The sequence below is a fragment of the Massilia alkalitolerans DSM 17462 genome, from assembly GCF_000427785.1.
Classification (GTDB): domain Bacteria; phylum Pseudomonadota; class Gammaproteobacteria; order Burkholderiales; family Burkholderiaceae_D; genus Telluria; species Telluria alkalitolerans.
Map to the genome: position 1 here is coordinate 1 of NZ_ATYR01000011.1, position 55,817 is coordinate 55,817.

A 55,817-nucleotide genomic window follows, 5' to 3' on the forward strand; every position below is an offset into this window, starting at 1 on the left:
CCAGAATGCAGTCGAGCTCGCGTGAGATGCCGCGCTTGCCGGCCCGGCTGCCGCGCCGGCGTGCCGGCCGATCCAGCGTGCGCGTGCCTTTCTGCGATTCCAGTATGAACATTTCGTCAGCCTCGGCGATGCCGCCCAGGCGCGTCGGCTGGTCATGCCTGGGGCGCTCCAGGAAGCGGTGGCGCCAGCGAAAGGCGGTGTTGCGGTGCACGCCGACGCCGCTGGCGGCGGCGCGCACCGATGTCGAGTCGAGCACGGTGCCCAGGTAATCGAGCCATTTTTCACGCAGNCGCAGCCGCGCCAGCGGCGTGCCGCTCAGGTCGTTATAAGTGCGACCGCAGGCGCGGCAGCGATAGCGTTGCAGGCCATTAGCTTGCCCATGCCGGTAGTAACGTTCGCAGGCGCAGTTGGGGCAGCGACGCATCGCCCCGCCGATCTGGCCGATGAGTGCGATTACCTGGTCCAGCCCGGCAGCGGGATGCAGGGCGGCCAGCGTCTGCAGGCGCTGGGGCAGGTTCAGTGCAGGGAGTCTGGCAAACCACTTCTTGAAATGCGGTGCGCGCATGGTTGCTCCCGTCTGTGGTGACAGGCATTCGACCATGGATGAGCTAAGCAGTTCCGCCCTCATCCATAGTGAAAGATGACAGCGCCTTTTTTCATGGCGCCGCGCCTGGCTCCAGCGCGCGGTCGATCAGCTCGATCCAGTGCGTGACCGGCGTCTGCGTCCCCGACTGCAGGTGGGTCATGCAGCCGATGTTGGCGGAGACGATTTCGTCCGGCTTGCAGGCCTCCAGGTTGGCCAGCTTGCGGTCCCGCAGTTCGTGCGCGATCTCGGGATGCAGGACCGAATAAGTACCGGCCGAGCCGCAGCACAGGTGGCTCTCGGCGCACAGCGTAACGTCGACGCCGGCCGCGCGCAGCATGCCCTCGACCTTGCCGCGGATCTGCTGGCCGTGCTGCAGCGTGCAGGGCGGGTGATAGGCGACGCGCTTGGCGATCTTCCCTTGCAGCTTGGCGGCGATCTGCTCCTCGAACTCCGGCAGGATTTCGGACAGGTCGCGCGTGAGCATCGAGATGCGTCCGGCCTTGGCCGCATAGGCCTCGTCGTGCTCCAGCAGGTGACCGTATTCCTTGACGGTGACGCCGCAGCCGGACGCGGTCATGACGATCGCCTCGATCTCGCCCCGCTCGACCAAGGGCCACCAGGCGTCGATGTTGCGGCGCATGTCCTCCAGGCCGCCCTGTTGATCGTTCAAGTGGTAACGCACGGCGCCGCAGCAGCCGGCCTTTGGCGCCGTTATCAGCTGCACGCCGAAGGCGTCGAGCACGCGCGCGGTGGCGGCATTAATGTTCGGGGCCATCGCCGGCTGCACGCAGCCCTCCAGCACCAGCATCTTGCGCGCATGGGTCCGGGTAGGCCAGGCGCCGGCGCTGCGTGCGGGCTGCAGCTTGTCCTGCAGCGCTCTGGAAAGCAGCGGGCGGGCGAGCTGCCCTGCCCTGAAAGCCGGCTTGAACAGTGCGCTACGGGGCAGGAACTCCTTGAGCGTGCTGCGCTTGACCCGGTCTTTCAGGGGGCGCGGCACGCGTTCCTCGACCACGCGGCGGCCGATGTCCACCAGGCGGCCATACTTGACGCCCGACGGACAGGTGGTTTCGCAGTTGCGGCAGGTGAGGCAGCGGTCCAGGTGCAGCTGGGTCTTGCGGGTAGGCTCGGCGCCTTCCAGCACCTGCTTGATCAGGTAGATGCGGCCGCGCGGGCCGTCGAGCTCGTCGCCCAGCAGCTGGTAGGTCGGGCAGGTGGCGGTGCAGAAGCCGCAGTGCACGCAGGCGCGCAGGATGCTTTCCGCTTCCTTGCCGTCCGCAGTGTCCTTGATGAAATCGGCCAGGTTAGTTTGCATATCAGTACAGTCGTCCCGGATTGAAGATGTGCGCCGGATCGAAGGAATTCTTCAGGCGTTCGTGGATGCGCGCGACCGCCGGCTGAAGGGGCTGGAACACGACCACGGATTTGTCGCCGCCACGGAACAGGGTCGCGTGGCCGCCGACGGCGGATACCGCAGCGCGGATCGTTTCGGCATCGCGGTCGCTACGCAGCCAGCGCTGGGCGCCGCCCCACTCGATCAGCTGCACGCCGCCGAGCTTGAGTGTATCCGTCGTGGAGGGCAGCGACAGGCGCCACAATGCCTCCTCGCCGCCAAAGAAGGGCAAGCGCTGTTCGCGCAGCTCTTCCCAGAAGCACGCCGCGTTGGGCATGGTCTCGCCGCCGATCAGGCGCACGGCCGCATCCACCGCGGCCTGGGCGCCCGACAGGCGCAGCCACAAGCTGCCGTTGTGCCAGCAACTGGCGGACAGCGGCAGCGGCTGGCCGCCCCACGCGTTCAGCTTGCGGATGGCCTCGCCCTCCGGCAACTCCAGGCACAGCGTGGTTTCGGCAAACGGCTTCGGCAAGACCTTGACCGACACTTCCAGCAGCAGGCCGAGGGTGCCGAGCGAACCGGCCAGCATGCGCGAGACGTCGTAGCCGGCCACGTTCTTCATCACCTGGCCGCCGAAGGTGAGCACATCGCCCTTCCCGTCCAGCAGCTTCGCCCCCAGCATGAAGTCGCGCACGCCGCCGCTGGTCGCGCGGCGCGGGCCGGCCAGGCCGGCGGCGATGGCGCCGCCCAGGGTGGCCCCCTCGCCGAAGTGCGGCGGCTCGAAGGCCAGCATCTGGTTGCGTTCGGCCAGCACCGCTTCGATCTCGGCGAGCGGCGTGCCGCAGCGCGCCGTGATCACCAGTTCGGTCGGCTCGTAGTCGACGATGCCGGCATAGCCGCGCGTGTCGAGGATCTCGCCCTCGAGGCGCTGGCCGTACCAGTCCTTGCTACCGCCGCCGCGGATGCGCAGGGGCGTCTTGTCGGCTGCGGCGGCGCGCACCCGTTGCTGGAATTGTTCGATCGATTGCATGCTTTAAAAACGCGGGAGGTCGGGGAACGGCAGCTCGCCGCCATGCACATGCATCTTGCCGAATTCGGCACAGCGGTGCGGAGTCGGGATGGCCTTGTCCGGATTGAGCAGCATGGGCGCATCGAAGGCGCGCTTGACCTCGAAGAAGGCGTCGAGCTCCTTGCGGCCGAACTGCACGCACATCGAGTTGATCTTCTCCATGCCCACGCCGTGTTCGCCGGTGATGGTGCCGCCCACTTCGACGCACAGCGCCAGGATCGCCGCACCGAAGGCCTCGGCGCGATCGAATTCGCCCGGCTGGTTCGCATCGAACAGGATCAGCGGATGCATGTTGCCGTCGCCCGCATGGAACACGTTCGAGCAGCGCAGGCCGAAGCTCGTCTCCATTTCCTCGATGCCCTTCAATACGCGCGCCAGCTGCTTGCGCGGGATGGTGCCGTCCATGCAGTAGTAGTCCGGCGAGATGCGCCCTGCCGCCGGGAAGGCGTTCTTGCGGCCGGACCAGAAACGCATGCGCTCGGCCTCGCTCTGCGAGACGGCAATCGCCGTGGCGCCGGCGCCTTCGAAGACCGCCTTCATGCGTTCGATTTCTTCCGCCACCTCCAGTGCGGTCCCGTCGGCCTCGCACAGCAGGATGGCGGCCGCATCGGTGTCATAGCCGGCACGCACGAATGGCTCGACCATGCGCACCGAGGTGCGGTCCATCATCTCCAGCCCGGCCGGGATGATGCCGGCGGCGATGATACTGGCCACCGCATTGCCGGCGGTGATGACGTCGTCGAAAGAGGCCATGACGACCTGGGCCACCGCGGGCTTGGGCACCAGTTTCACGGTGACTTCCGTCACGATGCCGAGCATGCCTTCCGAGCCGATGAACACGGCCAGCAGGTCCAGGCCCGGCGCGTCCAGCGCTTCGCTGCCGAGTTCGATGATCTCGCCTTCGATGGTGGCGACGCGCACGCGCAGCACGTTGTGCACCGTCAGGCCGTATTTCAGGCAGTGCACGCCGCCCGAGTTCTCGGCCACGTTGCCGCCGATGGTGCAGGCGATCTGCGACGAGGGGTCGGGCGCGTAGTACAGGCCGTGTTGAAAGGCTGCTTCGGAGATGGCGAGGTTGCGCACGCCCGGCTGGACCACGGCGGTGCGTGAGTACGCATCCACCCGCACGATGCGGTTCAATCTCGCGGTCGAGATCACGACGCCATCCGCGATCGGCAGCGCGCCGCCCGAGAGACCGGTGCCGGCGCCGCGCGGCACGATCGGCACGTTCAATTCGCGGCAGATGTTCAGGATCGCCAGCACCTGCTCTTCGCTGGTGGGGAGCGTGACGATCATCGGCAACTGGCGGTAGGCGGCCAGGCCGTCGCATTCGTAGGGACGGGTGTCTTCGGGGTCAGACAGGACGCAGCCGTCGGGCAGGCGCGCACGCAGGCTCGCTGCGACCTGGTCGCGCCTTCCGGCGACAGTGGATGGTATGGCGCTCATGGTTGAATTGTAGGCATATTCGGGCCCGTGCGGGGCACAAGCGCCGTGTTTTATCGTATGCTCGCCCTATCGTTTTTTTTACAGATCATATAAGACTACATCATGGGTAACCGACTCTCGAAAATCGCCACCCGCACGGGCGACGACGGCACCACCGGCCTGGGCGACGGCAGCCGCACCGGCAAGGACAGCGCGCGCATCCATTCGCTCGGCGAAGTGGACGAGCTCAACTCGTTCGTGGGCCTGCTGCTGTGCGAAGAGATGCCTGGCGACCTGCGCGAGGAACTGATCTCGATCCAGCACGACCTGTTCGACCTGGGCGGCGAACTGTGCATCCCGGGCTACGAGATGATCAAGGACGAGCACGTGGCCCGCCTGGACGGCCTGCTCGAGAAGTACAACGCCGACTTGCCGGTCCTGAAGGAATTCATCCTGCCGGCCGGCTCGCGCGCCGCTTCCCTCGCCCATGTGTGCCGCACCGTGTGCCGCCGTGCCGAGCGCAGCATCGTGGCGCTGTCGCATGCCGAGCAGATCCGCCCGCATCCGCGCCAGTACGTGAACCGCCTGTCGGACCTGATGTTCGTGCTGGCCCGCGTGCTGAACCGATTCGCCGGCGGCAGCGACGTGCTGTGGCAGCACGAGCGCAAGCGGGGATAAACCCATGGACGACTTCATCGCCATCTACGACAACGCCCTCACTGCCGAGCAGTGCGACGCGATCCGCGCGCGCTTCGACGATAGCAAGAAGGTGGCGCGCGGCCGCACCGGCAACGGGGTGGATGTCAGCAAGAAGGACAGCTACGACCTCACCATCAACGGGCATGCGGAATGGGACGATGTCGGCGCCCTGCTGACGCAGACCATGGCGCGTCACCTGGCGCAGTACATGGACAAGTACCGCATGCTGCTGATCGGCGCGCTGTCCCCGCAGGTGGCGCATCCGCAGACGGGCGAGCCGGTGACGCTGTCACTTGGTAATTTCGACGAGTTCGGCACACCGAACGTCGTGGAACTGATGCAGTCGATCTACCGGGTCGGGAACATCAACCTGCAGAAGTACCTGGAGGGGACCGGGGGCTACCACCACTGGCATTCCGAGATCTATCCGCAAAACGCCAGCTGCGAGACCCTGCACCGGGTGCTGCTGTGGCAGTTTTATCTCAACGACGTGGCCGATGGCGGGGAGACGGAGTTCCTGTACCAGGGGCGCAAGGTGGAGGCGCACAAGGGGCGCCTGATCATTGCGCCGGCGGGGTTTACGCATACCCACAAGGGGCATGTGTCGCGCAGTGGGGACAAGTACATTGCGACCTCGTGGATTTTGTTCCAGAGGGCGGAGGCACTGTTTGGCCAGCCGGGGTGAGCTTGCTTTAGGCGACTTCGGAAGAAAAATTGGGTTCCGGCCTTCGCCGGAACGACGGTCTTGAGTGTGTTGGCTCTAGAACCGTCATTCCCGCGAAGGCGGGAACCCAATTTTATAAACGTACCACTTAGGTGTTATTCACCACCAGGCGCGGCTCACCGACCGCGAAACGCTGACGAATCGACGCAGCAATGCCCTTGGCATCCAGCCCCACCGACGCCAGCAGCGCCGCCGGATCGCCCTGGTCGATGAACTTGTCCGGCAGGCCCAGGTTCAGCACCGGCTTGGCAATCCCTTCCGCCGCCAGCGCTTCCATCACCGCGCTGCCCGCGCCGCCCATCACGCAGCCCTCTTCCACCGTCACCAGGCAGTCGTGCTCCTTCGCCAGGCGCTTGACCAGCTCCACGTCGAGCGGCTTCACGAAGCGCATGTTGGCGACCGTCGCGTTCAGCTCTTCGCCGGCCGCGATGCTCGGCGCCACCATCGAACCGAAGGCCAGGATCGCGATGCCCTTGCCTTCGCGCCGTACTTCGCCCTTGCCGATCTCGATCGATGTCAGCTCTTCCTGGATCGCCGCGCCAATGCCGGCGCCGCGCGGATAGCGCACCGCTGCCGGGCCCGGGTAGTGGTAGGCGGTGGTCAGCATCTGGCGGCATTCGTTCTCGTCCGACGCGGCCATGACGACCATGTTCGGGATGCAGCGCAGGTAGGCCAGGTCGTAGTTGCCGGCATGGGTGGCGCCGTCGGCGCCGACCAGGCCCGCACGGTCGAGCGCGAAGGTCACGTCCAGGTTCTGCAGGGCCACGTCGTGGATCAGCTGGTCGTAGCCGCGTTGCAGGAAGGTCGAGTAGATCGCCACCACCGGCTTCATGCCTTCGGTGGCCATGCCGGCGCCGAAGGTCACCGAATGCTGCTCGGCGATGCCGACGTCGAAGTAGCGCTCCGGATACTGCTGGTGGAAGCGCACCATGCCCGAGCCTTCGCGCATCGCCGGCGTGATGCCGACCAGGCGCTTGTCGACGGCCGCCATGTCACACAGCCAGTTGCCGAACACTTCGGTGTAGGTGATCTTGCTCGGCGCGGTGGCCGGCTTGATGCCTTCCGTCGGGTTGAACTTGCCGGTGCCGTGGTACAGGATCGGCTCGGCCTCGGCCAGCTTGTAGCCCTGCCCTTTTTTCGTCACCACGTGCAGGAACTGCGGGCCCTTGAGCTTCTTGATGTTCTCCAGGGTCGGAATCAGGGAATCCAGGTCGTGGCCGTCGATCGGGCCGATGTAGTTGAAGCCGAATTCCTCGAACATGGTGGCCGGGACCACCATGCCCTTGGCATGTTCCTCGAGCTTGCGCGCCAGATCCAGCACTGCACCCGGCAGCACGCTCTTGCCCACGTTCTTGGCGGCGGCGTAGAACTGGCCGCTCATCAAACGCGCCAGGTAGCGATTCAGCGCGCCCACCGGCGGCGAGATCGACATGTCGTTGTCGTTCAGGACCACCAGCAGGTTGCAGTCTTCCTCGACGCCCGCATTGTTCAGGGCCTCGAAGGCCATGCCGGCAGTCATGGAGCCGTCGCCGATCACGGCGATCGCGTGGCGGTCTTCGCCTTTCAGCTTGGCCGCCTGGGCCATGCCCAGGGCCGCAGAGATCGAGGTCGACGAATGCGCGGTGCCGAAGGTGTCGTAGATGCTCTCGTCGCGCTTCGGGAAGCCCGACAGGCCGTTCAGCTGGCGCAGGCTGGGCATGCGGTCGCGGCGGCCGGTGAGGATCTTGTGCGAATAGGTCTGGTGGCCCACGTCCCACACGATGCGGTCGTGCGGGGTGTTGTAGACGTAATGCAGCGCGATGGTCAGTTCCACGGTGCCCAGGTTCGAGGACAGGTGGCCGCCGGTCTTCGACACCGAGTCGAGCAGGAACTGGCGCAGCTCGGTGGCGAGCGGGGTCAGTTGCGTGCGCGGCAGCTTGCGCAGGTCCGCGGGGTCGTTGATGGTCTCTAGCAGGTTCATTTATGCCTTCCGCTGCACGATGAGGTCCGCGAGTTCGCGCAGCCGCAGTGCTTGTTCTCCGAATGGCGCCAGCGCATCGTGCGCTTCACGCCGCAGTTGCTCGGCCAGTTCCTTCGATTGGTCCAGCCCAAGGATCGACACATAGGTCGGCTTGTTGTCGGCCGCGTCCTTGCCCGCGGTCTTGCCCAGCGTGGCCGAATCGGCCGTCGCATCCAGCACGTCGTCCACCACCTGGAAAGCCAGGCCGATCGCCTTCGAATAGGCTGTCAATGCTTCCAGTTCGGTGGGCGACAAGTCACGGCCGGCAAGCGCGCCCAGGATCACCGAAACGCGCAGCATCGCTCCGGTTTTGAGCTGGTGCATGCGCTCCAGTTCCTCGCGTGTGAGTGCCAGGCCGACGCTGTCAAGGTCGATCGCCTGGCCGCCGCACATGCCGCTCGAGCCCGCCGCTTCGGCCAGCAGGCGCAGCATGGTGACCAGGCGCGCAGGTGGCAAGGTGTCGATGCCGGCCAAGGTCTCGAAGGCCTGGGCCTGCAGCGTGTCGCCGACCAGCAGCGCGGTCGCTTCGTCGTAGGCGACGTGCACGGTCGGCTTGCCGCGGCGCAGGTCGTCGTCGTCCATGCAGGGCATGTCGTCGTGCACCAGCGAGTACACGTGGATCATCTCGACGGCAGCAGCCACGCGCGCCAGCGCCTCCGAATGGTCAAACTGCGCGCCGCCGAACAGGGCGCCGCTGCCGTAGGCGAGCAGCGGACGGATCCGCTTGCCGCCGCCCAGCGTGGTGTAGCGCATCGCTTCGTGGAGCTTGTGCGGGATGGTGGTGGCGGCCGGCAGGAAGGTCTCGAGCGCATGCTCGACGTCCTGCTGCACCTGCTGCATCCAGTCCTGGAATGGCTGCGTCATTGCTCGCCCTCGCCTTCGGCCGAGAAGGGCTTGAGCATGTCGCCTTCGAGCACCTTGACCTGGGACTCGACCTTTTCCAGCTGGGCCGCGCAATACTTCACCAGCTCGGAGCCGCGCGCATAGGCGGCCACCGAGGCTTCGAGCGGAAGCTGGCCGGATTCCATCTGCGACACGAGCTGGGCCAGCTCGGCCATCGCGCCCTCGAAGGATTCCGGCGGCGCGCCGTTTGTCATATTTGCCATAGCTATTTAATAGGGGACGGCGCAAGGGTGCGCCATGGGACAGTCCAATCGCGTATTTTAGTCCAATCCTTCCCCTCAAGGGGCGCACATTGCATCGAACGCAACTTGCTCCGATGGAAGCTTTTAACGCGATTGCGCCTGCCTCGATGAAACCCGTGATTATTCAACAACTTATTTGCACGGTTTCGTCTCTTCCACGTGACGGGCCCTGACCCTGAGCCTGTTTCCACGGTATAATCTTCGGTTCTGTCCGAAATACCGTATTCCTCAACCAATGGAACACGCAAAAATCGTCGCGAGCGGAAGCAATGTTGGTTGAGAAGCGCAGCTGTACTTGAGTACAGCGAGCATCGCAGACCAACAGTGCGACGCGCAGTAGATTTTCGCGTGTTCCAGATACTGGTCTTTGGATTCTTTCTCTTCTTTGGTACTGCTAAATTAAAGGGGGGTTGGGATGTCCGATCTGGCTACCCACGCCAAGCTGGCGCGCTCGTGCGCTCAGCTTCCGGTAAATGTCTACTTTGACAATATGCTGATGCAGCGCGAGCTGCAGCAGCTGTTTCACAAGGGCCCACGCTACGTCGGCCACGAATTGATGGTGCCTGAGGTAGGCGATTTCGCGACACTTGCATCCGAAAACGAAGGTCGCATGCTGGTCCGCAACGCGGGCGGCATCGAAGTGCTGTCCAACGTCTGCCGTCACCGCCAGGCGCTGATGTTCAATGGCCGCGGCAATGCGAACACCATCGTCTGCCCGCTGCACCGCTGGACCTACGACCTGAAAGGCCAGCTGATCGGCGCTCCGCACTTCCCGGAGACGCCCTGCCTGAACCTGTCGAAGACGCCGCTGCAGAACTGGAACGGCCTGCTGTTCGAACAGAACGGCTACGACGTCATGGAGAAGCTGAAGAACATGGAGGTCACCAAGGACCTCGACTTCAGCGGCTACATGTTCGACCACGTCGAGATCCACGAGTGCGACTACAACTGGAAGACCTTCATCGAGGTCTACCTGGAGGATTACCACGTCGAGCCCTTCCACCCGGGCCTGGGCAACTTCGTCTCGTGCGACGACCTGAAGTGGGAATTCGGCCGCGACTACAGCGTCCAGACCGTGGGCGTGAACCGCGCGCTGCAGAAGGCGGGTTCGCCGGCCTACAAGAAGTGGCAGGAACAAGTCCTGAAGTTCAACGACGGCCAGCCGCCGAAGTACGGCGCCATCTGGCTGACCCTGTACCCGAACATCATGGTCGAGTGGTATCCGAACGTGCTGGTGGTATCGACCCTGTGGCCGATCGGCCCGCAGAAGACCCGCAACGTGGTCGAGTTCTACTACCCGGAAGAGTTCGTGCTGTTCGAGCGCGAATTCGTCGAGGCCGAACGCGCCGCCTACATGGAAACCGCGGTCGAGGACGACGAGATCGCGCTGCGCATGGATGCCGGCCGCAAGATCCTTCTCGAGCGCGGCGTCAACGAAGTCGGCCCCTACCAGTCGCCGATGGAAGACGGGATGCAGCACTTCCACGAGTGGTACCGAAGTAAGCTCGATCTCTGATGGCTTCACTCTGGATGCTGTTCGCCAGCTTCGCGTTCGCCGCCATGGGCGCGGGCGTGAAGCTGGCCTCCGAGTTCTACTCCACCTCCGAACTCCTGATGTACCGCGGCCTCATCGGCACCCTGGTGCTGCTGGTGGCGGTGCGCCACCAGGGCGGCACCTTCAAGACTCCCTTCGTGGCGGCCCACGTCTGGCGCAGCGTCGTCGGCGTCGTCTCGCTGTGGCTGTGGTTCTTCGCCATTTCGCGCCTGCCGCTGGCCACCGCGGTCACGCTCAACTACATGGCGCCGATCTGGATCGCGGCCTGGATGTTCGCCCACGGCTGGTGGAGCGGCAGCAAGCTGCCCGAATGGCCGCTGGTGCTGGCGATCGCCATGAGTTTCTTCGGCGTGACCCTGGTGCTGCAGCCGGCGATCGAAACCAACCAGTGGATCGGCGGCCTGGCAGGCATCGCCTCGTCGCTGATCTCGGCGGCGGCCTACATGCAGGTGCGCAAACTCGGCCAGATGGGCGAACCGGAGTACCGCGTGGTGTTCTACTTCTCGCTCAGCACCACCATTGCCGGCCTGTTCGGCACGCTGGCGGGCGACAGCGGGGCCGGCCCGGGCGCCGTATTCCAGAGCCACACCCTGTACAGCGGCGCCCTGCTGCTGGCGGTCGGCATCTTCGGCCTGCTGGCCCAGATCGCGATGACGCGCGCCTACCGCGTCGGCAAGGTACTGGTGGTGGCCAACCTGCAGTACACCGGCATCGTGTTTTCCAGCCTGTGGGGCCTTGCCCTGTGGAACGACACCTTCGACTGGCACGTCTGGCTGGGCATTGCCGTGATCCTTGCATCGGGCATCGCCGCGACGTTCTACAATACACGCAGCACGGCCAAGGGCGCCGTGGTCAAGGACACCGATCCGATCGCCAGCGAGACTTGAGGAGCGACATGTATACGACACTGATTTCGGCGCAAGACCTGGCCGCGCACATCGACAATCCCAACTGGGTGGTGGTCGATTGTCGCCACGACCTGATGAACCTGGCGGCCGGCCGCGAAGGCTATGCCGCCGGCCACTTGCCGGGCGCGGTCTTCGGCGACATCGAAACCCAGCTGTCGGGCGCCAAGCACGGCCCGGACGGCGTGTTCCGCGGCCGCCACCCCTTGCCGGAAAAAGAGGCGCTGCTTGAAACCCTGCGCGGCTGGGGCGTCGACGACAACTCCCAGGTCGTGGCCTACGACGCCCACGGCGGCATGTTCGCCGCTCGCCTGTGGTGGCTGATGCGCTGGCTCGGCCACGAGGCGGTGGCGGTGCTGGACGGCGGCATGGCGGCCTGGCAGTCGATCGGCAAGCCGCTCACGACCGAGACGGGTTCGAAACCGCGCGGCAGCATCAGCATCCGCGCGCCCTTCGTGCCGACCGTGACGGTGGCGGAAATCATGGAGAACGTCGACAAGGGCGAACGCATCGTCATCGATGCACGCGCCTCAGACCGCTTCCGCGGCGAGAACGAGACCATCGACCCGATCGGCGGCCATATCCCGGGCGCCCGCAACCGCTTCTTCAAGGACAACCTGCAGGCGGACGGCCGCTTCAAGGATGCGACCACCCTGCGGGAAGAATTCGCGCCGCTGGTCGTCGACGACCCGGCACGGGCCATCATGCAGTGCGGCTCGGGTGTCACCGCCTGCCACAACCTGCTGGCGCTGGAAGTCGCCGGCATGCCGGGGGCGGCGCTGTATCCGGGGTCGTGGAGCGAATGGGTGGGCGACGGCAAGAACGATACCGGCCGCCCTGTTGCCAAAGGCGACGCTTGAGCCGGGAGCCATCCTGATGAAAAAAGCAGCAACGAAAGAGCACGCAGCAATGTCGAACGAAGACAAGATGAACGCAGGCGCCCCGGCGCTGGAGATTCCCGAAGCCGTTGCCGCCGCCCTGAGCGGCTGGGTGCAGCAGGTGGCCGAGCAAACCGCCGCGCCGGTGCGCGACGCGCTGGCCGCCCTCGAAGCCGATGCGGCCGCCCTGCGCGAGACCGGCGCCGAGCTCGAAGCCGCACGCGACCAGGCACTGGCAGCATCCAGCGAACACCAGGCCGAGATCGAGCGCCTGACGGCGGAACTGCGCGACGCACGCCAGGTCGCCACCGAGGCGCTGGTGAGCAAGGCCAAGGACCAGCTGGCGATCGACGGCAAGGACCGCCAGCTGGCCGACCTGCGCGCCCAGCTCGAGCGCAACGTCGCGGCCCAGGCAAGCGAATCCGACGCGCGCCTGGCCGCCGAGATGGAACTGGTGGGCGCCACCACCGCGCGCGACAACTTCGAGAGCGAAGTGAAGACCCTGCGCGCGCAGCTGGACAAGTCCTACGCCGAGCGCAGCGCCCTGCGCGCCGAACTCGAATCGCTGCGCGCGAAGAAATAAGCCGCCATGGAACAACGCAATACGCGCCAGCGCAAGGCGATCCACCAGTGCATGGAGGATGCCGGGCGCCCGCTGGCGCCGCAGGAAATCCTCGAGCAGGCCCAGGCCGTGGTGCCGGGCATCGGCATGGCGACCATCTACCGCAACATCAAGTCGATGCTGGAAGCGGGCGAGATCACCACGGTGTCCCTGCCGGGCGGGGGCGACCGCTACGAGATCGCCGGGCACGGCCACCATCACCACTTCCATTGCCGCTCCTGCGACAAGGTGTACGAGGTGCACGCCTGCCCGGGAGACATGCAGAAGCTGACGCCGGAGGGCTTCGTGCTGGAGTCGCACGAGCTGACGCTGTACGGCTTGTGCAGCGCCTGCCGTTCACGCTGAACGGCAATCCTTGCAATAACGGTGGTTGCGCCAGTGCGCCCCCAGCAGCAGCACGCTGCTCAGCACCGCGGCCACCGTCTCCGCCATCTCGCCCAGCTGCGGCCCGACGACGAACACCGCCAGCAGGAAGGCGCCCAGCCCCACCAGCCCCAGTGACAAAGCGACCGGATCGCGGTGCTTGAGGTAGCCCGGCACCAGCGCCAGCAGCACCGGCACCGTCACGCCCAGCAGCAAGGCATCGTGCAGCGCATGGTGCTTCCCGCCCAGGCCCAGCAAGGGAAATGCCGCGATCAGGAGCGGCATCGCCAGGCAGTGCACCAGGCACAGGGCCGACGCCGCCATGCCGGCGTAGTCGGCGAACCGGATCAGGATCTTCATCAGAAAATGAAGCGCAGTCCGGCGGTGATGTTACGACCAGGCAGCGGCGCCGCTTCCTTGATGAAGGAGGTATGGCTGAAGGCCAGTTCGTTCGTCAGGTTGTTGATGCGGGCGTAGAGCTGGGCCGGCACGCCGCCGATGCGCGTGGTGTAGTGGGTACCGAGATTGAGCATGTTGTAGCCGCCGGTCGTCCCTTCGAATTCCGCCACCTTGTCCTGCTTGCCGACGCGCACCAGCTCGGCCATGCCGTGCCAGGCCTGCCAGTCCGCATTCAGGCGCACGCCGATGCGGTGCGCTGGGATGCGCGGGATGTTGCGGCTGCCCTCGCCGCTGCCGCCGTCGAAGCGGGCGCGCACGTAGTCGCCGAACAGCGTGCCTTCCACGATGTTCGAGAACTTGTGGCGCAGCTCCCCTTCCAGGCCGGTGAAGGTGGCGTCGCGCTGGGCGTACTCGACCAGCTGGAAGCCTTCGTGGTTGTCCAGGGTATGCGCGTAGATGTAGTTGTCGACGCGGTTGTGGAAGGCGCTCAGCGAGAAGGTCGTATTGCCTTCGAACTTGCGCAGGGTGACGTCGATGTTGTTCGAGGTTTCCTTGCCCAGGTTCTGGTTGCCGATCTCGTAGGTCGCGGTGGCCAGGTGCACGCCGTCCGCGTACAGCTCTTCCGAGGTCGGCAGGCGGTGGCTGCGGGCGATGCCGGCGCGCAGCGAGTACTGCGGCTGGAACTTCCAGACCGCGCCCAGCGCCACCGAGGTGCCGCGTGCGTCGGTATCGCGCTGGGTGGCGCTGTCGACGACGATGTCCTGCCACTCGTGGCGGGCGCCGGCTTCGAAGCGCCAGTTGTCCAGCTTGTATTCCTCGGTGACGAACACCGCGTGCTTCCTGGTGACGGTCGGCGGCACATAGGCTTCGTCGCCCTCGGTACGGAAATCGCGGCGCGTGGTCTGGGCACCGACGACGCCGCGCCAGCCCGCGACCGGATGGTGTTCCAGCTCGACGCGGGCGTCGTGCGCCTTGTTCATGAAACTGGTGGCGACCACGCCCCCTTCCAGCTCGTCGTGGCGGTAGTCGGTGAGCGAGGCGCGCAGGCGCGCCTTGGCGAAGCCCGGCAGCGGATTGCGGTATTCGCCGCGCAGGTCCCAGCGGTCGCTGTCCAGCTTCACGACCGGCACCTCTTCGTGGCCATGTTCATGGTCGTGGTCGTGGCCGGCATGGTCGTCGTGGCCGCCGCAGTGCAGGTGGTCGCCGTGCGGGTGGCAGCTTTCGAATTCGTGGTTGTGGCCTGGGATGCCGTATTCGGTGCGCTCCTTGGTGTAGGCCGCGCCCAGGTAGCCGCGTTCGCCCACCCAGGACAGGCCCACGGTGCCGCTCTCGGTGTCCTTGTAGCTGCCGGGGACGCGCTTGCCCTCGGGATAGCCCTTGCCGACGCGGTATTCGCCGGCGTCGCGCTTGACGCCCTCGGCATGGACGGCGAAGTTGCCGCTGCCGCCGGTCACTTCGAAGGCGCCGGTCTTCTCGCGCGCCACCGAATTGGCGCGCACCTCGGCGCTGCCTTCGATGCCCTTTTCCGGCACCCGGGTCGGGATCTTACGGTCCAGGATATTCACCACGCCGCCCACCGCGCCGCCGCCATAGGCCAGCGCCGACGGGCCGCGCAGCACTTCGATGCGCTCGGCCAGGACAGGTTCGAAGCCGACGGCATGGTCGGGGCTGATGGTGGACGCGTCCTGCACTTCCGCGCCGTCCGACAGGATCTTCACGCGCGGGCCGTCCATGCCGCGGATGACCGGACGGCTGGCGCCGGCGCCGAAGTGGCTCGAGTTGATGCCCGGCTGGTTGGCCAGGGTCTCGCCCAGGGTCGACTCGCGCACGCGCACCAGTTCACCGCCGCCGAGCGAGGTCACCGGCGTGATCATGTCGTCGCTCACCACGCCGAGGGCGCTGGCGGAGACCACCACGGTCGGGACGGTGTCGGGATCGGCCTGCAGGCGGCTGTCGGTCTGCGCATGCGCCAGCGGGGCGCCGAAGGCAAACAGGATCGCCAGCGCGAGCGGCGTGCGGGGGAAGGTCGAAGTGGACATGGCAAGGCTTCCTTTGTTGAGTTCTGCGGTAATGATAAGTCATTATCATTAGCGACGCAAGAAGCAAACGAACGCCCTGCCCTCCCTTGCAGGAGAGCGCGTAAAAGCTAAAAAGGAAGATGTCGCTTAATAAGCGTGGTTCAGCATCACCACGATCGCCACGCCGAGCGCGATCAGGGCCACCTGCGGCACCGACTCGCGCACCGTGGCGCGGCGCTGCATCTGCGGCATCAGGTCGCTCACCGCGATGTAGATGAAGCCCGAGGAAGCGAACACCAGCACGTAGGGAATCAGGCCGCTGGCCTGGTCCAGCGTGAAGTAGCCGAGCAGGCCGCCCGCCACCGCCATCAGGCTGCACAGCAGGTTGAAGACATAGGCGCGCAGGCGCGAGAAGCCGGCATTGAGCAGCACGATGAAGTCGCCGATCTCCTGCGGGATCTCGTGGGCGACGATGGCCAGCGCGGTGACGATGCCCAGTTCCGGATTGGCGAGGAAGGCCGCGGCGATCAGGATGCCGTCGGTGAAGTTGTGCATCGCGTCGCCCAGCAGGATCATCCAGCCGGATTTGCCGGCCTGGTGGGCGTCATGGCCGTGCGCGTGGTGGTGGCCGTCGCCCTCGTGGTGGTGCGAGTGGCGCAGGATCGCCAGCTTCTCCAGCACGAAGAAAGCCAGCAGGCCGCCCAGCAGGGTGGCGAACAGGCTGCGCGGGTCGGCGCCCGATTCGAAGGCTTCCGGCAGCGCGTGCAGCAGCGAGGTGGCCAGCATGATGCCGACCGACAGGCTGACCATCCGTTCGACCACCTTCGACAGCAGCGCGAACGAAAACACGGCAGCGCCGGTGATGCTGGCGACGCCGGCGATCACGGTCGCCAGCAGGATGGAAGTCAGGACGGGGTCGATTTAGGGCCTCTTGTTCTGGTGCGGAGCAGCAAACCGGGCATTGTACCCTGCCCGGTCGCGCTCCGTGCGGATCAGGCCACGCCGTTCTTCGAGAACCAGTCCAGCGCCTTGGCCCAGCCGTCCTTGGCGTCGGCGGCGTTGAAGCTCGGACGGTAGTCGGCGTGGAAGGCGTGGCCCGAGTTCGGGTACACGTGGATCATCGAGCGGCTGTTGCCGGCGTCGAGCGCCTTGCGCATGCGCTCCACCGAGTCCAGCGGGATGCCGTTGTCCTTGGCGCCGTACAGGCCGAGCACCGGCACCTTCAGGTTCTGGGCGATGTCGATCGGGTGCTTCGGCTGGAGCGGGTTGGTATCGCCCACCAGGCGGCCATACCAGGCCACGCCGGCCTTGACGTCCGGGTTGTGCGCCGCGTACAGCCAGGTGATGCGGCCGCCCCAGCAGAAACCGGTGATGCCAAGCTTGGCGGTGTTCCCGCCGCGCTGCTTGGTCCACTTGACGATGGTGTCGAGGTCCGACATGACCTGGGCGTCCGGGACCTTGGCGATGATGTTCTTCATCAGGTCCGGCATCGGGGTCTTGGTGGCGTCGCCCTGGCGCACGAACAGGTCCGGGGCCACGGCCAGGTAGCCGGCCTTGGCGAAGCGGCGCACCACGTCCTTGATGTGCTCGTGGACGCCGAAGATCTCGGAGATGACCAGCACCACCGGCAGGTTGGTGCGGTCCTTGGGCTGGGCACGGTAGACCGGCACGTCCTGGCCGCCCACGACGACGATGTGGTCGGCCGCGTCCAGTCCTTCGGTACTGGTCTGGATCTGGGTCTGGGCCACCACCGGCAGCGCGGCGACGGCGAATCCGCTCCCTGCAGCGGCTTTCAGGAAGACGCGGCGGCCGACGCCGTCGCTGAACGAACTGGCGGACAGCAGGCTTTCGGCATCGCGAATGAGATCTTTCATGGGGCCCCTCCGGTTGTGTTGGACAGGCTTGCTATCTTAGCAAACTCCGGAGGGCGCACGTTTCACTGTCGAGTTAGCGCGTCAGTGCAAAATTGACGTTCAACTGGTTGGCAGTACCGATATCGACATTGTCGACTGACTTCGTCACATATCCGCTGGCCGCCGCCTCGACACGGTACTTGCCCGCCGGCGCCGCGCTGCTGGCGCTGAAGGCCAGCGGCAGCGTGCTGGTATAGGTCGCGAACTGCGGCGCCGTCACCGGCAGGGTGGCGATCGTGTAGGCGCCGCTGGCCAGGTCGGCGCCCTGGTACTTGATGGTGACGGTCGGACCGGCCGCGAAGCTCTGCTTGGCCGACACATAGGCCGTATCGAGACTGGCCGGCGTCGTGGTCACGCTGCCGCCGATCGAACCGGTCGTGCCCGGCGCCAGCAGGATCGGCGCGCTCGACGTGCTCAGGACCGTGGTGCTGCTGGCCGATGCCACCGGCACGCCCGCCACCACGCTGGCCGCGCTGTCGTTGGCGGTAATGACGACGTCGTAGTTGCCCGGCGCGAGACGCGAGAGCACGAATTCGCCGGTGCCCGGGTTCGGCGTGGTGGCGCCGATGATCTGGCCGTTCTGCTGCGCCGAGACCTGCACGCTGCGGCCCAGCAGCGCGGTGCTGACGAAACCCGAGATGCCGTTCAGGGTCGCCGGCACCACCTTCACCACGGGCTTGAGCGCATAGCTGCCCTTGCCGCGGGTGAGCACCGACTTGCAGGCGTCGAAGTCGAGCACGACGTCGGTCTTCTGGCCGGCCGTCACCTCGAAGTTCCCGACCAGCTTGATGCCGCTCTGGATGCTGCCCGAGGTCTCGAGCGGCTGCTCGGTCTTGCCGGCGGTCGGCACCACGGTGTTGCCATTGCTGTCCAGGACCAGGCGCAGCTGGGTGTAGCGCCCTGCTTCGAGCGAGGTCTGGCCGAGCGCTTCGAGCACGCCGTTGGTCAGGTTCAGCAAGTTGATCTTCTTCGCCGGGTTCAGGCTGATGTCGGTCCAGCCGCTATCAAGATCCGACGCGCCTTCGCTGCGGTGCACGCGCACTTTGGAGACGGTGACGTTGACGGCATCGAAGCCGCAGGCCGGGGCGTCGGTCATTGACACGGCCAGGGTGCCGAGGGTGCTGACCGGGGCACCGGACGAGGCATCGCTGCCGCCACCGCCGCCGCAGGCGGACAGGACGGCGGCGCTGAGGGCCGTGGCGCCAACGAAGGCAAGGCGGGATCTGGTCTGGAACATGTGATGGATTACCTTTCTTGTCTGCCAAAAGAGCAATTGAAAGGATCCTAGCATTCCAAAAAACAACTGTTACGTGACTTTACGCACTTTGAAACAGTTGCTTACAGTCTTTACAGATGGGCAGCGTTTAGCTAACTAAAACGCAACACGAATCGGCTGTCAGTGATCGGTCGAACGCCGCTTCAACTGGCCGATGACGCTTGCTACCTTGGTGGTGATGACATCGACTGCCGGGCCATTCGCGCCGTGCGGCAGGATGACGTCGGCATTGCGCTTGGTCGGCTCGATGAACTGCTTGTGCATCGGGCGTACCGTTTCCAGGTACTGGTTGACGATGCTCTCCACCGAGCGTCCGCGTTCGGCCACATCCCGCTGCATGCGGCGGATGAAGCGGACGTCGGCGGCGGTGTCGACAAAGATCTTCAGCGACATCATGTCGCGCAAATCGGCGTCGTACAGGGCGAACAGGCCTTCGATCACGATCACCGGGGCCGGCTTGACGGGAATCGTCTTGTCGGAACGGTTGCTGACCGTGAAATCGTATACCGGCATCTGGATCGTTTCGCCATTGCGCAGGGCCCGCACGTGCTCCACCAGCAGCGGCCAGTCGAAGGCGTCCGGATGGTCGTAATTCTGCTTGCGGCGCACTTCGGGGGTAAGGTCGGACTGGTCACGGTAGTAGTCGTCCTGCATCACGACCGACACCATTTCGGCGCCGAAGGACGCCAGTACTTGTTGGGTCACCGTCGACTTGCCGCTGCCGCTGCCGCCGGCGACACCAATCACGAACGGTTGGGAGGAAATTGCATTCATCCCCGCATGATACCGGAGCGGAGCACGTACCGACAGGGGCGCTTGGCTAGCGCGCGCCCTCCGCACAAGCTGCAAGTTGTTCAGCAGCTTGCAATGTTGCAGGAAACAGCACTGGCACATCCTCCGATTTGCCGTAGCTTTTCAGCTGGCGGTAACGCTGCACGAAGAGCGCGCCAGGCCGTCCGGTCAACGCGGCAATCGCGCCCTTTCCTTCCTCGGCGGCGATGGCACGGGCCATGACGTAACCGAGGCCGTAGAGCACTTGGTCGCCATAGAAGCCCAGCGCATAGATGTCGTCGTAGCTCAGCTTTGCCCTGGTAGTCAGGCCGTGGATGGAAAGCTCCAGCAGCGTGCTGCTCCGGCCGGCCTGGCCGACGTTGCGAATGACCTGCTTGCGTTCCTTGTCGGTTTCCTCATCGATTCCGGCCGGCATGGCGGGAACATCGCCAACCAGGCTGGCACTCCCTTCCATCTCCAGGGACATGAATAGCCGCGACAACTCTTCGCTGTGCGGGATCTTCGCCAGGCAGGCAGCATCTGCCTTGGACGACGATGCCCGGGCAAGGCCCTGGATCGCGTGGAAAAGCTCATGCTCCATGATCGTGGCGGCGAGCGCCGCAGATGGGAACCTGTCCAGGTTGAGGAAAAACTCCGGGCCGCCGAAGGCGAAGCCGCCGGAGGTTCCGCCAACGATCAGATAGCCTGTCGCATGCCCACTAAGGCTGGACGGGGTGAACTCGGCGATCCTGGCCTTGACGCGTGCCAGCAGGTTGGAAGCGGGATCCTCCAGCTTCGCCAGGGTGGCCCTGATCTGCGCAGCATGGTCGCGTACCGGCCCGAAGCGAAACTTCCCCGGATCCTCCGCGGCATCGTCGCGATGCGCCGCGGCCACCAGCGCTTTCGCGAACAGCTCGTCCGTGCCTGGCCGGCCGTAGGAGCGGGCCTTCCGGATCAGCCCCTGGTTGCCGGGCAAGGCGGCGATGCGCAGCGCTTCCGCCATGGTGAGCGCAGGGTTCAGGACCGCGTCGAGCACGGCTTTGGTGGAGTCGGTGTCGATGGTCACCGTCACCGCTTGCGCCACACCGGCCGGCCTGGTCGAGGGTGGGCTGTTGCCAACCGCCGGTGCTGCCCGGAGCGGATTGACGATGGCGAGAGCCGCGATTCCAATCAAGATGAGTTTGCGCATGTCAGTTCCCGGGAGCCGACGGCCGAGCCCGGCCGTTGAACCCAGCATAGCATCTTGCCAAGCAGGAAAAATCACGGAAGTTCACTTTGCCGCCAACCGTGCGCACCCGTCGCACGCAGGCGCTTCATACTGCTTCCTCCGACTACGCGCACAGGATTAGCCATGTCAACAGTCAATCTGGATGAACTCGAAGGAGCGGCCATGATGGTCGAGGATGGCGGCGGGTCGGTCACGGCCATGGTGTCGCGCGAAACAGGCATGATCCACCTCCTGAACGACGAGTACATGGACGAGGAGGCGCCAACGCCCTCGGCGTCCGGCGACGACGCGCGCTACGTTTCCGTACCGCCCGCGGGCACGCTCGGCATCGGAGACGGACTGGTCCTGCGCTTCGCCGCCACCCACCTGGCCGACGACCAGGATACGGTGCGCGACATGTTCCGAGACCGCAACACCGAAGGTTTCGCCCGCCTGCTGGAGGAGCGCGGCGCGGGCGAAGCCTGGGAACGCTTTCACGCGGAAGCCACCCGCAGCGCGCTGCGGCGCTGGTGCGAAGAGAACGGCCTGCAGCTCGGCGAATGAGGCTCAGGGCTTGTATTCGATCAGCGGCGGCGGCAGCAGGTCGCTCGGCTTCATGTACTTCGTGATGAAGGCCGACACCGACTTGATGCCGTACACGGTGGATGCGTACACATAGGGTTCGCCATATTCCACGCTGACCGCCATATCGACCTGGCGGTGGTCGAACGAATGGTCAAGGGAACCACCCTCCTCGTTTGCAAGGATGCGTGAACGCTGCTGCTCTCTTCCCTGCCGATCCTGCGCAAGGACCGTGATGTAGCGGGGCCGAAGCTTCTCGCGCAGGCGGGCGGGATAGGCGAGGTAGATGCTCGATCGCTCGCCCTTTCGGTACAGCCGGTATTCGATGCCCAGCTTCTTCATGGTATCCGGCGTCAGCTCGACGTACTCCGGAGGCGGCGGCAGGGCCGACGCCTCGCGGGGACTCGAAGCGAGCAGGAGCGCCAGCGACAGCGCCAGCAGCCGGCCGGTCCGGCTCGCGTTACCAGAGGTGGTGGACATGCGGCGCGATCATCTCGCGGTAGAGTGCACGCAGTTCGGACATGACTTCCGGCGCGAGCGGCGCAAGCGCGGCCGCTTCGGTGTTCGACCTTGCCTGCGTGGCGTTCCTGGCTCCCGGGATCACGGTGCTGACGCCCTCTTCCATCAGGATCCAGCGCAGGGCGAATTGCGCCATCGACGCGTCGCCGGGGACCAGCTTGCGGATGTGCTCCACCGCTTCCAAGGCCAATGGGTAGGGAACGCCGGCGAAGGTCTCGCCTTTGTCGAATGCCTCGCCATTACGGTTGAAGGCGCGGTGGTCGTCCGCGGCGAATGCGGTGTCGGCGCTCATCTTGCCGGTCAGGAGTCCCGATGCCAGCGGCACCCGCACGATCACGCCGATATCGCGCTTCTTCGCTTGCTCGAAGAACAGTGTGGCGGGACGCTGGCGGAAGATGTTGTAGATGATCTGTACGGTCGCCACGTTCGGGTATTCGATGGCCTTCAGCGCTTCTTCCACCTTTTCGACCGAGACGCCGTAGTGCCGCACCTTGCCCTCGGCAACCAGCTCATCCATCGCCTGGAAGACCTCGGGCCGGTAAAACACCGCGGGCGGCGGGCAATGCAGCTGCACCAGGTCCAGGCAATCGACCCGCAAGTTGCGCAGCGAGCGCTCCACGAAGTCGCTCAGGTTCGCCTTGGTATAGCCTTCCGCCACATGGGGCGTCAGGCGGCGGCCCGCCTTGGTGGCAACGAACGGCTTTTCACCGCCACGTTCCGCCAGCACCTCCGCGATGATCTGTTCCGAGCGGCCGTCGCCGTAGACGTCGGCGGTGTCGATGAAGCTGACGCCCCCGTCCAGGGCCGCATGCAGTGCGGCCTTGGCATCCTCCATGCTGACGTCGCCCCAGGCGCCGCCGATGGCCCAGGCGCCGAAACCGATTTCAGAAACGTTTGCGCCGGTACGGCCCAGTTTTCGTTCTTGCATATGTCGATCCTCCGTTAGCGCAAGCTCAGTGAGCTCGTTCCCAGTTCGGCCCCACGCCAGTCTCGGCGACCAGCGGCACGTTCAGCGTGGCCACGCCCGCCATCAGTTCCGGCAGCTTCACGCGAACCAGTTCCAGTTCGGCTTCCGGCACTTCGAGCACCAGTTCGTCGTGCACCTGCATGATCATGCGGGTGCCGAGCTTGTCGGCTTCCAGCCAGCCCTGCACCGCGATCATGGCCAGCTTGATCAAATCGGCCGCCGTGCCCTGCATCGGCGCGTTGATCGCCGCACGTTCGGCGCCGGCGCGGCGCGGGCCGTTCGGCGAGTTGATCTCGGGGAGCCACAGGCGGCGACCGAACACGGTTTCCACGTAGCCGCGCGCCTTGGCCTGCAGGCGGGTCTCGTCCATGTACTGCTTCACGCCGGCGAAGCGGGCGAAGTAGCGCTCGATGTAGTTGGACGCCGCGCCGCGCTCGATGCCCAGGTTCTGGGCCAGGCCGAAGGCGCTCATGCCGTAGATCAGGCCGAAGTTGATCACCTTGGCGTAGCGGCGCTGCTCGCTCTGCACTTCTTCGGGCGGGATGCCGAAGATCTCGGCGGCGGTGGCGCGGTGGATGTCCTCGCCTTCGGCGAAGGCCTTCAGCATGGCCGGGTCGCCCGAGATGTGCGCCATGATGCGCAGCTCGATCTGCGAATAGTCGGCCGAGACGATCACGCTGCCGGGCGGCGCGATGAAGGCTTCGCGGATGCGGCGGCCTTCGGCATTACGCACCGGGATGTTCTGCAGGTTCGGCTCGTTCGAGGACAGGCGGCCGGTGATCGCCACCGCCTGCGCATAGTTGGTGTGCACGCGGCCGGTCTTCGGGTTGACCATCTTGGGCAGCTTGTCGGTATAGGTCGACTTCAGCTTGGACATGCCGCGATGCTCGAGCAGGATCTTCGGCAGCGGGTAATCCTCGGCCAGCTTCTGCAGCACCTCTTCGTCGGTGGACGGGGCGCCGGTGGCGGTCTTCTTGATCACCGGCAGGCCGAGCTTGACGAAGAAGATCTCGCCGATCTGCTTGGGCGAACCGAGGTTGAAGGGACCGCCGGCCAGTTCGTAGGCCTGCTGTTCCAGCTCGAGCATGCGCGCGCCCAGCTCGCCCGACTGCACCTGCAGCAGTTCCGAATCGATCAGCACGCCGTTGCGCTCGATCTTCTGCAGCACTTCCATGGTCGGCATCTCGATCTCGCGGTAGATGCGGGTGAGTCCGGCGTCGCTCTCGACGTGCGGCAGCATGGTCTGGTGCAGGCGCAGGGTGATGTCGGAATCCTCGCCGGCGTACTCGGTGGCGCGGCCCAGCTCGACCTGGTCGAAGCAGATCATGTTGGCGCCCTTGCCGCACACGTCGACGAAAGGAATCGTGGTGTAGCCGAGGTGGCGCATCGCCATGGTGTCCATGTCGTGCGGCTTGTGCGACTCGAACACGTAGGACTGCAGCAGGGTGTCGTGCACGATCCCCTTCAGCCTGATGCCGTGGTTCTCGAAGATGTGCATGTCGTACTTCAGGTTCTGGCCCAGCTTGGGCTTGGCCGGATCCTCCAGCCAGGAACGCATGCGCTCCAGGACGTGTTCGCGACCCAGCTGGTCGGGCGCGCCGGCGTAGCGGTGCGCCACCGGGATGTAGGCGCCCTTGCCGGCCTCGGTCGACAGCGAGATGCCGACCATCTCGGCCGTCATTGGATCGAGCGAGGTGGTCTCGGTGTCGACCGAGGTCAGTTCGGCGGCATCGATCAGCGCCAGCCATTTGTCCAGCTGCTCGTCGGTGAGGATGGTCTCGTACTCGCCCTTGATGATGGCCATGCCGGGCAGCGTGCCGGATGCCCCTTCGGGGGAATTGAGCGGTGCGCCGCCCGGACCCGCGCCGCGCGCCGGCGCCACCGCGCCGTCGGCACGGGCTGCGCCGCCCAGGTCGCGCAGCATGGTCTTGAAGCCGTAGCGCTGGAAGAAGTCGCGCAGGGCTTCGGCGTCTTCCGGACGGCCGACCAGGGTTTCCTCGAACGACACCACGTGGCTCACCAGGTCGCAGTCGGTTTTCACGGTGATCAGCTCGCGGCCCTTCGGCAGCCACTCCAGCGCGGCGCGCAGGTTCTCGCCGACCGCGCCGCTGATCGCATGGGCGTTCTCGATCACGCCGTCGAGCGAGCCGTGCAGGGTCAGCCACTTCACCGCCGTCTTGGGGCCGCACTTGCTCACGCCCGGGACGTTGTCGACGGTGTCGCCGACCAGGGTGAGGTAATCGATGATGCGGTTCGGCGCCACGCCGAACTTGGCCAGCACGCCGGCCTCGTCGAGCTTCTCGTTGCTCATCGTATTGACGAGCATGACCTTGTCGTTGACCAGCTGGGCCAGGTCCTTGTCGCCGGTCGAGATGATGGTCTTCATGCCGCGCGCGGCGGCCTGCACGGCCAGGGTGCCGATCACGTCGTCGGCCTCGACGCCGTCGACCATCAGGATCGGCCAGCCGAGGTGGCGCACCACTTCGTGGATCGGTTCGATCTGCTTGCCCAGGTCTTCCGGCATCGAGGCGCGGGTGGCCTTGTATTCCGGGTAGAGGTCGTCGCGGAAGGTCTTGCCCTTGGCATCGAACACGCAGGCGATGTAGGCCGCCGGGTAGTCGGCGCGCAAACGGCGCAGCATGTTGACCATCCCGTGCATGGCGCCGGTCGGGAAACCGTCCGGGCTGCGCAAGTCGGGCAGCGCGTGGTAGGCGCGGTAGAGGTAGCTGGAGCCGTCAACGAGCAGCAGGGTATTTTCCATAGGGAGACATCTCAAAATAAGGCCGGCGCGACCGCGCCAAAGTGTCCGGCATTATCGCAGAATCGGCCTGGCCGAACTTCCACACACTTTTCACAGGGAAGCGTGTCTGTTTGTTACAATGAACCAAACGACACAAGGTGACCATCATGTTGCGCACATCTTCCCGCCTGAAACTCCTGACGTTGTGCCTGATCGCACACGCCGGCCTGGCCGCGGCGCAGTCTCAGCAGCAGGCTCCAGCCCAACAGCGTCCGGCGCAAACGCCGCCCCAGCTCGAGCGTATCGAGCCGGGCAGCGACACGCCGGCAACCACCATTCCGCCGAAAGAACGCACCCGCATCACCGAAAAGCGGGGCAACGACGGTTCGGTCACCGAAGTGGAAGTGCAAAGCGGCAAGAGCCGCTACATCATGAAACCCAACGTTGCACCAGGAAACGCCCAACCCGGCGACGCCCAGAGCAGCGCGATCCGCGCCCCACAATGGCAGGTCATGGAATTCGACTTCGGCAATCCGAAAAAGCAGCAGACCGACCAGGCCAACGCGGCCCCGTCGCCGGCACCGGCCAAGGCAGGCGTGCCCGCGCGCGCCGATGCGCCGCCCCCGCCGCCACTGGAACCAGTCGAAAAAAAATAACCTGACGCTGCGGCCTTCGACGTCCGCAGCCGACCCTCACCTTTGTTGCTAGCTCATGGCAGTTTTTACCGCGGTCTCGCTGGACGACCTTTCCCAGTGGATCAAGCAGTTCCCCCTCGGCGACGCCCTCGCGCTCCAGGGCATTTCCTCCGGCATCGATAACAGCAACTTCTTCCTCACCACCGAGCGTGGGGAATTCGTGCTGACCATCTTCGAGAACCTCCGCTTCGAACAACTGCCCTTCTATGTGCAGCTGATGCGCCACCTGGCCGAGCGCGGCATTCCGGTGCCGGCGCCGGTGCCGACGCATGACGGCGAACTGGTCGTCACCCTGCACGGCAAGCCGGCCATCATCGTCAGTCGCCTGAGCGGCGCCTCGCAGCTCGATCCGCAACCGGCGCACTGCGCCGAAGTCGGCAGCATGCTGGCGCGCATGCACCTGGCCGGGCAAGACTTCGCCCTGCACCAGCCCAACCTGCGCGGCCTGGACTGGATCACGGCGACCGCGCCCACCGTGCTGCCGCTGATCTCGCAAGCCGAAGCGGACCTGCTGCGCAATGAAGTCAGCTTCCAGAGCGACTTCGCGCGCACCGCCACCTATGCCGCGCTCACCCGCGGCCCGGTGCACGCCGACCTGTTCCGCAACAACGTGATGTTCGAAGGCGAGCGCCTGACCGGCTGCTTCGACTTTTACTTCGCCGGCGTCGACACCTGGCTGTTCGACGTCGCCGTGACCGTCAACGACTGGTGCGTCGACCTGGCAAGCGGCGTGCTCGATGAAGCGCGCGTGCGCGCCCTGCTCGCGGCCTATCACGCCGTGCGCCCGTTCACGCAGGAAGAACAGGCAGCCTGGCTGCCGATGCTGCGCGCGGGCGCGCTGCGCTTCTGGCTGTCGCGCCTGTATGATCTGCATATTCCGCGTGAAGCAGAATTGCTCACGCCCCACGACCCTACCCACTTCGAACGCATCCTGCGCGCCCGCATCGAACGCGGCGCGCCCCAACTGCCTACATGAACTCTATTCCTGCAATCACCGGCTGGCACTGGCTCAAGCAAGGCGCCGGCCTGTTCCGCAAACAACCGGCCGCGCTGACCACGCTGCTGTTCGCGAACATCCTGATCAGCATCGGCATCAGTGCGGTGCCCCTGCTCGGGCCGATGATCGCGGTGGTCCTGATCCCGTCGTTCTCGATGGCCTTCATGAAGGCCTGCCTGATGATCGAGAACGGCGAACGGGTCACGCCCGGTGTGCTGCTGACAGGCTTCCGCCAGCCGGTGGTGAAGGATTTGTGCAAGGTGGGCCTGATCTACCTGGCCGTGTCGCTCCTGATGGCCGTGATCACGCGCTTCGCGGTCGATCCGGGCTTCTGGGAACAGGTGGCGCGCCAGGGGCGCGAAGGCGGACAGCCGCAGGTGGCGGGCTCGGACATCCTGGCGATGTTCATGATTTTCGGGCTGGACGTGGCGGCCCTGATGTCGCTGTGCTTCGCCGCGCCGCTCACCTACTGGCAGAAGATGACGGCCGGTAAGGCGGTGTTCTACAGCTTCTTCGCCGTCGTGCGCAGCGCGCGCGTGTTCATCGTGCTGCTGCTGGCCTGGTTCGCGATCTTCTTCGGGATCTGCATGGTGATCACGCTGCTGCTGGGCGCTTCGAACATGACGCGCGTGGTGATCATGTGGCTGATCTTCCTGTTCATCCTGCTGCTGCAGTGCGCGATGTATGTGGGGTATCGGCAGATTTTCGGGAAGCCGGTGGATGGTGGGTCACAGACCGGCCCGGTCAACCTGAGCAAATAGCTTTTGCACGTCGTTCCGGCAAAGGCCGGAACAATGCCACTGGCATTGTTCCGCCCAATTTCTGCTGGCGCTAACGAAACGCTAGCGAAATTGGATCCCGGCCTTCGCCGGGATGACGGTCTTGAGGCTAACGCAGTGAATCAGTGAGTCAGAGACTCAACGGCCGACGCGCTCCAGCTTCGCCACCGACAAGTCCAGCACCTTCATCCCCGCCGCGCCGAAGTTGATCTGGGCGCGCGCCGCGCCCGCACCGCCCTCGATATTCACGATCACGCCCTCGCCGAACTTGGCGTGGGAAACGCTCTCGCCCACCCGCCAGCCGGAGCCGTTGCCGGACTTCTGGGTGATCTGCTGCGCGATCTTGTTGTCCGAGCCGTCGCGGAAGGCGGCGTCGTCCCAGGCCGTGGTCTGCTTGCGGCCAGCGAACCAGTTGGTCTGGACGCGTGGCGACAGCCACTTGATCGACTCTTCCGGCAGTTCGTCGAAGAAGCGCGACTTCATGTTGAAGCGGGTCTGGCCGTGCAGCATGCGCTGCTGGGTAAAGCTCATGTACAGACGCTTGCGCGCGCGCGTGATCGCCACGTACATCAGGCGTCGTTCTTCGTCCACGCCATCGAGTTCGCGCGCGCTGCTCTCGTGCGGGAACAGGCCTTCTTCCAGGCCGGTGATGAACACCGCGTCGAATTCCAGGCCCTTGGCCGAGTGCACCGTCATGAGCTGCAGGGCATCCTGTCCGGCCTGGGCCTGGGCGTCGCCCGCTTCCAGCGAAGCATGGGTGAGGAAGGCCGACAGCGGCGACATCACGCTGGCCAGCGGGGCGTCGGAATCGAGGATCTCGATGCCGTCCTGGTTGACGATGGCTTCGCCGATCTGGGGCAGCGCCTGCGGGCCGAGGTGGGCCGGGGCGCCCTGGCCGAAGCCTTCTTCCTGTACGAACTGGGTGGCGGCATTGACCATCTGCTCCAGGTTCTCGATGCGGTCGGCGCCTTCCTTCTCGTTCTGGTAGTGCAGCAACAGGCCGCTGCGTTCCAGCACCACGCGCACCAGTTCCGGCAGCGGCAGCTGCTGGGTCTCGAAACGCGCCGATTCGACCAGCTTCACGAAGTTGCCGAGCGCGCTGCCGGCCTTGCCCGTCATATAGGGCACCGCCGCATACAGCGAGATGCCGTAGGAGTCGGCCGCCATCTGCAGCTGCTCGATCGAGCGCGCGCCGATGCCGCGGGTGGGGAAGTTCACCACGCGCAGGAAAGCCGAATCGTTGTGCGGGTTGTCCATCAGCTGCAAATAAGCGATGGCGTGCTTGACCTCGGCGCGCTGGAAGTAGCGCAGGCCGCCGTACACGGTGTAGGGCAGGCCGGCCGCGAACAGCGCGTGCTCGATCACGCGGCTTTGCGCGTTGGAACGGTACAGGATGGCGATCTCGCTGCGCGACAGGCCGTCCTTCATCAGGCTCTTGGCTTCCTCGATGATCCACTGCGCTTCTTCGAGGTCGCTGGCCGCTTCGTACACGCGCACCTGCTCGCCCTGCCCCGCATCGGTGCGCAGGTTCTTCCCTAGACGCTTGGTGTTGTTGGCGATCAGGTAGTTCGCGCTGTCGAGGATGTGGCCGAAGGAGCGGTAGTTCTGCTCCAGCTTGATCAGGTTCTTGACGCGGAACTCGCGCTCGAAGGCCTGCATGTTGCCGACGTTGGCGCCGCGGAAGGCGTAGATGCTCTGGTCGTCGTCGCCCACGGCGAAGATGGCGCCGCCGCCCTCCTCGTCATGCCCGGCCAGCAGTTTCAAGAGGTTGTACTGCAGGTCGTTGGTATCCTGGAACTCGTCGACCAGGATGTGGCGGAAGCGCATCTGGTAGTGGTGGCGCAGCGGGCCGTTGCGGGCCAGCAGCTCGTAGGAGCGCAGCAGCAGCTCGGCGAAATCGACCACGCCCTCGCGCTGGCACTGGCCTTCGTACAGCTCGTAGAGCTCGATCATGCGGCGCTCGATCGGGTCGTTCGGCTCCAGGCGATTGGCGCGCAGGCCCTGCTCCTTGGCGTTGTTGATGAAGTACATCAGCGCCTTGGCCGGGTATTTTTCATCGTCCACGTTGGCAGCCTTCAGCATGCGCTTGATGAGCGAGAGCTGGTCCTGCGAATCGAGGATCTGGAAGGCTTGCGGCAGCGCGGCGTCCTTGTAGTGGGTACGCAGCAGCCGGTTGCACAGGCCGTGGAAGGTGCCGATCCACATGCCGCGCGTATTAATCGGCAGCATGGAGGACAGGCGGGTCAGCATCTCCTTCGCCGCCTTGTTCGTGAACGTCACCGCCATGATGCCGGCGGGCGACACCTGCCCGGTCTGGATCAGCCAGGCGATGCGGGTCGTCAGCACGCGCGTCTTGCCGGAACCGGCGCCGGCCAGGATCAGCGCGCTCTGCGAGGGCAGGGTGACGGCGGCGAGCTGTTCGGGATTGAGGTTATGGAGGAGATTCTGCATCCGGCCATTATAACGCCGTGATTACTGTATGCCCATCCAGCTGTGCGGCGGGAGCCACGCCATCCCTTGTTTTATCCATTGCCTGTACTAGCCTGAAAGGCCACGGCGGCGGCAGGACGCCGTCGCCATAGAGCGAACACGGGAGGGAGGATGGTATGGCAACCGACAAAGCAGCAGGCGCGTTTCCGGTCGACCAGCCGGTCAAGGCATTGATCCGCGACCACGACATGGTGCGCGCGCTGGCCGACAGGTATCTCAACAGCGACAGCCAGGAGGTGAAAAAGCAGGCCGGGACCCAGATCCTGCAGGCCCTGCACATGCACTCGCGGCTGGAGGAATCGATCTTCTATCCGGCGGTGCGCTGCATCGACGAATCCTTGATCAGCCACTTCGAGCAGGACCACCAGAAAGTGGACGACCTGGTCGCGACGCTGGAAGGCATGTCGCTCGACGACAGCCACAGCGACACCCTGATGCGCGAACTGATCACCGCCGTCGCGGCCCACATCCAGGAGGAGGAAAACGATTTGTTCCCGCGCATCGAAGGCTCCGGCGTGGACATGACGCCGGTCGGATTGCAGATGCAATCCTTCGAGGCCAACCTGGTGCACACGCAGGCCCAGATCAGCGACGGCAGCATCCGGCGGCGTTAGGGCCGTGGGCTATTTCCCGGCCGCCCGCGTGCTCGGGTATTCGGGCAGGCCGTCGTGCATGTTCATCCAGCTCAGGCGGCTGCGCACGAAAGTATGGTCGCCTGGCGGCACCTGTTCGGGGTCGGTGAGGCTGGCGCTGGCGATGTCCAGTTCTTCCGGCCAGCGGTCGTCTTCGAAAGTGAGCGTGGTGCCGCATTGAGGGCAAAAGCCACGCAGCACGTGCTCGCTCGAAGCGAAGCGTTGCGGCTCGCCTTTGGTGAAGCGGAAGTCGGCCCGGCGCGCGCTGAACCAGGCCAGTGCAGGAGCGCCGGAAATCCGGCGGCAGTCGGTGCAGTGGCACAGGGTGCTGTTAAAAATATCGCCGCTTACCGTGTAGCGAACTGCACCGCAGAAACATCCTCCTTGCAAGTTCATGTGGTCTCCTTTCTGGCAGCCAACAACAGGCTCATCAGTATAAGCGGCCCATCGTTTCGCGCGCCGCCCAATTGTCTTTTCGCTTATTTTAAATAGAGATTCGCGACAAATCGCGTGGCCCGTCAGACCATGTCGTCCACGAAGCCCTTAGTCTCGCACCCTCGTTTCGGGCCAACATGTCAGAGGTGCGGGCAGCTTCCATCAAAGGAGAATTCTTATGCTGAACCGCGTAGTTACCGTTGCCGCACTTGCCGTCGGCGGCATGATGCTGTCCAAAAAACTGAAACAAAACCGCAGTGGTTATGGCGCCAGCTCGTCGGTCTCGGAATCGATCGAGATCAACGTTCCGGTCAAGACCGCGTACAACCAGTGGACGCAGTTCGAGGACTTCCCGCAGTTCATGAAGAGCGTCAAGGAAATCCGCCAGCTCGACGACAAGCACCTGCACTGGCGCGCCAACGTGGCCGGCGAAGAGAAGGAGTGGGATGTCGAAATCACCGAACAGATCCCGGACAAGCGCATCGCATGGCGCAGCGTCACCGGCGTGAAGAACGGCGGTGTCGCCACCTTCCACAAGATCTCGGACAACTGCTGCCGCGTCATGGTCCAGATGGACTACGAGCCGGACGGTGCGCTCGAAGCCGTTGGCGACGCCATGGGCGCCGTTCGCATGGAACTGCGTGGCAACCTGCAGAACTTCAAGGAACTGCTGGAGAAGCGCGGCTCGGAAACCGGCGCATGGCGCGGCAAGATCGCGCAGCAGTAAGACCGGTCGCGGCGCCGGTGCCGCTGCCGAGGCAGCACGCCGGCGTTATTTGACCAGTTGGTAAAAAACGGCCTGTCGCTCCGAGCGGCAGGCCGTTTTCTCGATTGCCCGAGTGGGTTCAGCCCGCCTGCGGCACCGGCTTCGCCAGCCCCTTCTCGCGCGCTTCGCGGATCAGGGCGCGCACCGTCTTGTCCGCCGCCTTGCTCTCGCGCTCCATCTCCTTGCCGAGCGCGCCCATCTTCTTGCCGATCGCATCCATCGGCTTGCCGGCTTCGCTCATGCGGCGCCCGATTGCGTCCATCGACTTCTGCGCCTCGCGCATGCCCGGCCCGTTGTGCAGCTGGCTGATCTCCTGCCCCGCCGCCGACATCTGCTGGCCCACTTCGCTCATGCGGCCCTGGATGCGCTCGCGCTCCTTGACGCTGTCGGTCGCGCCCAGCTGCTTGCCGAGCTTCTCCATTTCTTCGCCCAGTGCTTCCATGCGCTCCTCGACCAGGCGCAACTTGCCCTCGTCCGGCTTGAGGCCGCGCGCCGCCACGTCCATGTCCTTGCCGAGCGCATCCATCTTCTTGCCGTGCACGTCCATCTCTTTGCCATACACGTCCATCTGCGCCCCCAGCCGGTTCATCGGGGCCCAGGCGGCATCGACCTTCGCCAGCACGCCGGCATCCTGGATGTACCAGGCCTGGCCACCGTCGCGGAACCACAGGAAGTCGCCGCCAATGCGGCGCTTGGCTTCCTTGATGTCGTCCCAGTCGTCGCTGCTGCCGGTCATGGTCGTGTTCTTGTCGTTGGCGCGCACCACGGCATAAGGCTCTTCACTGCCGTCCTTGCGCACCACGCGGCGCTCGGCCGGCGCGGCTTGCGGACGGGGCGCGGGCTCGGCACGCGCGACCGGGGCCGGCTGCTCGGCCTCGGCGTGGGCCGGCGCCGACCAGGAGTAGAAGGCGGCCGCGGTGGCCAGGCCCAGGATCGGAAGCGCCAGCTTCCAGTTCAGCGGTTCGGTTTCGGGACGAACCAGGCGTTTGATGCGGGACATAAGGTTTCCTCCATGTGCTGCTGGGGCAAGTTGCGGGGTGAACTGGAACAGGTCCAGTTCGGACAATGCAAGTGCCAGGCGCCGCGGTTCGCCGAGCGTGCTTGCGGCTACATCATCTGCAATCTGTTCGCGCTCTTCGCGGATCCGGTTCGACAGCCACCACACGGCCGGGTGGTAGAACAGCAGGATCTCGATCGCGCTCTGGATCAAATTCACCACGTAGTCACAGCGGCGCACGTGCGCCAGTTCGTGCGCCAGCAGCGCTTCCAGCAGCTGCGGCGGCATGCCCGACACCAGCGCCGCCGGCACCAGCACCACCGGGCGCCACCAGCCGGCCGTCACCGGACTCGCCAGGTCGTCGACCAGTCCCAGGGTGACGCGGCGGGCGATGCCCATGCCCCGCGCCATCCTGTCGAGCCGTGCCTGCCAGGCGGGGTCGAGCCGGTAGTGCCCCGGCTGGCTACGGCGGCGCACCCAGGCCAGCCCGAGCACCATGCGCAGGGCCAGCAGGCCGGCGCCCAGCGCCCAGAGCAGCAGCACCAGCGGCAGGCGCTCCTGCAGGATGGATTCCCAGCCTGCGAACTTGCCGGCATCGATGGCGGTTAACGGCAGCGCCGCCACGGCGCCCGCCACCGCGCTCCCCGCCGCCACGGGCAGCGCGGAGCTGGCCGCGCCGGCGTCCGCCTCGGCCATGCGGGCGACCATTCCGGCCAGCGGCAGGGCCGCGCACAGCAGCAGCGCGCCGCAAGCCACCAGGTAGCGCGCCTGCGGCCGCGCCTTGCGCATCAGCGCCAGCAGCAGCGCGGCCACCCAGCCGACCAGCAGGCCCTGCCACAGGAAATCGATCAGCGCCCAGGTCAGGCTGCTTGCCGCCGTACCGAACCATTCGTCCATCGGGTGTGTCCCCTCATCGTTAGCAACTAGATTAAAAGTTCTAGATAAAAATGTCTAGAACTTTTTTTCTACTTTGGTCCGGACCTGTCCGGCGATGCAGATACTCTAGGCGTGTGCGGGGATGAGGGCCAGCCCGGTGCGACAGGCGGCCGAAATGGCGGAGCAGAATGAAAAAACGCGGCCCGGAGGGCCGCGTCGAGGATGCCGGACGGCGGGTATCAGAAGACCACGACCGAGCGGATCGACTCGCCCGACTTCATCAGGTCGAAGCCTTCGTTGATGCGCTCGAGCGGCAGGTGGTGGGTGATCAGGTCGTCGATGTTGATCTTGTTTTCCATGTACCAGTCGACGATCTTCGGCACGTCGGTGCGGCCGCGCGCGCCGCCGAAGGCGGAGCCCTTCCACACACGGCCCGTCACCAGCTGGAACGGACGGGTCGAGATTTCCTGGCCCGCCGCCGCCACGCCGATGATGATCGACTGGCCCCAGCCCTTGTGGCAGCACTCCAGCGCCTGGCGCATGGTGGTGACGTTACCCACGCATTCGAAGCTGTAGTCGGCGCCGCCGTCGGTCAGCTGGACGATGGAGTCGACCACGTTCTCGACCTTGGTCGGGTTGATGAAGTGGGTCATGCCGAACTTGCGCGCCATGGCTTCGCGTTCCGGGTTCAGGTCCACGCCGATGATCTTGTCGGCGCCCACCATCTTGGCCGCCTGGATCACGTTCAGGCCGATGCCGCCCAGGCCGAACACGACCACGTTGGCGCCCGCCTCCACTTTCGCCGTGAAGATCACCGCGCCGATGCCGGTGGTGACGCCGCAACCGATGTAGCAGATCTTGTCGAAGGGCGCGTCCGAACGCACCTTGGCCAGCGCGATCTCCGGCACCACGATGTAGTTCGAGAAGGTCGAGGTGCCCATGTAGTGGTAGAGCGGCTTGCCGTCCAGCGAAAAACGGGAAGTCGCGTCAGGCATCAGGCCACGGCCTTGCGTGGAGCGGATCGCCTGGCACAGGTTGGTTTTTTGCGACAGGCAGAACTTGCACTGGCGGCATTCCGGGGTGTACAGCGGAATGACGTGGTCGTCCTTGCGCAGGCTGGTGACGCCCGGGCCGACGTCCACCACCACGCCCGCGCCTTCATGGCCGAGGATGGCCGGGAACAGGCCTTCCGGATCGGCGCCGGACAGCGTGTAGTAGTCGGTGTGGCAGATGCCGGTCGCCTTGACCTCGACCAGCACCTCGCCGGCCTTCGGGCCTTCGAGTTCGACTTCTTCGATCGTGAGCGGATGACCCGCCTTCCATGCAACTGCAGCCTTGGTCTTCATGTTTCCCTTCCTGAACCGAGCGTTGGACGCCGCGGATTGCAACGCCGTAAAGTTTGAAATGATAACAAGGAGTGAGGGTAAGCGTAGCGCGCCGCTGCGTTTTCTGCGGGTATTTGGGAAAAACGATAACACGTAGTAAAGACAGTGTGTATGGACAATCGGTAGCGAGCTGTGCCTGATCAAGTGTTTCCTGCGCACAGTTGAATCCGGTGTGCATATATACAAGTTTTTGAAATACACTATTTTTACCACCCATGAGGTGGCACAAAAAGCGTACGAGGCCTACAGAGCCAAGGCGCAATAACTTTGTTTTCAAACGGAGAAGATTAATGGTAGACAAAAACACTCGCGCATCCTCCCTCCGCGTTTGCCTGGCAGCCCTGGTCGCTGCCGGCGTGTTCGGCAACGCGCAGGCCGCAGCTCCCGACACCACCCGCGTCATCGTCGCCTTCAAGCCGGGCGCCGCCGCCAAGGTGAAGTCGGCCGTCGCTGCGTCCAAGGGCTCGGTCAAGCACGAAATCTTCGGCATGAACGCCATGGCCATCGAGGTCCCGGCAGTCGCGCTGAAAGGCCTGGAGAACAACCCGAACGTCGAATACATCGAAGAAGACGTGATCCGCAAGCCTTTCGCGCTCACCTCGCCGTCGACCGGCACCCCGTATGCGTCGGGCCAGCTGGTCCCGTACGGCATCAAGCAGGTGCAGGCCGACCTGCTGTCGGACGCCAGCGCCTCGAACCGCAAGGTCTGCATCATCGACTCGGGCTACGACCGCAACCACGAGGACCTGTCTGCCAACGCGGTCACCGGCGAATACGACGCCGGCACCGGCTGGTGGTACACCGACGAGAACAGCCACGGCACCCACGTGGCCGGCACCATCGCCGCCATCAACAACGCCGGCACCGGCGTGGTCGGCGTGGCCGCCAACAAGCAGCTCAAGCTGCACATCGTGAAGGTGTTCGGCGCCAACGGCTGGGCCTACTCCTCGACCCTGGCCTCGGCCGCCAACAAGTGCGGCGCCGCCGGCGCGAACGTGATCAGCATGTCGCTGGGCGGCGGCCGCAAGAGCACCACCGAACAGAAGGCCTTCGACACGCTGTACTCCAAGGGCGTGCTGAACCTGGCCGCAGCCGGCAACGACGGCAATACCGTGGTCTCCTACCCGGCCGGCTACACCAGCGTGATCATGGTCGGCGCGGTCGACGAGAACAAGGCGTGGGCCAGCTTCTCGCAGTACAACAGCAAGGTCGAACTGGCCGGCCCGGGCGTCAGCGTCCTGTCGACCGTCCCGATGGGCACCGGCCAGGAAGCCGTCCTGACCGTTGGCAGCAGCACCTACGCCCCGGGCGCGATGGAAGGCTCGCCGGTCAAGACCGCCACCGCACCGCTGGCCGACTTCGGCATCGGCGACAAGGTCAACACCGCTGTCTCGGGCAAGGTCTGCCTGATCCAGCGCGGCACCGTGGACTTCGCGGTCAAGGTCAGCAACTGCCAGAACAGCGGCGGCGTCGGCGCCGTGGTGTACAACAACGTGGCGGGCGCGTTCGGCGGCACGCTGGGCACCACCGTGACCAGCATCCCGTCCGTCACCGCGACCGATCTTGACGGCGCCGCGATGAAGCAGCAGCTGGGCCAGAGCGCGACGGTCGGCATCCGCGCCAGCAACTACGCCTACTTCGACGGCACCTCGATGGCGACCCCGCACGTGTCGGCCGTTGCTGCCCTGGTGTGGAGCTACTTCCCGACCTGTACCGCTGCGCAGATGCGCGCGTCGCTCACCAAGAGCGCGCTCGACCTGGGCACCGCGGGCCGCGACACCAAGTACGGCTTCGGCCTGGTGCAGGCCAAGGCCGCACGCGACCGCATCGCTTCGCTGGGCTGCGGTAACTAAACCCTGGCGCTGCAATGAAAATGGGACGCCTCCGGGCGTCCCATTTTTTCATGCTGGCCCGGATAGATCCAGGCGCATTTCCTGCTCCATGTGCGCGGCCCCCTCGCGCATCAGATAGGGCTCGCCGATCGGCTGGAAGCCCGCGCGCTCATACAGCCTGAGCGCGCCTGCATTCTCGCTGTTCACGCCCAGGTGCACCACCCGGGTCCCACGCGTTCTCGCCCATCCGAGCGCCTCGTCCAATAAAGCAGCGGCCACGCCGCGGCCGCGGCATTGCGGCGCCACCCACATCTGGAACAAATTCACCCTGCCGGCATCCTGGGCGTCGACCTTGGCCCACAGCAGGCCGGCGAGCTGGCCTTCCACTTCCGCCACCAGCGCGCAATCGATGCCGGAGACCGCCGACTTCGCCACGCGCGTCGCCCAGGTATCGTCCGGCAGCGCCTCTTCCCGCGCCAGCCTGCTGCCGAAGGCCTCGGGCGCATCCGCCAGCGCGCGCAGGCGGATCGTGCGGTAGGCCTGCCACTCGTCCGCCAGCAAACGCCGCACCAGGACCGCGCCACCGTTCACTTGGCTGCCGCCTTGCCGGCCGTGAGCGCGCGTCCCTTGGCGGCGTAGTTGGCCGCCTTCGGCGCCGCCGTCCAGGTCGGGCGCTCGGTCGCGTTGGCGATGTCATACACGCCTTCGGTCAGCATGCGCGTGACGCGCGCCATGTTGTCGTAGTCGAGCTTGTCCCAGGTGTCGTCCTTGCCGTGGTAATCCGGGAAGCCGTAGGCCACCGACAGGGTGTGCGCCGGCACGCCGGCGTCGGCCAGCGACTGGTTGTCGGCGCGCGAGAAGAAGGCGTCGCTGAAGGCCGCATGCTTCCACAGGCGCACTCCCGTGCGCTCGGCGGACTTCTTGAGCATGTCGCCGAGTGTCGAGAAGTCGTAGCCGGTCATGGCGATCGAATCGAGCTGCTTGCCTTCGCTGTCGTCGGTGCGGCCGGTCTGCTCGAGGTTGATGTTCACCACCGTGTCCTTCAGCGGGAACACCGGATGGCGCGCATAGTACTTCGAGCCCAGCATGCCGAGTTCCTCGCCGAAGAAGGTCATGAACACGATGCTGCGGCGCGGGCGCTCCTTGCGCGCGGCCAGGACGTTGGCGGCCTCGATCAGCGACACCACGCCGCTGGCGTCGTCGTTGGCGCCGTTGTAGACCTCGCCGTCGCGGATGCCGACGTGGTCGTGGTGCGCCGTCATCAGGACGTAGGTGTTCTTCAGCACCGGATCGGAACCGCGCAGCACGCCGACCACGTTACGCAGCTTGACCGGGCGGATGCTCGGGGCGGCGACCCGCGCGCTCACGCTTGCGCCACCCTTCTCCAGCGCCGCCGCGGCGTCAGGCGCATGCAGCAACAGCACCGGCACCGCGCCCTGCGGCGCAGCCTGCTCCGGATCGATCAGCCAGCCGCCGGTGCCGGCGCCATGACGGCGCTCGCGGTCGATCATGACGACCAGCAGCGGCTTGCCCTTGAGTTTTTCCTGCAGCTGGCGCGCGGCGCGCGGCACCGGCGGGGCCGGCACCACCAGCACCTTGCCGTTGGCGGCGTCGCTGTTGTCCAGCGCATCCTTCCAGCTCATGAACACCGCCGGCGTGGCCGCCAGGGTGACCGGATCGAGGAAGTTGCCGGTCGCGCCGCCGGCCGGCACGGTGACGGTGCTGCCGCCGGCAAGCACGCTCAGGCTCACGTCGTCCGCCTTGCGCTCTGCGTACTGCCAGGTCGCGGTCTGGAAGTAGCCGTCGTCGCCGGCCGGCTCCAGGCCGGCCTTGCGGAACTGGGCCGCGATATAGTCGGTGGCGAGGTCCTGCCCGCGCGAGGGCGTGCCGCGGCCTTCCAGCTCGTCTGAGGAAAGGTATTGCACGTGGGTGCGCAGCGCCTCCGGCGAGATGGTGGCGGCGGTGGGGACCTGGGCGCAACCGGCGCTGGCCAGTGCGAGGACAAGGGCGGTGACGTAAAGACGCATTGCGGATGCTTTCGAAGGAAGTGGCTAGAAAGGCAATATCGCATGCGGCGCCGCGGCCGGTCAATCCACGGCGGGCGCAAATTGATACATATGTGGGCGCTGCGCGCGCAGCCGGGCGTCCAGTTCTTCCTCGTCGGGCGGATTCGCGAACACCTGCTGCAGGGTCCAGCCCTTCTTGTCGAGCAGGTAGGCGACCTTCAGGTGGAATTCGCGATACAGTCCGCTCCTGTCGCGATCGAGGGCGCTGGCCCCGGCGGCGAACAAGGCGTGGTTTTCCTCGAAATCGAAATCGCCGGCCTTGCCCACGTAGTCGGCATAGCCTTCCAGCAGCCATTCCGGATAGCGCAGCATGACCGTGCGCCCGAAACCGCGCGACACGTCGTTGTGGGTGATCTCGTGCGCGATGAAGTAGGACAGCGGGCGCTGCGCGGCATCGGCCAGCGGCTTGCCGGTCGGCGTCTGGATGCGGTTGGCCGGGATGTCGGAGGCGCGGATGAACACCTGCCGGGTCAACCAGACGTTGGCCGTCCCGCCCACCTCGGTGCTGAAACGGCCGCCGTAGAACCACAGGCGCCAGGGCTCGTGGCAGAAGAAGATCTCGACCGGCGTCTCGCGCTCGTGCAGGCTCGAGGTGCGCAGGCGCCGCGTCACGTCGTCCAGCACCGCGGTGATCTCGTCCGGGATGGGTCGATCGGACCAGATCCGGTAGTTCTCGTAGCTGTAGCGGTAGTCGAACATCGGCTTGGGAGAGGCGGCGGCGAGCGCATAGGCGGCGAGCGGCGCCAGCAGGACGGCAAGGAAGGTTCTCAGTATCCGGGCTTTCGGCATCATGCACACAAAACGTGGCGCAGCGATGGCGGGATGCCGGAGCCGCAAACCGCGCCAAGTTAAGGCATGCGTCTTATTGAAGACTTAACACGGCGCGTGCGGGCTGCATTTTATTCACCACGGATGCGCTAGTCTTCTTCCCAGGGTTCGCGCGGTGCATCCGGGTGGCGCCGGTGGATCTTGCCCTGGGTGGTAAAGCCGATCAGGCGCGCCACCACGGCCGCGAGATACATCACGCCCACCAGCATTTCGATGCTGCACAGGGCGCGCGCATGCACGGTGAGCGGAATCACGTCGCCGATGCCGGTGCTCGACAGCAGCGCGAAGCTCAGGTAATTCAGTTCGCTCCAGGTGCGCGGGGCGGAGGCGTTGACCGCGGCGGCGAAGGTGCCCGGGTGGAGCTCCTGCACCATCAGGTACAGGTGGGTGAAGCCCCAGGCCAGCAGGGTGAAGGTGGCGCCGGCCGCGAACAGCTCGTCGGTGGTGGCCTTGCGGTCCTCCATCATGTAGGCGATCAGGCTGCCGGCGGCGTAGAAGTAGAACAGCGCTTCCAGCGCCGACGACCAGGCCAGCAGGCCGCTGCGCATGTCGAAGAAACTCTGCAGGGCGAGCAGGATCACGATCGGCACTGCCAGCCCCACGCTGATCCGGGTTTCGCCCGGCGTGCGCCGCACCATGCGGATGGTCAGCGCCAGCACCAGCACCCCGAACACGTTGAAGGCCGTATGCCCGGCCGGCGCCCCCTCGATGAAGGGATACAGCAGCATGCCGAGCAGTTGCACCAGCAGCAGGATGGCCGACGGGTGGCGGCGGGTATGGATGAGCAGGCGCAGCGCTCGCATGGTCGGGATGGCAAGAGTGGCAACGCTGCCATTGTAAGTTCAGGCGTGCCGGAACAGCGCGCAGAAGTCGCGCACGGCCGCCGCCGGGTCCGCTGCCGCGTACACGCTCGTGATCGCCGCCACCATCGAGGCGCCGCGCCGCACCAGCGGCGCCGCATTCGGCGGGGTCATGCCGCCGATCACCACCATCGGCAGGGCCACGCGGTCGCGCCAGACCTCGACCAGTTCGGGCGGCGTGACGAAGCTGTACTTCTTGACCGGCGAAGGATAGAAACCGCCGAAGGCTACGTAGCTGGCGCCCGCCTGCTGGGCGTTCTCGGCCAGCTTCAGCTCGCCATAGCAGGAGGCGCCGACGATCTTGCCTGGTCCCAGCAGGGCCCGCGCCTGCGCCACCGACATATCCGTGCCGCCGACGTGCACGCCGTCGGCGTCGAGGTCGCGGCACAGGTCGATGTGGTCGTTGATCACGAGCGGCCGCTTGTGGCTGCGGCACAGCGCCAGCAGGGCTGCGGCCTGCTCGGCCCGCAAGGCCGGGCTGGCGCTTTTATGGCGGTACTGCACCAGGGACGCGCCGGCGCTCAGGGCGAGGTCGGTGACCGCGAGCAGGCGCCCGGTATCGTCCCAGTCCGGGGTGACGAGGTAGAGCCCCCGCATGAAGTGCTTGTTCAAGAATGATCCTTTCTCAGTGGGGTTGCAGGATGCGGCGCGGGATGCGCTGTCCGGGCGCAATCCGGAAGGCGTGCGCCAGCGTCTGGTGGCAGTAGTCCTGGGCGTGCTCGAGCGCTTGCGCCATCGGGTCGCCCAGCGCGAGGCGCGCCGCGATGGCGGCGGCCAGCGTGCAGCCGCTGCCGTGGTAGCTGTGCGGCAGGCGCGGCAGGCGCCAGCTGCGCTGCTCCACGCCGCCCTGCAGCCAGCGGTTGACGACGACGTCCCCCTCGCCATGTCCGCCGGTGACCAGAACGTGCTCGCAGGGCAGCGCACCCAGCGCCGCCGCCTCCGGCAGGTTCGGCACCAGCACGGTGGCCAGCGGCAGCAGCTCGGCCAGCGCGGCGATCGCGTTGCCCTTGCCGAGCGCGTCGCCGTGGCCGCTGGCCAGCACCGGGTCGAGCACGACCGGCAGATGCGGGTCGGTCGCGCGCAGCCGGCGCAGAAGCCGGGCGATGACGGCCGCGTTCTCGCGGCTGCCGGGAATGCCGATCTTGACCGCGTCGATGCCGAAGGAATCGACCAGGGCATCGGCCTGGCGCAGGACCAGGCCGGCGTCGACCGGCTGCACCTCGTGCACCCGGTTGTTGTCCTGGACGGTCAGGGCCGTCGCCACCGGCAGCGCATGGCCGCCGAGGGCGCCGATGGCGGCGATGTCCGCCGCCAGCCCTGCCCCGCCGCCGGGATCGAGCCCGGCGAACACCAGCACGGTCGGCACCATCAGGTAACCATGCCCTGCACCGGCGACGAGGGCGAGGCCGCGAAGCGTTTCGGCATGCGTCCCGCCCGGCAGGCCTCGCGCCCGGCGATGACGGCGTGGCGCATCGCGCGCGCCATGCGCACCGGATCATGGGCGGCCGCGATCGCGGTGTTCATGAGCACGCCGTCGCAGCCGAGCTCCATCGCGATCGCCGCATCCGAAGCCGTGCCGACGCCGGCATCGACCAGCACCGGCACCGTGGCCTGCTCGATGATGAGCGAAAGGTTCCAGGGATTCAGGATGCCCATGCCGGAACCGATGAGCGAGGCCAGCGGCATCACGGCGACGCAACCGATCTCCTGCAGGATGCGGGCCTGCACCGGGTCGTCGCTGCAATAGACCATCACGTCGAAGCCGTCGCGCACCAGGACCTCCGCCGCCTTGAGCGTTTCGGGCATCTGCGGGAACAGGGTCTTCTCGTCGCCCAGCACCTCCAGCTTGACGAGCTTGCGCCCACCCAGCAGTTCGCGCGCCATCTGCAGGGTGTAGATCGCATCTTTGGCCGTGTAGCAGCCGGCCGTGTTGGGCAGGATGGTGAATTCCTCCAGGGGCAGCACGTCGAGCAGGCTGGGAGCGTTCGGGTCCTGGCCGATGTTCACGCGGCGGATCGCCACGGTGACGATCTCGGCGCCGGCTGCCAGCGTGGCGTCGCGCGTCTGCGCCAGGTCGCGGTACTTGCCGCTGCCGACCAGCAGGCGCGAAGCGTACTGGCGCCCGGCGATGGTCAGGAAGTCGTTCTCTACGATTGCATTCATTGTCATCTCCTTGTTTTCAACCGCCACCGATGGCGCGCACGATGTCCACTTTGTCGCGGGCCTGCAGCCGGCGCTGCGGCCACTGCTGGCGCGGCACCACTTCGCGGTTGACCGCCACCGCCACCGCCTGCTCGGCCAGGCCCAGCTGGCCGGCCAGGTCCTGCAGCGACACGCCGGCCGGCACCTGGTACAGGGCGCCGTTCAGTTCGATCTCCGTCATCAGACCTCCCGGTACAGCTTGGCGCCGCCGCGCACGAACTCGATCGCCTTCTCTTCCATGCCTTTCGCCAGCGCGGCTCCTTCGGCCACCCCGCTGGCGGCGGCATACTCGCGCACCTCCTGCGTGATCTTCATCGAACAGAAATGCGGGCCGCACATCGAGCAGAAGTGCGCCACCTTGCTGGACTCCTTGGGCAGGGTCTCGTCGTGGAAGGCGCGCGCCTTGTCCGGGTCGAGGCCGAGGTTGAACTGGTCTGCCCAGCGGAATTCGAAGCGCGCTTTCGACAGGGCGTTGTCGCGCAGCTGGGCGCCAGGGTGGCCCTTGGCCAGGTCGGCCGCGTGGGCCGCGATCTTGTAGGTGATGATGCCGTCCTTGACATCGTTCTTGTCGGGCAGGCCCAGGTGCTCCTTGGGCGTGACGTAGCACAGCATGGCGGTGCCGTACCAGCCGATGGTAGCGGCGCCGATGCCCGAGGTGATGTGGTCGTAGCCGGGCGCGATGTCGGTAGTGAGCGGCCCCAGGGTGTAGAACGGCGCCTCGCTGCACTGCTCCAGCTGCAGGTCCATGTTCTCCTTGATCAGGTGCAGCGGCACGTGGCCGGGGCCCTCGATCATGGTCTGGACGTCGTGTTTCCAGGCGATCTGCGTGAGCTCGCCCAGGGTCTTCAGCTCGGCCAATTGGGCTTCGTCGTTGGCGTCGTAGATCGAGCCGGGGCGCAGGCCGTCGCCCAGGCTGAAGGACACGTCGTAGGCCTTCATGATCTCGCAGATCTCCTCGAAATGCGTGTACAGGAAGGATTCCCGATGATGCGCCAGGCACCACTTGGCCATGATGGAACCGCCGCGCGAGACGATGCCGGTCAGGCGCTTGGCCGTCATCGGCACATAGGCCAGGCGCACGCCGGCGTGGATGGTGAAGTAGTCGACGCCCTGCTCCGCCTGCTCGATCAGCGTATCGCGGTAGATCTCCCAGGTGAGTTCCTCGGCCTTGCCGCCGACCTTTTCCAGCGCCTGGTAGATCGGCACCGTTCCGATCGGCACTGGCGAATTCCTGATGATCCATTCGCGCGTCTCGTGGATGTGCTTGCCGGTCGACAGGTCCATCACGTTGTCGGCGCCCCAGCGGATCGCCCAGGTCATCTTTTCCACTTCCTCGCCGATCGAGGACGTCACCGCCGAGTTGCCGATGTTGGCGTTGATCTTCACCAGGAAGTTGCGGCCGATGATCATCGGCTCGATTTCCGGGTGGTTGATGTTGGCCGGGATGATGGCGCGGCCGCGCGCCACTTCGTCGCGCACGAACTCGGGCGTGATCTCGGCGGGGATGCTGGCGCCGAAGGACTGCCCCGGATGCTGGCGCGACAGCAGGCTGGCCACGCGCGCGCCCATGGGACCGGAATCGACCAGCGAAGCCAGGTATTCCTTGCGGCGCAGGTTCTCGCGCAGGGCGACGAATTCCATCTCGGGGGTCACGATCCCCTGGCGCGCATAGTGCATCTGGGTGACGTTGCGCCCGCTGCGGGCGCGGCGCGGGGTGCGCTGCAGCTCGAAGCGCAGGGCAGTGAGCGCCGGGTCAAGCAGGCGCGCCTTGCCGTAGTCGGAAGTGGGGCCCGCCAACTCCTCGGTATCGCCCCTTTCGAGGATCCACGGCGTGCGCGGCGTACCCAGGCCGCGGCGGATGTCGATGCTGGCCGCCGGGTCGGTGTAGGGTCCGGAAGTGTCGTAGACGAACAGCGGCGGATTCTCCTCGCCGCCGAAACTGTCGGGTGTCGGCGACTGCGAGATGGCGCGCATCGGTACGCGGATGTCGGGCCGGCTGCCGTCGATGTAGACCTTGCGCGAGTTGGGGAAGGGTTCGATGGCTGCCTGGTCGACCGTGGCGGTCGCGGCGTCGAATTTGAGCGGTGCGTTCATGTGGCTCCTTTGCGGAGCCAGCAAAGGAGTGTGCCAGATCGGCCAGGCAGGCGCATGTGCGCCCTGGGCCGTGTTCTGACTGCTTCCCTTCGCTGGCATTATCCAGATCAGGTTCGGAGGGTATTTCTCACCCGCGTGTCGCGTTTGCGACAGCAGGACCCCTAGCGTGTGCCGCGCCCGGCTTTCCGGAACGCAGCGGGGCGGATTATAGCCGCATCTACTCTATAATGGTTCTTTTCGCACAATTTTTTAGTTGACCACATCATGGAACTTGCCAAGTCTTTCGAGCCCGCAGACATTGAACAATACTGGCGCACCGAGTGGGAACAGCGCGGTTACTTCACCGCCACCATGGAAGACGGCAAGCCGTCGTTCAGCATCCAGCTGCCGCCGCCGAACGTCACGGGCACCCTGCACATGGGCCATGCCTTCAACCAGACCGTCATGGATGGCCTGACCCGCTACTACCGCATGCGCGGCTATAACACCGCCTGGATCCCGGGCACCGACCACGCCGGCATCGCCACCCAGATCGTGGTGGAGCGCCAGCTCGACGCCCAGAAGATCTCGCGCCACGACCTCGGCCGCGAAGCCTTCGTCGAGAAGGTCTGGGAATGGAAGGAAAAGTCGGGTAACACCATCACCGGCCAGATGCGCCGCATGGGCACCTCGCCGGACTGGAAGCGCGAATACTTCACGATGGACGAAAGCCGCACCAAGACCGTGGCGGAAGTCTTCGTGCGCCTGTACGAGCAAGGCCTGATCTACCGCGGCAAGCGCCTGGTCAACTGGGACCCGGTGCTGGGCACCGCCGTGTCGGACCTGGAAGTCGATTCGCAGGAAGAAGACGGCTCGATGTGGTACATCAAGTACCCGCTGGCCGACGGCTCGGGCCACCTGACCGTCGCCACCACCCGTCCGGAAACCCTGCTGGGCGACGTCGCCGTGGCGGTGGACCCGACCGACGAGCGCTATACCCACCTGCACGGCAAGCTCTTGACCCTGCCGCTGACCGGCCGCCAGATCCCGGTGATCGCGGACAGCTACGTCGACAAGGAATTCGGCACCGGCTGCGTCAAGATCACCCCGGCCCACGATTTCAACGACTACGCCGTCGGCCAGCGCGCCAACCTCGCGCCGATCAACATCTTCACCCTGGACGCCAAGATCAACGAGAACGGCCCGAGCCAGTACCAGGGCCTGGACCGCTTCGCGGCGCGCAAGCAGATCGTCGCCGACCTGGAAGCGCAAGGCCTGCTGGCCGAAGTCAAGCCGCACAAGCTGATGGTGCCGCGCGGCGATCGCACCGGCGTCGTCATCGAGCCGATGCTGACCGACCAGTGGTTCGTCGCCATGAGCAAACCGGCGCCGGAAGGCACCTTCAACCCGGGCAAGTCGATCACCGACGTGGCGCTGGAAAAGGTCGCCAACGGCGAGATCAAGTTCGTGCCCGAGAACTGGACGACCACCTACAACCAGTGGCTGGGCAACATCCAGGACTGGTGCATCTCGCGCCAGCTGTGGTGGGGCCACCGCATCCCGGCCTGGTATGCCGAAGATGGCCAGATCGTGGTCGCCCGCACCGAGGAAGAAGCGCAGGCCAAGGCCGCGGCGCAAGGCATTACCGGCGCGCTGCGCCGCGACGATGACGTGCTGGATACCTGGTTCTCCTCGGCCCTGGTGCCCTTCTCGACCATGGGCTGGCCGGAAGAAACCCCGGACATGAAGCACTTCCTGCCCTCGTCGGTGCTGGTGACCGGCTTCGACATCATCTTCTTCTGGGTCGCCCGCATGGTGATGATGACGACCCACTTCACCGGCAAGGTGCCGTTCGAGACCGTGTACGTGCACGGCCTGGTGCGCGACAGCCAGGGCCAGAAGATGTCCAAGTCGAAGGGCAACACCCTCGACCCGATCGACCTGATCGACGGCATCGACGTCGAGTCGCTGGTGGCCAAGCGCACCACCGGCCTGATGGACCCGCGCGCTCTTGATAAGATCGCGAAAGCCACCCGCAAGGAATTCCCGGAAGGGATCCCGGCCTTCGGCACCGACGCCGTGCGCTTCACCATGGCGAGCTACGCTTCGCTGGGCCGCAACATCAACTTCGACCTCGGCCGCTGCGAAGGCTACCGCAACTTCTGCAACAAGCTGTGGAACGCCACCCGCTTCGTGATGATGAACACGGAAGGCAAGGACTGTGGACAGCCGAACCCGGAAGACCTGTCGCAGGCCGACCGCTGGATCATCTCGCTGCTGAACCGCGTCGAACTCGATATCGCCAAGGGCTTTGCCGACTACCGCTTCGACAACATCGCCAGCAGCATCTACAACTTCGTCTGGTACGAATACTGCGACTGGTACCTGGAGCTGGCCAAGGTCTCGGTCCAGCAGGGCACGGAAGCGCAGCAGCGCGCCACCCGCCACACCCTGCTGCGCGTGCTGGAAGTGGTGCTGCGCCTGGCGCACCCGATCATCCCGTTCGTGACCGAAGCCCTGTGGCAGGCAATCGCGCCGCTGGCCGGCAAGACCGGTGATTCGATCATGCTGCAGCCCTACCCGCTGGCCGACACCTCGTTCGTGAGCGAAGAGGCGGAAGCCTGGATGGAGCAGCTCAAGACCCTGATCGACGCCACCCGCAACCTGCGCGGCGAGATGTCGCTGTCGCCGTCGGTGCGCGTGCCGCTGATCGTCGAACCGGGCAACGAGGAAGACCGCGCCCGCATGGTGGTGTTCGCCCCCTACATCCAGGCACTGGGCAAGCTGCAGGAGGTGCAGGTGGTCGACGCGCTGCCGGAATCGCCGGCCGCCGTGTCGATCGTCGGTACCACCAAGCTGATGCTGAAGGTCGAGATCGACGTCGCCGCCGAGCGCGAGCGCCTCTCTAAAGAGATCGCGCGCCTGCAGGGCGAGATCGCCAAGGCCAGCGCCAAGCTGTCCAACGAAAGCTTCGTCGCCCGCGCCCCGGCCGCGGTGGTGGAGCAGGAGAAGGAACGCGTGGCGAACTTCTCGGCGACGCTGGCCAAGATGCAGGAGCAGCTGGCGAAATTGCCGGCAGCCTGATTCGGCATCGCTAAACGAAATACGCGGCTTCGGCCGCGTTTTTTGTTGGAACCCATCCAATTCGAATACTTCCTCGGATTTCGATGACCCGGCCGTGAATACAGTTTGCTACACTGGTCCCGTCAGACAACAACAATGGAGACCCACAATGCGTAAACTGATGCAGGCAAGCCTGATTGCCCTAATCCTCGCCGCACCGGCTGCCATGGCCCAGAACACCTCGGCCGCAGGCACCTGGAAAACGATCGACGACGAAACCGGCAAACCCAAGTCCCTGGTACGCATCACCGAGGAAAACGGCGTTTTGACCGGCAAGATCGAAAAGCTGTTCCGCCCGGCCGACCAGGACCAGAACCCGAAATGCACCGCCTGCGAAGGCGCGCGCAAGGACCAGCCGATCATCGGCATGACCATCCTGTCCGGCCTGAAGAAGGACGGCAACGAGTACACCGGCGGCGAGATCCTCGATCCGTCCAAGGGCAAGACCTACAAGAGCAAGGCGGCCCTGAAGGACAACGGCAGCAAGCTGGAAGTGCGCGGCTACATCGGCGCGCCGATGTTCGGCCGTTCGCAGACCTGGGTCCGCGAGCAGTAATCCCCAGGCAGCGGCCCGTGCCCGCAGGCGCCGGCCGCTCGCCCTGTATGATGGGCGCATGACCCAGTTCCAAGCCTATCTCTACCTCGCCTTCGCCATCGTCACGGAGGTCATCGGCACCACCGCGCTCAAGGCGTCCGACAGCTTCACCCGGCCGGTCCCCAGCCTCATCACGGTGATCTGCTACGCGCTCTCCTTTTACCTGTTGACCTTCAGCCTGCGCGTGCTGCCTACGGGAATCGCCTATGCGATCTGGTCGGCGGTCGGCATCGTGCTGATCTCGCTGATCAGCTGGTTCGTCTACGGGCAGCGCCTCGACCTGCCCGCCATCGCCGGCCTCGGATTGATCGTCGCAGGAGTAGCGGTAATCAACCTGTTCTCCAAAAGCGTCAGTCACTAAACTTCATTCGCGCGCCGCAACAATTGCAAATTCGATATCGTCTCGTATTGCTGAGTTGTTATTACAACGAATTTACGAGGAAAGCCGAATGATCTTCTTGCGTCTGGCCTGCCTGATGGCCGGAATCCTGGTGCTGGTGGCACCCCCGGTGATGTTGTTCCCGAACGGCGCCTCCGCGCCTGAACTGTCGCGCTCCGCCGCCCTGCTGGCGGCCATGCTGCTGGCCGCGTCGGGCTTCTTCTTCATCGGCATGGCTGGGCACCGCATCAAGCGCTCGCCCGCGCTGGGCCGGGTGTCCGCCGCGGCGCTGCTGCTTACCTTCGTGGCGGGCAGCGCGATCCTGTGGGGCAGCGCCGAGCCGACCGCCCTGTGGCTGAGCGGGGCGCTGCTCGGCTTCACGCTGATCGTGTCGCTCGCGCTCACCCTCCTGATGCTGCAGGGGCCGAGCGCGGGCCGCGTGCGCGCCCGCGAAGGCCGCCAGTCGCGCCTGTCCGTAGTGCACCACCTTTGAGGAGAGCTACAGCCAGCCGGCGTCGCGCGCCATGCGATAGGCGTCGACCCGGTTGGCGGCGCCCAGCTTGCTGATCGCCTCGGACAGGTAGTTGCGCACCGTCCCTTCGGACAGGTGCACCTGGCGCGCGATGTCGCTGCTGCTGCGCCCTTCCCCGGCCAGGCGCAGCACCTGGCGTTCGCGTTCGGTGAGCGGATCGGCGCCGCCGCTCCAGCTTTCCATCGCCAGCTCGGGCGCAATCGCGCGCCCGCCACCGTGCACCGCGCGGATGGCGGCCGCCAGGGAATCCACCGACGCATCCTTGAGCAGGTAGCCGCGCACCCCCGCCTCCAGGGCGCGGCGCAGGTAGCCGCTACGCCCGAAGGTGGTCACCACGATCAGCTTCGGCGGCAAGCGGCGCTCCTTCACCTCGGCCGCCAGTTCCAGCCCGGTCATCAGGGGCATCTCGATGTCGGTCAGGACGATGTCGGGCTGGAGCCGCTCGCACATGCCGAGGGCTTCCCTGCCGTTGGTGGCGGCGCCGACCACCTCGAAATCCGGCTCGAGCCTGAGCAGCGCGGCCATCGCACCGAGGACCAGGGCCTGGTCCTCGGCCAGCAGGATGCGAATCATGAGGACACTCCGGCAGGCACGCGCAGTTCGAGTTCGAGACCGGCGCGGGCGCGCAGCGCCAGCCTGCCGCCGAGTGACTGGGCACGCTCGCGCATGCCGCACAAGCCATTGCCGTGCCGGATGTCGGCCTCGCTGCGCGCCTTGCCGTCATCCAGGATGCGCAGCACCGCCACGCCGTGTTCCAGGCCCAGCGACACGCTGCAGCGGCGTGCGCCGGCGTGGCGCACCACATTGGTGACGGCTTCGCGCAGCGCCAGCGCCAGCACGTTCTCGGCGGCCGGCGCCAGCGCGAAGCGCTCCACCTTTTCCTCCAGCCGGACGTCGGCCGCCGCCAGGCTGGCGCGGGCGCTCGCCAGCGCATGCCCCAGGCCCTTCTCGCGGTAGCCCGTTACTGCGGCGCGCACTTCGGCCAGGGCCTGGCGCGCGCTGGTTTCGATGTCGCCCACTTCGCGGGCGCAGGCATCCGCGTCGCGGTGCACCAGCTTGCGCGCCAGCTCGGCCTTCAGCGCGATCAGCGAGAGCGAGTGTCCGAGCAGGTCGTGCAGGTCGCGCGAGATGCGCTCGCGCTCGGCGATGGTGGCCAGGTGCTCGACCTCTTCCTGCTTGCGCATCAGCGCCTGGCGCGAGCGGCGCAGGCGCGCATCCATGAAGGCGCCCATGCCCACCGGCAGGCCGGCGGTCAGGACTGGCATCAGGAACATGAAGCGCCAGTTCCCGTCGAGCTGCAGCGAGGCCAGCAGCGCCAGCACGATGACGGCCACGATCGCCGCCACGGCGTATTTCATCGTCGCGATCCCGGCCGCCATGGCGCAGGCGAAGATGAAGAAGGTGGCGGCGCCCGGGTTCCAGGGCGCCCAGGCGGCGCCGAGCAGGCAGCCCGCCAGCATGAAGACGAGCACCTGCCGGCCGCGCGCCCAGAAGCTTGCAAGGTAGAGCGGTATGAACACGGCCAGCGTCAGGACCAGCATGGCCAGCTCCCCAGCACCCGGAGGGACATAGGCGTACTTCCAGCCCATGTAGGCCAGGCTCAGCAGCCAGAAGTACGGCATCCTGCCCTGCTCCGGCGGGAGCCATGGCCCCGCCAGCACCTGTCTGATCTTGTTCATGTCGTGAAGCGGGTCGGGTTAGCGGTCCAGCAGGCGCACATCGGCGATCTCGAAACGGTAGTCGCCGGGCTCGGGGCCGGCATTGAATCCTATCATGGTCAGCAGGGATGGATCGATGCCGGGAAAGCGGCTCAGCGGGACCGACACTTCCTTCCAGTCGGCGCCGGCGGTAAAGGGCACGCTGGCCGGAATGGTGGTACCACGCGACATCAAACTGAGGGCATAGCGCTTGCCGTCGCCACGCACCCGGAACGCAATCGTCTTCGCCGCACTGAGGTTGGCCGGCTGCATCGGCCCGGCGCCCGGCCCGAAGGCCAGCCCCGCCCATGGATAGGGGAAGTTCGCCTTCACCACGCGCGCCGTCACCGCCAGCGCCGCCGGGGCGCCGGCTTCGACGGGAAGCAGTTCCAGCGTCGCGCTCGAGGCGCCGCCCATCATGCCGTCGTGGGTCGCGGACCAGCCCATGCCGAAGGGACTGGCCAGCTTCTCCTTGCTGAACAGGCTGATGCGCCCATCGGGCGGCAGCGCTACCGGCGCGAGACCGGGCGCCGCGTTTTCCTGGGCCACCCGCTCGCGCTGCCGCGCACGCAGCGGCTCGGCGCTTTCGCCATCCTTCCAGACCTCGACGATGCGGCGGGTACTGGCGATGTCTGCCAGCGGGTTGCCCTCTACCAGCAGCAGGTCGGCCTTGTAGCCCTTCGCCACCTGCCCGCGCTTGCCGAGGCCGAAGGCCCGCGCCGGCGCGCTGGTGGCGGCAGCCAGCGCCGCACCCGGGCTCAATCCGGCCGCCACCAGCGCCGCCAGTTCATGGTGCATGCTGATGCCGTACTGGGTGCCCGCATTGCCGGCATCGGTGCCGGCCAGCACCGGCACGCCGGCACGGTGCATGGCGGCGATGACGGCCCTGGGCGCCACCAAGAGGTCCGGCTTGGGCGACTGGCCATAGCTGGAGCGCATCGGCTGCCGCTGCTCCTTGTCCAGCAGTGCCGCGAGGGTGGGATCGGCCAGCAGTCCGTCCGTCTTCACGCCCGCCATGCTCTCGAGCACCACATAGGTCGGGACCACGAAGGCGCGCTTGGCCTTGGCCAGTTGCGCCAGCGCCTGCGCGTCGCGCGCCGCGATGTCCGTGCCGATAAAGAGGTGTACCAGCCCATCCGCGCCGGCCTCGAGCGCGGCACGCGCGTTCTCGAGCGTGCTGACATGCACGACGGCCCGCTTGCCGCGCCGGTGTGCGGCCTCGATCAGGGCCTTGGCGGTGGCGATATCCAGGCTGTTCATGCGCTGGGCGCCGTGGCCGTCTTCCAGCACGATCTTGATGAAGTGCGAGCCTTCGGCGATGCGCGCATCCACGAAGGCCTGGGCCTCGGCCGGCGTGGCGAGGGTCGGGATCGGCATGCCGAACTGGGTGCCGTGTCCGCCCTTCGCGGTGGCCAGCGTGCCGGCCGAGAACATGTCCGCGCGCCCGCTGTTCTTCCCGGCCGCCATGGCCGCGCTCAGGTCGCGCATGATCTGCACGTCGTTGAACATGTCGACCTGGGTGGTGACACCGAACAGCAGCGGCAGCTCCAGGAAGCGGAAGGCGTGCACGTGCGCGTCGATCAGGCCCGGCAGCAAGGTGCGGCCGGCGCCGCTGACGATGCGCGTGCCGCTTGGGACCGCGCCGCGGAAGTCGGCGTCGACGATGACGCCCTTGTCGAACAGGACCGAGCGGCGTTCGTGCACGCGCTCGCCGTCGAACACGCGCACGTCCCGGACCAGGGTGGGGGCGGCGTTGGCGGACATTGCCAGCATCAGGGCGGCAGCGGCGGACAGGACTTTCAGGGCGGTGGGCTTCATGCGTTCCTCGCAGGGTGGGTGTGAAGCCAGTATGCGAACAACGCGATGGCGCCTGTAGATGCAGGCGCCATCAGTTTGGCATGACAATTGTCATGCGCTTGGGGGGAGCGCGGGCGTGGCAGGCTGGTCAGCCCCTGCCGACCACCGTGACGTTCGCATCCGTGCCGTCGGTGTACACGCGCATGCTGGTCTTTCCCAGGAAGGTATTTTTCGACACGACGGTGGGGCTGCCATAGATGTAGGCCAGTGCGATATGCGCCTGGAACGGACTGGGTGTTTTTCCACCGCTGCGCCGGTTCAGGACCGAAACGCTGCAGTTCGAATCCAGCCAGTTGGACTGGATCGTATGGCCGCCGGTATCCGGCCACCTGGCGCGGTCGCCGCCGCCGTACATCTGGATGCCATTGCCTTCGTTATTCGAGAGGATGTTCCCGTAGATCGCACACTTGCTGGCCCCATCGTCCACGCCGATGCCGACGCCTTCTGACCCGTTGTCCAGCGGGCCGCCGTAGTTGTAGTTGAACCTGCAGGTGTTGTAGCGGATCGTATGTCCGGAGACCGCGTCCGGGCCGACCTTGGACGACAACTCGATGCCCCGGCCGTAATACGTGCTGCTGAGGGTCCCGCCATTGGCATTGCAGACGTTGCGCTCGATGGTGTAAGCCTTGGCGAGGCCGCTGATATGGATCCCGAAATTCATGTTGTTGCTGCAGTTGTTGTTGCCCACGTAGCTGCGGTCTCCACCGTTGATGAAGATCCCGGTCAGCATGCCGGTGACGGTATTCCTGTCCAGGGTGGCGGCCTGCGCCTGGACCAGGTAGATACCGATCGCCCTGCGGTTCGCGTTGTAGGCGACACCGGGTGGCGGAGAGACGCGGTTCCCGCGGATCACCAGGCGGTTCAGGAAACTCGTGCTGCTGTAGGTTTCACAACGGATGCCGTAGGATGCCGCCGAGCCGCCGCCACGATGCCATACAGTATTATTGAGCAGGCGGATATCGTCCATGCTGGCATACCCGGCGGCCAGGATTCCCTGGTTGCCATAGTCCGGACCGTTGCTGATGACGTCGAGTACGCAATTCGACACGGTTACGCGGTTTTTTTCGTAGATAACCACGCCGGCCCTGTTCGAAGACACGTTGTTGTTCTCGAAAACGCAGTCATTGCCGAGCCAGATGATCGCTACGTCATTGCCGTCCGGCAAGGCGGTATTGCGGATGTCCAGGTGACGGTAGGTGACGAAATCACGCTCCTGCCTGTAGGCCGCGATCGACGCGCCGGCGGCCGCCACCGTAGGCGCCCCCGGGAGCACGATCACCGGTTTCGGCCGCGAGGTATCGTCGCTGCCGTCGGACCGGTAATAGGCGCCGATCGTGATGCGCTGTGACGCGTTGCCGCTGGCCGACACCTGGAACAGCCCCGAATACGTCGTGCCGCGCTTCTGCAGGTAGGTATGGCCGGGTGTCCAGCTGACGCTGGTCCATGAGCGGAAAGGCTTGGCCAGCGTTCCGTCGCCAGGATCGGCGACGCCTGGATCGATGTAATGCACGTTCGCGTTGAGTCCGGACTGGGCCTGTGCGAGCCTCGGGAGCACGCTCCCTGCGCACGCCAGCATACCCAGTCGCGAAGCAATCCGAAGGAAGTTTCTTCTCTTGCTCATCACGGCTCCTTGCATCGGGATTCGACAAGCATGCACCGGCCATGTCAGCCTTTACCAGCACGCCTCCAGGCGGGCCACCATCGAGTGCCGGGCCCGCTTGAAGATGCTACGCCTGGCGGTCGCTAGCGCACAACGACTCTTTGTTAAATATTTTGCGGTCGAGTGGTAACAATGCCACTGCCAGGGTCGCAGGCGAAGGGGCCGGACCCGGCCGGCAGCTCAGGCAGGCGGGAGGCTATCCCAGAGGTCGCCCGTGGGGCTGATACGCGGCGCGGTGACGCCGAAGTGCTGGTAGGCCAGCGGCGTGGCGATCCGGCCGCGCGGGGTGCGCTGCAGGTAGCCCTGCTGGATCAGGTAGGGTTCGAGCACGTCCTCGATGGTGTCGGCCGCTTCGCCGATCGCCGCCGC

Annotated in this window: 53 protein-coding genes and 1 riboswitch (1 of these 54 running past the window's edge); of the genes, 18 read left to right on the top strand and 35 right to left on the bottom strand. The window is 65.9% G+C overall.

Annotated features, from left to right (window positions below; translation table 11 throughout):
• The 4 genes from YWC_RS33760 to YWC_RS0112870 all read right to left on the bottom strand — a co-directional run.
• Positions 1–565: IS1/IS1595 family N-terminal zinc-binding domain-containing protein (locus YWC_RS33760; protein WP_036214286.1), on the bottom strand; the 565-nt coding region annotated here is incomplete at its 3' end.
• Positions 566–656: 91 nt separating this feature from the next.
• Entirely contained in the window at positions 657–1,898 is a 1,242-nt protein-coding gene (gene glcF / locus YWC_RS0112860) for a glycolate oxidase subunit GlcF (RefSeq protein WP_027865744.1), read from the bottom strand.
• Between the two features lies 1 nt (position 1,899).
• Positions 1,900–2,946, bottom strand: coding sequence for a glycolate oxidase subunit GlcE (glcE, locus tag YWC_RS0112865; protein WP_027865745.1), 1,047 nt, complete (start codon positions 2,944–2,946; stop codon positions 1,900–1,902).
• 3 nt (positions 2,947–2,949) lie between these two features.
• Complete coding sequence (locus YWC_RS0112870; RefSeq protein ID WP_027865746.1) at positions 2,950–4,431, bottom strand: FAD-linked oxidase C-terminal domain-containing protein; 1,482 nt, start codon at positions 4,429–4,431, stop codon at positions 2,950–2,952.
• Between the two features lie 102 nt (positions 4,432–4,533).
• Here YWC_RS0112870 and YWC_RS0112875 point away from each other — a divergent pair, with 102 nt between their 5' ends.
• Both YWC_RS0112875 and YWC_RS0112880 read left to right on the top strand, forming a co-directional pair.
• Entirely contained in the window at positions 4,534–5,088 is a 555-nt protein-coding gene (locus YWC_RS0112875; protein WP_027865747.1) for a cob(I)yrinic acid a,c-diamide adenosyltransferase, read from the top strand.
• A 4-nt stretch (positions 5,089–5,092) separates the two neighbouring features.
• The gene (locus tag YWC_RS0112880; RefSeq protein WP_027865748.1) at positions 5,093–5,794 is read left to right on the top strand and encodes a 2OG-Fe(II) oxygenase; all 702 of its coding nucleotides are present in this window, start codon (positions 5,093–5,095) and stop codon (positions 5,792–5,794) included.
• Positions 5,795–5,921: 127 nt separating this feature from the next.
• Here YWC_RS0112880 and dxs read toward each other — a convergent pair whose 3' ends face one another.
• The 3 genes from dxs to YWC_RS0112895 are packed head-to-tail and all read right to left on the bottom strand — an operon-like array spanning position 5,922 to position 8,938.
• Positions 5,922–7,793: a 1-deoxy-D-xylulose-5-phosphate synthase gene (gene dxs / locus YWC_RS0112885; protein ID WP_027865749.1), complete on the bottom strand. Its 1,872-nt coding sequence runs from the start codon at positions 7,791–7,793 to the stop codon at positions 5,922–5,924.
• Positions 7,794–8,696 (bottom strand): polyprenyl synthetase family protein, encoded by a 903-nt coding sequence (locus YWC_RS0112890; RefSeq protein WP_027865750.1) that lies wholly within the window; start codon positions 8,694–8,696, stop codon positions 7,794–7,796.
• The gene (locus YWC_RS0112895) at positions 8,693–8,938 is read right to left on the bottom strand and encodes an exodeoxyribonuclease VII small subunit (RefSeq protein WP_027865751.1); all 246 of its coding nucleotides are present in this window, start codon (positions 8,936–8,938) and stop codon (positions 8,693–8,695) included. Before YWC_RS0112895 ends, YWC_RS0112890 begins: the two co-directional genes overlap by 4 nt.
• Before the next feature lie 454 nt (positions 8,939–9,392).
• On the opposite strand from YWC_RS0112895, the gene YWC_RS0112900 reads away from it, so the two are divergent.
• The 5 genes from YWC_RS0112900 to YWC_RS0112920 are packed head-to-tail and all read left to right on the top strand — an operon-like array spanning position 9,393 to position 13,282.
• Positions 9,393–10,493: an aromatic ring-hydroxylating oxygenase subunit alpha gene (locus YWC_RS0112900; RefSeq protein WP_027865752.1), complete on the top strand. Its 1,101-nt coding sequence runs from the start codon at positions 9,393–9,395 to the stop codon at positions 10,491–10,493.
• The gene (locus YWC_RS0112905) at positions 10,493–11,419 is read left to right on the top strand and encodes a DMT family transporter (protein ID WP_027865753.1); all 927 of its coding nucleotides are present in this window, start codon (positions 10,493–10,495) and stop codon (positions 11,417–11,419) included. The genes YWC_RS0112900 and YWC_RS0112905 overlap by 1 nt, the downstream gene beginning before the upstream one ends.
• 8 nt (positions 11,420–11,427) lie before the next feature.
• On the top strand, positions 11,428–12,297 hold the full coding sequence (locus tag YWC_RS0112910; RefSeq protein ID WP_027865754.1) for a sulfurtransferase: 870 nt from the start codon (positions 11,428–11,430) through the stop codon (positions 12,295–12,297).
• 16 nt (positions 12,298–12,313) lie between these two features.
• Entirely contained in the window at positions 12,314–12,898 is a 585-nt protein-coding gene (locus YWC_RS29270) for a hypothetical protein (RefSeq protein ID WP_156923648.1), read from the top strand.
• Positions 12,899–12,904: 6 nt separating this feature from the next.
• The gene (locus YWC_RS0112920; protein WP_027865755.1) at positions 12,905–13,282 is read left to right on the top strand and encodes a Fur family transcriptional regulator; all 378 of its coding nucleotides are present in this window, start codon (positions 12,905–12,907) and stop codon (positions 13,280–13,282) included.
• Here the strand turns inward: YWC_RS0112920 and YWC_RS0112925 are convergent.
• From YWC_RS0112925 to YWC_RS0112955, 7 genes are all read right to left on the bottom strand, one after another.
• Positions 13,274–13,660: a MerC domain-containing protein gene (locus YWC_RS0112925; protein WP_027865756.1), complete on the bottom strand. Its 387-nt coding sequence runs from the start codon at positions 13,658–13,660 to the stop codon at positions 13,274–13,276. The two genes, YWC_RS0112920 and YWC_RS0112925, sit on opposite strands and share 9 nt — an antisense overlap.
• Positions 13,660–15,738 carry a TonB-dependent receptor domain-containing protein gene (locus tag YWC_RS0112930; RefSeq protein ID WP_027865757.1) on the bottom strand — a complete coding sequence of 693 codons (2,079 nt, stop codon included), beginning with the start codon at positions 15,736–15,738 and terminating at the stop codon, positions 13,660–13,662. Before YWC_RS0112930 ends, YWC_RS0112925 begins: the two co-directional genes overlap by 1 nt.
• Positions 15,739–15,864: 126 nt before the next feature.
• Entirely contained in the window at positions 15,865–16,602 is a 738-nt protein-coding gene (locus YWC_RS0112935; protein WP_229413098.1) for a ZIP family metal transporter, read from the bottom strand.
• A 107-nt stretch (positions 16,603–16,709) separates the two neighbouring features.
• Positions 16,710–17,591, bottom strand: coding sequence for a dienelactone hydrolase family protein (locus YWC_RS0112940; protein WP_027865759.1), 882 nt, complete (start codon positions 17,589–17,591; stop codon positions 16,710–16,712).
• Between the two features lie 73 nt (positions 17,592–17,664).
• On the bottom strand, positions 17,665–18,867 hold the full coding sequence (locus tag YWC_RS0112945) for a DUF4382 domain-containing protein (protein ID WP_027865760.1): 1,203 nt from the start codon (positions 18,865–18,867) through the stop codon (positions 17,665–17,667).
• A gap of 159 nt (positions 18,868–19,026) precedes the next feature.
• Positions 19,027–19,680 (bottom strand): uridine kinase, encoded by a 654-nt coding sequence (gene udk / locus YWC_RS0112950; protein WP_027865761.1) that lies wholly within the window; start codon positions 19,678–19,680, stop codon positions 19,027–19,029.
• A gap of 46 nt (positions 19,681–19,726) precedes the next feature.
• Entirely contained in the window at positions 19,727–20,866 is a 1,140-nt protein-coding gene (locus tag YWC_RS0112955; protein WP_156923650.1) for a DUF5700 domain-containing putative Zn-dependent protease, read from the bottom strand.
• A gap of 162 nt (positions 20,867–21,028) precedes the next feature.
• Here YWC_RS0112955 and YWC_RS0112960 point away from each other — a divergent pair, with 162 nt between their 5' ends.
• Entirely contained in the window at positions 21,029–21,448 is a 420-nt protein-coding gene (locus tag YWC_RS0112960) for a hypothetical protein (protein WP_027865763.1), read from the top strand.
• 3 nt (positions 21,449–21,451) lie between these two features.
• Here YWC_RS0112960 and YWC_RS0112965 read toward each other — a convergent pair whose 3' ends face one another.
• Genes YWC_RS0112965 through polA form a run of 3 tightly spaced genes read right to left on the bottom strand, consistent with a single transcriptional unit; the run spans position 21,452 to position 25,713 of the window.
• Positions 21,452–21,946, bottom strand: a complete 495-nt coding sequence (locus YWC_RS0112965; RefSeq protein ID WP_027865764.1) for a hypothetical protein — start codon at positions 21,944–21,946, stop codon at positions 21,452–21,454.
• Positions 21,927–22,913: an aldo/keto reductase gene (locus tag YWC_RS0112970; RefSeq protein WP_027865765.1), complete on the bottom strand. Its 987-nt coding sequence runs from the start codon at positions 22,911–22,913 to the stop codon at positions 21,927–21,929. The genes YWC_RS0112965 and YWC_RS0112970 overlap by 20 nt, the downstream gene beginning before the upstream one ends.
• Positions 22,914–22,938: 25 nt before the next feature.
• A complete protein-coding gene (polA, locus tag YWC_RS0112975) occupies positions 22,939–25,713 on the bottom strand; it encodes a DNA polymerase I (protein ID WP_027865766.1) in 2,775 nt (924 codons plus the stop codon).
• Positions 25,714–25,859: 146 nt separating this feature from the next.
• Here polA and YWC_RS0112980 point away from each other — a divergent pair, with 146 nt between their 5' ends.
• The 3 genes from YWC_RS0112980 to YWC_RS0112990 are packed head-to-tail and all read left to right on the top strand — an operon-like array spanning position 25,860 to position 28,145.
• Entirely contained in the window at positions 25,860–26,348 is a 489-nt protein-coding gene (locus YWC_RS0112980) for a hypothetical protein (RefSeq protein WP_036214324.1), read from the top strand.
• A gap of 55 nt (positions 26,349–26,403) precedes the next feature.
• The gene (locus tag YWC_RS0112985; RefSeq protein ID WP_027865768.1) at positions 26,404–27,363 is read left to right on the top strand and encodes a homoserine kinase; all 960 of its coding nucleotides are present in this window, start codon (positions 26,404–26,406) and stop codon (positions 27,361–27,363) included.
• On the top strand, positions 27,360–28,145 hold the full coding sequence (locus tag YWC_RS0112990) for a BPSS1780 family membrane protein (protein ID WP_027865769.1): 786 nt from the start codon (positions 27,360–27,362) through the stop codon (positions 28,143–28,145). Before YWC_RS0112985 ends, YWC_RS0112990 begins: the two co-directional genes overlap by 4 nt.
• Positions 28,146–28,301: 156 nt before the next feature.
• On the opposite strand, the gene YWC_RS0112995 is transcribed toward YWC_RS0112990, so the two are convergent.
• Positions 28,302–30,614, bottom strand: coding sequence for a UvrD-helicase domain-containing protein (locus YWC_RS0112995; RefSeq protein WP_027865770.1), 2,313 nt, complete (start codon positions 30,612–30,614; stop codon positions 28,302–28,304).
• A gap of 155 nt (positions 30,615–30,769) precedes the next feature.
• Between YWC_RS0112995 and YWC_RS31595 the strand changes: the two genes are divergently transcribed.
• A complete protein-coding gene (locus YWC_RS31595) occupies positions 30,770–31,267 on the top strand; it encodes a hemerythrin domain-containing protein (RefSeq protein ID WP_051306433.1) in 498 nt (165 codons plus the stop codon).
• 9 nt (positions 31,268–31,276) lie between these two features.
• On the opposite strand, the gene YWC_RS0113010 is transcribed toward YWC_RS31595, so the two are convergent.
• Positions 31,277–31,681: a GFA family protein gene (locus tag YWC_RS0113010; protein WP_027865772.1), complete on the bottom strand. Its 405-nt coding sequence runs from the start codon at positions 31,679–31,681 to the stop codon at positions 31,277–31,279.
• A gap of 217 nt (positions 31,682–31,898) precedes the next feature.
• On the opposite strand from YWC_RS0113010, the gene YWC_RS0113015 reads away from it, so the two are divergent.
• Entirely contained in the window at positions 31,899–32,447 is a 549-nt protein-coding gene (locus YWC_RS0113015; protein ID WP_027865773.1) for an SRPBCC family protein, read from the top strand.
• Between the two features lie 118 nt (positions 32,448–32,565).
• Here YWC_RS0113015 and YWC_RS0113020 read toward each other — a convergent pair whose 3' ends face one another.
• Both YWC_RS0113020 and YWC_RS0113025 read right to left on the bottom strand, forming a co-directional pair.
• Positions 32,566–34,380 carry a M56 family metallopeptidase gene (locus tag YWC_RS0113020; protein ID WP_027865774.1) on the bottom strand — a complete coding sequence of 605 codons (1,815 nt, stop codon included), beginning with the start codon at positions 34,378–34,380 and terminating at the stop codon, positions 32,566–32,568.
• 218 nt (positions 34,381–34,598) lie between these two features.
• Positions 34,599–35,705: an S-(hydroxymethyl)glutathione dehydrogenase/class III alcohol dehydrogenase gene (locus YWC_RS0113025; protein ID WP_027865775.1), complete on the bottom strand. Its 1,107-nt coding sequence runs from the start codon at positions 35,703–35,705 to the stop codon at positions 34,599–34,601.
• A 329-nt stretch (positions 35,706–36,034) separates the two neighbouring features.
• Here YWC_RS0113025 and YWC_RS0113030 point away from each other — a divergent pair, with 329 nt between their 5' ends.
• Positions 36,035–37,597 carry a S8 family serine peptidase gene (locus tag YWC_RS0113030; RefSeq protein WP_027865776.1) on the top strand — a complete coding sequence of 521 codons (1,563 nt, stop codon included), beginning with the start codon at positions 36,035–36,037 and terminating at the stop codon, positions 37,595–37,597.
• Positions 37,598–37,645: 48 nt separating this feature from the next.
• On the opposite strand, the gene YWC_RS0113035 is transcribed toward YWC_RS0113030, so the two are convergent.
• From YWC_RS0113035 to thiC, 9 genes are all read right to left on the bottom strand, one after another.
• Positions 37,646–38,167, bottom strand: coding sequence for a GNAT family N-acetyltransferase (locus YWC_RS0113035; protein ID WP_027865777.1), 522 nt, complete (start codon positions 38,165–38,167; stop codon positions 37,646–37,648).
• Positions 38,164–39,603 (bottom strand): M28 family metallopeptidase, encoded by a 1,440-nt coding sequence (locus YWC_RS0113040; protein WP_027865778.1) that lies wholly within the window; start codon positions 39,601–39,603, stop codon positions 38,164–38,166. Before YWC_RS0113040 ends, YWC_RS0113035 begins: the two co-directional genes overlap by 4 nt.
• 60 nt (positions 39,604–39,663) lie before the next feature.
• Complete coding sequence (locus tag YWC_RS0113045; RefSeq protein WP_027865779.1) at positions 39,664–40,434, bottom strand: hypothetical protein; 771 nt, start codon at positions 40,432–40,434, stop codon at positions 39,664–39,666.
• Positions 40,435–40,559: 125 nt separating this feature from the next.
• Positions 40,560–41,273: an ion channel gene (locus YWC_RS29280; protein WP_051306434.1), complete on the bottom strand. Its 714-nt coding sequence runs from the start codon at positions 41,271–41,273 to the stop codon at positions 40,560–40,562.
• A 39-nt stretch (positions 41,274–41,312) separates the two neighbouring features.
• Positions 41,313–41,927, bottom strand: a complete 615-nt coding sequence (thiE, locus tag YWC_RS0113055) for a thiamine phosphate synthase (RefSeq protein ID WP_027865780.1) — start codon at positions 41,925–41,927, stop codon at positions 41,313–41,315.
• Between the two features lie 28 nt (positions 41,928–41,955).
• A complete protein-coding gene (gene thiD / locus YWC_RS0113060; RefSeq protein WP_027865781.1) occupies positions 41,956–42,699 on the bottom strand; it encodes a bifunctional hydroxymethylpyrimidine kinase/phosphomethylpyrimidine kinase in 744 nt (247 codons plus the stop codon).
• Positions 42,699–43,493: a thiazole synthase gene (locus YWC_RS0113065; RefSeq protein ID WP_027865782.1), complete on the bottom strand. Its 795-nt coding sequence runs from the start codon at positions 43,491–43,493 to the stop codon at positions 42,699–42,701. The genes thiD and YWC_RS0113065 overlap by 1 nt, the downstream gene beginning before the upstream one ends.
• 16 nt (positions 43,494–43,509) lie before the next feature.
• A complete protein-coding gene (gene thiS, locus YWC_RS0113070) occupies positions 43,510–43,713 on the bottom strand; it encodes a sulfur carrier protein ThiS (RefSeq protein ID WP_027865783.1) in 204 nt (67 codons plus the stop codon).
• Complete coding sequence (thiC, locus tag YWC_RS0113075) at positions 43,713–45,626, bottom strand: phosphomethylpyrimidine synthase ThiC (RefSeq protein ID WP_027865784.1); 1,914 nt, start codon at positions 45,624–45,626, stop codon at positions 43,713–43,715. Before thiC ends, thiS begins: the two co-directional genes overlap by 1 nt.
• A gap of 67 nt (positions 45,627–45,693) precedes the next feature.
• A riboswitch (TPP riboswitch) is annotated at positions 45,694–45,799 on the bottom strand.
• Between the two features lie 91 nt (positions 45,800–45,890).
• On the opposite strand from thiC, the gene YWC_RS0113080 reads away from it, so the two are divergent.
• The 4 genes from YWC_RS0113080 to YWC_RS0113095 all read left to right on the top strand — a co-directional run bounded on the left by YWC_RS0113080 (position 45,891) and on the right by YWC_RS0113095 (position 50,195).
• A complete protein-coding gene (locus YWC_RS0113080; RefSeq protein ID WP_027865785.1) occupies positions 45,891–48,689 on the top strand; it encodes a valine--tRNA ligase in 2,799 nt (932 codons plus the stop codon).
• Between the two features lie 148 nt (positions 48,690–48,837).
• A complete protein-coding gene (locus tag YWC_RS0113085) occupies positions 48,838–49,284 on the top strand; it encodes a DUF2147 domain-containing protein (RefSeq protein WP_027865786.1) in 447 nt (148 codons plus the stop codon).
• Between the two features lie 58 nt (positions 49,285–49,342).
• Positions 49,343–49,684: an SMR family transporter gene (locus YWC_RS0113090; RefSeq protein WP_027865787.1), complete on the top strand. Its 342-nt coding sequence runs from the start codon at positions 49,343–49,345 to the stop codon at positions 49,682–49,684.
• Between the two features lie 88 nt (positions 49,685–49,772).
• Positions 49,773–50,195 carry a hypothetical protein gene (locus tag YWC_RS0113095; protein WP_027865788.1) on the top strand — a complete coding sequence of 141 codons (423 nt, stop codon included), beginning with the start codon at positions 49,773–49,775 and terminating at the stop codon, positions 50,193–50,195.
• A gap of 6 nt (positions 50,196–50,201) precedes the next feature.
• Here YWC_RS0113095 and YWC_RS0113100 read toward each other — a convergent pair whose 3' ends face one another.
• The 5 genes from YWC_RS0113100 to ruvB form a co-directional block, all read right to left on the bottom strand.
• A complete protein-coding gene (locus tag YWC_RS0113100; protein ID WP_027865789.1) occupies positions 50,202–50,807 on the bottom strand; it encodes a response regulator transcription factor in 606 nt (201 codons plus the stop codon).
• Positions 50,804–51,913, bottom strand: a complete 1,110-nt coding sequence (locus YWC_RS0113105) for a sensor histidine kinase (RefSeq protein ID WP_027865790.1) — start codon at positions 51,911–51,913, stop codon at positions 50,804–50,806. Before YWC_RS0113105 ends, YWC_RS0113100 begins: the two co-directional genes overlap by 4 nt.
• A gap of 18 nt (positions 51,914–51,931) precedes the next feature.
• Positions 51,932–53,749, bottom strand: coding sequence for a CIA30 family protein (locus YWC_RS0113110; RefSeq protein ID WP_027865791.1), 1,818 nt, complete (start codon positions 53,747–53,749; stop codon positions 51,932–51,934).
• A 127-nt stretch (positions 53,750–53,876) separates the two neighbouring features.
• Positions 53,877–55,343 carry a right-handed parallel beta-helix repeat-containing protein gene (locus YWC_RS0113115; protein WP_169728115.1) on the bottom strand — a complete coding sequence of 489 codons (1,467 nt, stop codon included), beginning with the start codon at positions 55,341–55,343 and terminating at the stop codon, positions 53,877–53,879.
• A 285-nt stretch (positions 55,344–55,628) separates the two neighbouring features.
• On the bottom strand, positions 55,629–55,817 hold the final stretch of the coding sequence (ruvB, locus tag YWC_RS0113120) for a Holliday junction branch migration DNA helicase RuvB (RefSeq protein WP_027865793.1). Its footprint extends 879 nt past the window's final position; 189 of the gene's 1,068 nt are visible here — the last part of the coding sequence; the start codon falls outside the window, past its right edge — the gene reads right to left on this strand; its stop codon occupies positions 55,629–55,631.

Coding starts and splice junctions, on each gene's coding strand:
- glcF (WP_027865744.1), bottom strand. CDS start 1,898: ATGCAAACTAACCTGGCCGATTTCATCAAGGACACTGCGGACGGCAAG.
- glcE (WP_027865745.1), bottom strand. CDS start 2,946: ATGCAATCGATCGAACAATTCCAGCAACGGGTGCGCGCCGCCGCAGCC.
- YWC_RS0112870 (WP_027865746.1), bottom strand. CDS start 4,431: ATGAGCGCCATACCATCCACTGTCGCCGGAAGGCGCGACCAGGTCGCA.
- YWC_RS0112875 (WP_027865747.1), top strand. CDS start 4,534: ATGGGTAACCGACTCTCGAAAATCGCCACCCGCACGGGCGACGACGGC.
- YWC_RS0112880 (WP_027865748.1), top strand. CDS start 5,093: ATGGACGACTTCATCGCCATCTACGACAACGCCCTCACTGCCGAGCAG.
- dxs (WP_027865749.1), bottom strand. CDS start 7,793: ATGAACCTGCTAGAGACCATCAACGACCCCGCGGACCTGCGCAAGCTG.
- YWC_RS0112890 (WP_027865750.1), bottom strand. CDS start 8,696: ATGACGCAGCCATTCCAGGACTGGATGCAGCAGGTGCAGCAGGACGTC.
- YWC_RS0112895 (WP_027865751.1), bottom strand. CDS start 8,938: ATGGCAAATATGACAAACGGCGCGCCGCCGGAATCCTTCGAGGGCGCG.
- YWC_RS0112900 (WP_027865752.1), top strand. CDS start 9,393: ATGTCCGATCTGGCTACCCACGCCAAGCTGGCGCGCTCGTGCGCTCAG.
- YWC_RS0112905 (WP_027865753.1), top strand. CDS start 10,493: ATGGCTTCACTCTGGATGCTGTTCGCCAGCTTCGCGTTCGCCGCCATG.
- YWC_RS0112910 (WP_027865754.1), top strand. CDS start 11,428: ATGTATACGACACTGATTTCGGCGCAAGACCTGGCCGCGCACATCGAC.
- YWC_RS29270 (WP_156923648.1), top strand. CDS start 12,314: ATGAAAAAAGCAGCAACGAAAGAGCACGCAGCAATGTCGAACGAAGAC.
- YWC_RS0112920 (WP_027865755.1), top strand. CDS start 12,905: ATGGAACAACGCAATACGCGCCAGCGCAAGGCGATCCACCAGTGCATG.
- YWC_RS0112925 (WP_027865756.1), bottom strand. CDS start 13,660: ATGAAGATCCTGATCCGGTTCGCCGACTACGCCGGCATGGCGGCGTCG.
- YWC_RS0112930 (WP_027865757.1), bottom strand. CDS start 15,738: ATGTCCACTTCGACCTTCCCCCGCACGCCGCTCGCGCTGGCGATCCTG.
- YWC_RS0112940 (WP_027865759.1), bottom strand. CDS start 17,591: ATGAAAGATCTCATTCGCGATGCCGAAAGCCTGCTGTCCGCCAGTTCG.
- YWC_RS0112945 (WP_027865760.1), bottom strand. CDS start 18,867: ATGTTCCAGACCAGATCCCGCCTTGCCTTCGTTGGCGCCACGGCCCTC.
- udk (WP_027865761.1), bottom strand. CDS start 19,680: ATGAATGCAATTTCCTCCCAACCGTTCGTGATTGGTGTCGCCGGCGGC.
- YWC_RS0112955 (WP_156923650.1), bottom strand. CDS start 20,866: ATGCGCAAACTCATCTTGATTGGAATCGCGGCTCTCGCCATCGTCAAT.
- YWC_RS0112960 (WP_027865763.1), top strand. CDS start 21,029: ATGTCAACAGTCAATCTGGATGAACTCGAAGGAGCGGCCATGATGGTC.
- YWC_RS0112965 (WP_027865764.1), bottom strand. CDS start 21,946: ATGTCCACCACCTCTGGTAACGCGAGCCGGACCGGCCGGCTGCTGGCG.
- YWC_RS0112970 (WP_027865765.1), bottom strand. CDS start 22,913: ATGCAAGAACGAAAACTGGGCCGTACCGGCGCAAACGTTTCTGAAATC.
- polA (WP_027865766.1), bottom strand. CDS start 25,713: ATGGAAAATACCCTGCTGCTCGTTGACGGCTCCAGCTACCTCTACCGC.
- YWC_RS0112980 (WP_036214324.1), top strand. CDS start 25,860: ATGTTGCGCACATCTTCCCGCCTGAAACTCCTGACGTTGTGCCTGATC.
- YWC_RS0112985 (WP_027865768.1), top strand. CDS start 26,404: ATGGCAGTTTTTACCGCGGTCTCGCTGGACGACCTTTCCCAGTGGATC.
- YWC_RS0112990 (WP_027865769.1), top strand. CDS start 27,360: ATGAACTCTATTCCTGCAATCACCGGCTGGCACTGGCTCAAGCAAGGC.
- YWC_RS0112995 (WP_027865770.1), bottom strand. CDS start 30,614: ATGCAGAATCTCCTCCATAACCTCAATCCCGAACAGCTCGCCGCCGTC.
- YWC_RS31595 (WP_051306433.1), top strand. CDS start 30,770: ATGGCAACCGACAAAGCAGCAGGCGCGTTTCCGGTCGACCAGCCGGTC.
- YWC_RS0113010 (WP_027865772.1), bottom strand. CDS start 31,681: ATGAACTTGCAAGGAGGATGTTTCTGCGGTGCAGTTCGCTACACGGTA.
- YWC_RS0113015 (WP_027865773.1), top strand. CDS start 31,899: ATGCTGAACCGCGTAGTTACCGTTGCCGCACTTGCCGTCGGCGGCATG.
- YWC_RS0113020 (WP_027865774.1), bottom strand. CDS start 34,380: ATGGACGAATGGTTCGGTACGGCGGCAAGCAGCCTGACCTGGGCGCTG.
- YWC_RS0113025 (WP_027865775.1), bottom strand. CDS start 35,705: ATGAAGACCAAGGCTGCAGTTGCATGGAAGGCGGGTCATCCGCTCACG.
- YWC_RS0113030 (WP_027865776.1), top strand. CDS start 36,035: ATGGTAGACAAAAACACTCGCGCATCCTCCCTCCGCGTTTGCCTGGCA.
- YWC_RS0113040 (WP_027865778.1), bottom strand. CDS start 39,603: ATGCGTCTTTACGTCACCGCCCTTGTCCTCGCACTGGCCAGCGCCGGT.
- YWC_RS0113045 (WP_027865779.1), bottom strand. CDS start 40,434: ATGATGCCGAAAGCCCGGATACTGAGAACCTTCCTTGCCGTCCTGCTG.
- YWC_RS29280 (WP_051306434.1), bottom strand. CDS start 41,273: ATGCGAGCGCTGCGCCTGCTCATCCATACCCGCCGCCACCCGTCGGCC.
- thiE (WP_027865780.1), bottom strand. CDS start 41,927: ATGCGGGGGCTCTACCTCGTCACCCCGGACTGGGACGATACCGGGCGC.
- thiD (WP_027865781.1), bottom strand. CDS start 42,699: ATGGTGCCGACCGTGCTGGTGTTCGCCGGGCTCGATCCCGGCGGCGGG.
- YWC_RS0113065 (WP_027865782.1), bottom strand. CDS start 43,493: ATGAATGCAATCGTAGAGAACGACTTCCTGACCATCGCCGGGCGCCAG.
- thiS (WP_027865783.1), bottom strand. CDS start 43,713: ATGACGGAGATCGAACTGAACGGCGCCCTGTACCAGGTGCCGGCCGGC.
- thiC (WP_027865784.1), bottom strand. CDS start 45,626: ATGAACGCACCGCTCAAATTCGACGCCGCGACCGCCACGGTCGACCAG.
- YWC_RS0113080 (WP_027865785.1), top strand. CDS start 45,891: ATGGAACTTGCCAAGTCTTTCGAGCCCGCAGACATTGAACAATACTGG.
- YWC_RS0113085 (WP_027865786.1), top strand. CDS start 48,838: ATGCGTAAACTGATGCAGGCAAGCCTGATTGCCCTAATCCTCGCCGCA.
- YWC_RS0113090 (WP_027865787.1), top strand. CDS start 49,343: ATGACCCAGTTCCAAGCCTATCTCTACCTCGCCTTCGCCATCGTCACG.
- YWC_RS0113095 (WP_027865788.1), top strand. CDS start 49,773: ATGATCTTCTTGCGTCTGGCCTGCCTGATGGCCGGAATCCTGGTGCTG.
- YWC_RS0113100 (WP_027865789.1), bottom strand. CDS start 50,807: ATGATTCGCATCCTGCTGGCCGAGGACCAGGCCCTGGTCCTCGGTGCG.
- YWC_RS0113105 (WP_027865790.1), bottom strand. CDS start 51,913: ATGAACAAGATCAGACAGGTGCTGGCGGGGCCATGGCTCCCGCCGGAG.
- YWC_RS0113110 (WP_027865791.1), bottom strand. CDS start 53,749: ATGAAGCCCACCGCCCTGAAAGTCCTGTCCGCCGCTGCCGCCCTGATG.